Genomic DNA, 57671 nt, shown 5'->3' with positions numbered 1-57671 from the left:
AGCTGAATCAATTGAAAGCGAAGCATCATTTGCGTATCGTCAAAACTGATCATCTGTTATGGAAATGGTGGCTGTACAACTACATGCTAGGCTACCACAAGATCGAGGAAAAAGATTTGGTTGACCATCTGCAATGTCGTTTGGGCGTCTGGTATCACGAAGCAAAAAATGATCCAAAAATCAACTCTCTGCCCTCTTTCCAGCAATTAGATGCACCACACCGGAAGTTTCACGAGGTAGTCCGCAATGTCTATCTATTGGTCAAGGCGGGCAAACAGGATGAGGCTGAGGCTGTCTTTCAAAGCTTGGAAGCCATCTCGGAGGATGTCTTACATTGCCTCGACCAATTGTCTGCCGACATGCGTTAATGCACCTCTTTGCGTTGGTGCTTCCTTCTACTTGTCTTTAGAGCTCTTTTGGTCACAATCGTACCCAATTGTGCCGCAGATAATGGCTGCGTGCGCATTGGGTTCTTTTGCTTTCGACCGTTAGTGCGTATCTGTCCACGACTACCCGCTGCTCTTGCTACACGGATACCAAAAGCCTGCATCGCCCATTGAATCGGAAAGGCAATAGAACGTCTGCCATCAGCCGAGCCTGCAAAATTGACGGCTGCCGCATAGTTGCTCGCTGTAAGCCAGACGGAGCCGGAATCACCAGGCAATGAGACCGCTACTGCCCCGCGAATGACCGTTTGGTTGCGAAAACGAATCGTTCCAAGCCCGGCATGATTGCCATAATCAACGTCAATATCTGTATGGATCGACTCTACAACCCCGCTGACTCGTCCCGACGTCCGTCCCACCTTTTTGAATCGATTCCCCACGCCGTAGGAGCGCACATGTCCACGCACCACTCCAACTGTCGCGTATCGTGGAGCCAAGAGTCGATTGGCTGTCGGGATCGATAAGGCCGCATCGATGTAGTTAACCCCATTTTTGCGCAGACGAACAAAGCGATACAACCGCCCGATTCGATCTCTACCTGAGCGACCACCGTCCGCTCCCCCTGGCTGTATCGTCTCGGTATAGCCCCCTGTATTGTTTCTATTAAGGACATGATTGTTGCTAAACAAATACCGCTGTGCACTCCGGGAAGCACTTTGGACGATCAGACCGGCTGTGCCCGAGGCTCCCGGATAGCCTACACTGTAGCCCGCGATGACCGGACGAATTCTGCCGCGATATTGTCTGGCGGAAGCCCTGTCCCGAACCTGTACATGGCAGCAGCACCGCCCCGAGGTGATGGTCCGAACCGGAACAGCTACTCGTCCGGCTGCTTTTACACTTCGGACAGAAACAGATCGCGGGCAGCTTCTTTTTACCGAGGCGCTTGCATTTACTGTGTACAAAACAATGCAAGCCCCGTCTTTTCTATCTTTTTCGTTCGCATAGCCGATTCCAATGCCTATGACACCCGGCATCTTTTTCCACCGTTTGACCAAATGCTGCTTGGCTTGCATGGCTTCCCGAAAAGTGACCATCTCTCCCCGTCCTCTCACAAATAATCCGATACATTGCCATCGTATGCTGTATGCAGGGAGGGTCACGGGGCTTATAACACTGCGTGAAGAGAAAAAGGCTGGAGCTTCTGGCTGGCTCCATGTAAAAAGCGTAAACGCGTGCAAAGTAGAAAAAGCCATCCTCTACCCTCGTAGAGAATGGCTTTTTCGCTAATTAGGAAGCTTCGGAGATAGCATTTGCAGGCGTTGTCTGTGCCTTTTTGTTGGTATGCACGAGCAGAATGTTGAGCACAACCGCGGTCAAAGAGCCTGTCACGATGCCGTTTTGCATCATCATTTTCATCAGTGTCGGCAGTTGGTCGAACATCGTCGGCACAGTTGCTGAGCCAAGTCCTACTGCGATACTGCATGCAGCGATCAGCAGGTTTTCGTTCTTGCGCAAATCGACCTGAGACAAAATGTTGATCCCGGAAGCTACAACCATCCCGAACATCGCGATCATCGCTCCACCGAGAACTGCACTCGGGACAACGGTCGTCAGAGCAGCCAGCTTTGGCAACAGACCGAGAACGACGAGAATTCCGCCTGCTCCGATCATGACATCGCGTGATTTGATACCCGTCAACGACACAAGACCCACGTTTTGGGAAAACGCGGTGTACGGGAATGCATTGAAAATTCCCCCGAGCACGATAGCTACGCCTTCTCCGCGCAAGCCTTTCACAACATCTTTATTGGTGACTTCTGTATTGGTCACTTTTCCAAGAGCAAAATAAACGCCTGTAGACTCAGCCATGCTGATGATATTCACCAGGATCATCGTCAAAATGGCAACGATACTAAACTGCGGTGTTCCAAAATAAAAAGGTTCTACGACACTAAACCAGGAAGCAGTCGCTACGTTTGCAAAGCTGACCATTCCCATCATGTACGCTGCGATCGTACCGACAGCCAGACCGAGTAATACCGAGATCGCGCGAATGAAGCCTGTAAAGAAACGATTAATAAGCAAGATGATGACGAGTGTACCTAAAGCGAGGAGCAAATGCTCCGGTGCACCAAAGTCAGGTTTTGTTGCATCTCCGCCAGCGGCGTTGGTCATCGCTACCGGAATCAAAGACAGCCCGATAATGGTAACGACAGAGCCTTGCACCACGGTCGGGAAAAAGCGGAGGAGCTTGCCAAACAGCGGAGCAGCGAAAACGACGAACAAACCTGAAATAATAATAGCCCCATACGCTGTCGCCAAGTTTGTCGAGGAAGCGATGGCAATAATCGGTCCTACTGCTGTAAAGGTACAGCCGAGCACGACTGGCAGACGAATCCCTGTGTAGCGCGTGCCTACTACCTGTAGCAAGGTTGCGATCCCACTCGTAAACAAGTCAGCCGCAATCAAGTAAGCGATTTGGAGCGGTGTCAGCTTCAGTGCTGCGCCGATAATCAAGGGCACGACGACAGCTCCGGCATACATGGCTAAAACGTGCTGCAATCCCAGGGTGACAACCTTTTGTTTGGATAGCATGTGTGTTTGTTTCTCTCCTCTAGTGTAGTGTCATAAAACCGCTGCCTGTAATGCGTTTATGCAATTAAATGAACTGAATTCCTTCTGGAGACATCGATTGGATACGAGCCAGTGATTCGATGCGAACCCCTTGCTCCTCTAGCAGGCCGCGACCTTCCTGAAAGCTTTTTTCAATGACTGCCCCTACCCCTACGAGATGAGCGCCTGCATCCTTGATAATTTGCGTCAGACCTACCAGCGCAGCACCTGTAGCTAAGAAATCATCGACAATCAGAACACGATCATCGGGTGACAGGTACTGGCGTGACACGCTGATCTGATACGTTTCTTGACGGGTAAAAGAATGAACAGGTGCGGAGTAGACTTCTTCTGTCAAGGTGACTGCCTTTTTCTTTTTTGCATAGACAAACGGTACACCCAGTGCGAAAGAGGTTGCCAGCGCAAAATGGATCCCGCTTGCTTCGATCGTCAAAACCTTTGTAATCGGCTCGTCCGCAAAAAGCTCGGCAAAACACTTGCCAATATTCATTGTCAATTGCGGGTCTACCTGGTGGTTTAAAAAAGCATCTACTTTTAATACGGACGCGGACAACACCTTGCCGTCCTGTACAATGCGGTCTTGCAATTCTTTCATCTGATTTTCCCCCTCGAATGATCCCTACATGATCCCAATAAAATAAATAAAGCCCAGAGCGGACAGGTCACGAGCTGGCTGAAAACACAAACCAACACGAAGTGAAACCTGTCCCTCTGGGCTTTTCTCCCTCAGGTGTAACACGCATCGAGCGTGCCAGCGCCGCTTGGACCAGCCCTCTCACCCCTGCCTATTAGCTGGCAGAACAGGAGAAGCGGAACCCTAGACGCTCTTTCACTCGTAGTCAGGTGATTTACGGTCACCCGGTAGAAACTGCTGGGCCTTATTCCCAAAATTATACGAGCATGAATATGATGGGGCACCTAAAAAGTCGCGACATCAGCTTCGATGCGCAAGCGTCACTTTTGGCGGTGCTCATATGCTTTTTTGATAAAATCAAATCTATCATATGTGTCGGCTGGGGGGCAAGCGTTAATTTTTGACGGGGGTTGGGCGCGTAGTTGTCTGATAGGCTGTAGTGGAGGAGAGGAAACAGGAAAAAACGCTCCAGGTACTTGGAACACTAGCGCCGGGGATTCACTGCACGGCTCCGTTGAAAAAGGGAAACCGCGTCCAAAGTAGCGGTTTCATGGAGTGCCTCAGAGGTGGACGCTTAAAGGCGTGTTTCCCTTTTTCCACTCCGCCTCGGGCGGTGTCCCAAAGACCTTCGCTTTTTTCTCCTGTTTCCTCTCACCAGCCTCGGTCTTCCACCTGGCTTTTTTTATGACAGGTAAAGGAAAAATATCAAAAAGCCCTCGATTTCTCGAGGGCTTTGGGTTAGCGCTTTGGCTTTCTTTGGCGCATTTCTACGTTGATTTTTTTCCATTTGTCTTTTTCAGCGGCTTGCAGTTTGGCGTCTTCCTTTCGTGCCAGATGAGCCAGTTCTCTTTGCAGCTTGAGGTAGCTGTCAAAGCGGGCTTTTTCCAGGCTGCCATCCTCGATAGCTTCACGGACGGCGCAGCCGGGCTCTCGTACGTGCTGGCAGTCGTTGAAGCGGCATGCTTCGGCGATGGATTCAATATCGTCAAAAGCGCCGCGGAAGCCCTCATCTGCTTCCCATAGCTGCAGCTCGCGCATACCTGGTGTATCAATCATCAAACCGCCATCAGGCAACAGGAACAGCTCACGGTGAGTCGTTGTATGGCGACCGCGATCGTCACCCTCACGCACCTCACTGACGCGCTGCATCTCGCTGCCGCTCAGCTTGTTGATCAAGGTAGACTTCCCTACCCCCGATGAACCCATCAAAGCAATCGTCTTGCCTTCACCCAAATAGGGTGCGAGCTGCTCCAAGCCTTCTCCCTGCTCGGCGCTCACTACATGGAAAGGCACCCCGATTGCCACCGACTCAACCTCAGCCAGACGTGCATCCAGATCGTCGCACAAATCAGCTTTGCTGAGCACGATCACAGGAGACGCTCCACTTTCCCATGCGAGAATGAGATAACGCTCCATCCTGCGTATATTAAAGTCATTATTCAGTGCATTGACGAGAAATACTGTATCTACGTTGGCAGCTACAATCTGTTCTTCGACTGTATCTCCGGCAGCCTTGCGCGAAAACTTGCTCTTGCGTGGGAGCAAGGCATGAATCGAGGCTTTTTTCTCCTCTACGCGCGGGCTAATCACAACCCAGTCTCCAACAGCCGGATAATCCTCGCGGCCTGTTGCCTCATATCGCAGCTTGCCTGTTATCTCGCCCAAGAGCTCGCCGTGCTCACTCAAGAGACGATAGATGCGTTTATGTTCCAGCGTGATACGTCCTACGCTGTAGCCTTGTGCGGCATAAGGGGCAAAATGATTGGCAAAATATTCATTCCAGCCCAATGTTTTCAATGCTTGCTCGTTTGTTAGATGATTCACTACGGATTCCCCCTGCAAATGGTTAAATAAATGGCTTTCGCCAAACCAGTCACAGTCGAATCCTCATTTTGGTGAACGGCTTATTGTTCGCTTGAAAGGAGGATTCCTGCGACCCCGATACCTACACTCTGTACGATATTTGTGTTTGACATATAACATCTCTCCTTTTCAAACCGAACGAACCATTCAGGTTTGGATTCATATTTCCCAGTTATTGTACCACGAAATTCAGGTGATGCAACAGAGTTAGTCTCCCCCGCCTCCGCCGCCATCTCCACCACCGCTGTCGCCGCCACTGTCGTAGCCACCATGGTGTCCGTCATGATGATGGTGATTGTGGTGATGATGATGGTGATCGTCTACGTAAAATGGCGTGCTGCTATCCGAGGAAGAGGAATAAGAGCGTCTGCTTACACCTTTTTTGGCTTTGGACGCCAGGACCAGCATAACGACCACAAACACAATGACGACGATGATGAACAACTCCATCAGCCTCACGTCCTTTCTGAATTACTGGAAAGTAATTGCATAGTTAATTATATCATACGAACCGAGTAGGACCGTAATGGACCGTGTCCAGGTTCACCACGAAAAAGGCAAAGGCACATACTCCTTATCGAGTACGTGCCTTTTTTGGGCATTACCGTTTTCGCAACACGCGTCCAAATACAACTAGGATCGGCGTCAGCAAAACTCCTGCTACCACCAACGAGGCGCGAATGGACAAGCGATGTCCGATCCATCCCACTACAGGTCCGCCTGCTGTTTGTCCGAGTGCATTCGATTGACTCATCATCGACAAGACTGTCGCACGAACACTGCTTTCAATATTCAAGTTAATCCATGTATCGTAGAGCGGGCTGCTCAACGCTTCAATGACCCCAATCAAGAGAAGGCATGCCAACGCCCATTCAAAGCTGGGGGACAAGGCAAAGGAGATCACTGCCGCAATCTTTAATCCTGTCAGGACAAACATGCCGACTACGACAACGCGTTCGTTGTTCACATCTAGCCGCTTTTCCGCGATCCGCACAGCCACCAGACTAAGAAGTGCAGAAATCGCCGCGATGATACCAAACCACATCGGCATCGATAATGTCTCTACTTGTGGAAATCCGATCTCCGTAATCAAATTTGCTTCCCAGAGTCGGTCATACCCTTCCGACGCGGCGCCAGTAAACAGCGTGACTAGCAAAATCAGAAACAGGATTGGTTGACTGCGTATAACCTTCGCACCTGATAGCCATGTCGTAGTCATTTCTTTCAAATGCGACGTGCCTTCTTCTCGCTCCTTGCGTACAAAGGTGGTCTCTTTCATAAACAGGATCAAAAACACGCCGAGGAGCAAATACAAGATCCCTCCAACCAAATACGGCAAGTTCGGCGCCAATGTCGATAACCCAACGCTAAGGGCAATTCCAAGCAAGGTCGCCAGCAGAGCATAACGCTTCCCACTCATGAAAATGGTGCCGATTTTCTCTTCGCCAACCTCATCAACGATCCACGCTGTATCCGCTCCACTGACAAAGGTATCTCCTACCCCATAAAAAACTTGGGCCAAAAGCAACCAGACCATCACGGGAATGAATGGAACCAATCCCTCAAGTACCGGAATGACACCTTGCATGGCAAACCCTGTACCAATCACGAACATTCCGATAATAACGGACAATTTCCGACTGTACGTGTCAGCGACTACACCCGTCACACCCTCGAAGAGCAAGACAGCCAGCTCCAGAACCATTCCGATCAGCAGCAGCTCAAACGGATTGAGTCCTAGCGCTGTAATGTAATAAATCGCATAAGTCGTAAACATCGTCGTATTGGCGAGCGATGTTATAAAACGCTTGATCATATAAACCTTGGTTGCATCTAAAAACATCGAGACAGTATCCACCTTTCAGGCAGAGGACACGCTCGTTTTCACATACGCAATCGATTCTACAGCCAAATCATAAGTAGCGAAACTACGTACGTGCCACTCTACCGCTCATCATTTTTCCTACCTGTACTTGCGTGCTCTCAACAAATGTTTTTAACATTTTCTTACACCTCCGAAAGTAATTAGTCCCTATTATAAACGATTCCTATGAAAAAGTCTGATCATTTTTTTATCTTTGCCGAACGTATTTGAAGCAGTACTATTAGAAGAAAGAGAATATCATCAGCGTTCAATTTGCGTTCGTTCGATAGAAAGGATACTACTATGACCTACTCCATTCACCTCAGCAGAAAAAGCGAACAGAAAACAAGTCAATGGTCGGGAGGCTCCACGACACAGCTCGCTATTTACCCAGAAGAAGCAGATTATAGTGATCGCCGCTTTGCATGGAGAATCAGCTCAGCAAAGGTTGAAGTTGAAGAATCATTATTTACTCCCCTGCCTGGCTTCTGGCGATTATTGATGATTATCGAGGGAGAGCTGTATATCGAGCACGAGGGCCAGCACAGCGTGACTTTGCAACCGTTTGAACAGGACAGCTTCAACGGGGGATGGACGACCCGAAGTAAAGGAAAGGTAAGAGATTTCAATCTCATGCTCGCAGAGGGATGCAGCGGCGAACTGCAAGCCATCCACGTCGCAGCAGGAATTCACCAAGAGCTGGTAGGAGTACGAGATAATGAAGAGCGTCATGTAGACGAAGCGTTTTACTGCGTAGATGGCTCTCTTACCTTACTTTTCGATGACGATACGGTCATACCTTTACAGGAAGGCGACTTTATGCTCATCAGCAAAATCAGCTCAGCAAAAACGATTACGATCTCCAACCAGACACAAGAAACAGCAACCCTCATCAGGACGTCCATTTTTTATAGCTAAAAGCAAAAAGCCGCGTAGATTCTTATTCTACACGGCTTTTCTCTCTTTCGATTACGCTTTCTTTCTAAACAGACCTACGATGGAAATGAGCAGTGCCAAGCCAGAGAGAACCAGTGGCAATGTGTTGCTTGTTCCCGCGCTATTTGCAGACTCTTGGGCTGGGGCAGTTGCTGGCGCTTGTGCCTCTCCGTGATCATGTCCCGCTTCCCCTACTCCTGCTTTCACCGTCGTAACAGAGGCTGGCGTTTTGGAATCCTTGTCTCCTGTCCACTCTACTACTTCACCGTCTGCATAGGTTTGGTATGCTTTCCAGGCAAGGCTTCCCTCTTCTTTTGGATTCGCACCTACGAAAGCGAATTCCATAAACTCATGCGCCTTGATCCCACCATCCGTCGCAGTCCATACTAAGGCTGTATTGCGTCCCTCTTTATCTTTTTCAAACTCGTAGCTCCAGCCCGGAATTGGCTGCACTGTGCTTACCTTTACACCCTCGGGAAACTCGAGCTTTACCTTTGTTGTGTTAACATCCTTTTCTACAGGAACACGAACCGTATATTTTTCATAAGCACCTGTCGCCGTCTCTTTCGGATACACATTCACATGGGCTTGTGCCGCAGTCGCCAAGGTCAATACCGCCCCTGCCACCAATACACTGCTCATCCATTTTGTCCATTTCATCGTAAAAACCCCTCCTAATATGAATCCGTTTGAATAGTTGTCTGTGCGCTTGTAGCTGTGGTCGGATAGCCTGTTTGGCTCATCCACAGCCCTGCCAAGATAGCGACGATGCCCAAAATAATTTCCCATCGCAAAAGAACTTTCTGCAAGCTATTTTCCTTGCGCCAACGCTTTGTTTGCCGATAAGCCAAGCCAAGCATTACAACGACACAAATTACTTTTCCGTACAGCAAATAGCTCCACGTAAGCGAGCTTTGCAAAACACTAGACAGATCCGTTTGCACCAGCAGCATCAAAACGCCAGTAACGACAGCCAGCACCGCTGCCATGGCAACCGTTCGTAAAAAGAATGCTTTAAACTCTTTCCTATCACGTTCTGCCTGTTTTCCTGCGAGCAGTAAATATACAAGGGCTCCCAGCCACAACGAAACCGTCAGGACGTGCAATAGCCGCAATACAATCGACAGCCATACAGGAGCGATTCCCCAGGCATGCCCGCCAAAGGCTTGTGCACTGACCAGCAGCACCCAAATCCCCACATACCAACCGCTAACCATGTTAGGAATCGAGAGCAGGAGCATAAGCACAAAAGAGATGATCAGCATGATTGCAAATGGCGACTGTGCAAGCAGCTTTCCGTCCATCTGCCACAAAGCCTGAGTCAAAGAAACAGAAGTCAGTGATTCATCGTATAAGAACCAAAGAAAGATGAGACCAACCAGCCCCAGCGCCCAACCAATCTGCCTGCCGATACCAAGCAGTTGGGCCGTCGAAGGTAATTCGTAGCGCTGCGCTCTCCACGCAACCACGTACAGCCCGCCGCCAAGCAGAATAATGCCTTGGGCCAAATAACGGTATATAATCAGGTAGCTATTGTCCGTTTTTTTGGCTGTAGAGGGCTCAAGAACGACTGCACTTTTTTGACCGATTGAAAAGGTTAACCGCTCCTCAACGGGATGTCCATCCTCCGATACGACCGATACGATTGCCGTATAGGTTCCTTCGGCCAATTCAGGTAACGCTACGTTCACCTGTGAAGCATCGCCAGGCTGCAAGCTCGGACGCGCCAAGCTCATTTCTTTGCCATCCCAATTGTACAATTTCATGGAGACCAGATCCGGCTCCAACGTTTCGGTAAATCGCATGGACAGCTGTCCAGGATTTGTTTGCAGTACCTCTCCGTCTTTTGGCGTGCTGCTCATTAATCCTGCATGGGCTTGAACAGAGGAATTCCCCGTTGCAAGCACCAGGAAAAAGGCTAGCCAAAGCAAGGTCAGGTATCGTTTCCACCTCATGACCACAAACCCACCTCCATCGCCTTTTCGTCCTTAATCCTATCATTAGTGTTTCTGAATCCATATGGCTCAACCGGGCTAATTGCTGTGACGATTTTTTGAAGCAAGTCAAAAAAAAACCGAGACTGGTATATCCAGCCTCGGCTCGTATTTTATCGGCCACTCTTCATTTCTGTCCAGTAGCGATCGTATTCCTGCAAAGTATCTCCCACGTCCACCAACCACTCTGCACGAGCGATATCAGCTTTGTCGAGGAAGATCATTTTGTTGGAACGGTATTCTTCGCTATGCAGCGGATACGCTTGCTCGTTCGGATTACTGTAGCCAATCGATTCGTAGTTTTTCACGCTGACTTCAGGGTCCATCAAATAGTTGATGAACTTCTCAGCCAAATCCTTGTGTTTGGCACCTTTTGGAATTGCCATCGTGTCAGCCCAAATTGTAGCGCCTTCTTTTGGAATGATGTATTCTACATCAGGATTTTGCGCTTGGATAAATGCAGCATCCCCGGACCACACTGTACCAATCCATGCTTCTTCGGCAATCATTTTTTGCTTGATGTTATCCGTATCAAATGCAACTACACCAGGAACTAGCTTTTTCAAGTCAGCAAACGATTTTTCCAGCTCTTCTTTTTTCGTGGAGCTGTTGGAGAAGCCATTTTTGATCAGGGACATGCCCATCACTTCACGGGGATCGTTCAGCATGATGACACGGCCTTTGTAGGCGTCATTCCACAGATCGTTCCAGCTCGTCGGCTGTTCTTTTACAAACTTTTTGTTGTACGCGATCCCTGTAATTCCCCATGTGTAAACAACAGAGTGCTTGTTATCAGGGTCGAATGGTGGTGTCTGGAACGTGGACACGATGTTTTTCATGTTTGGAATATTGTCTTTGTTCAAGTCTTCCAAAAGTCCCAGCTGAATCATTGTTGCTACCATGTAATCGGACGGCTGGATCAAATCATAGCCAGACGCACCTGCCTGGATTTTTGCCAGCATCTCTTCATTGCTGCCATACATGTCGTAGTTGACCTTCACATTGTACTTCTGCTCAAAGTCTTTGACTACATCCGGGTCAAAGTTATCTGCCCAGCTGTAAATGTTGAGCACCTGTGCTTCCTGCTCCGAAGAAGAGCAGCCAACTACGGAAAATGCGAGTACGGCGGTAATAGCGCCGATCATCAAGGACTTCATACGTTTCATCTTTCTCTCTCAACCTCCAACTCAATAAGTAATCGTTTTGGGATCCTTACGGCGGAACAGCTCGGCAATGATAACCAACAGCACCGTACTTACGATCAATAATGTCGAAAGTGCGTTTACTTCAGGTGAAACACCGCGCTTAACCAGTCCGTAAATATATAGCGGCAAGGTGGTCGAATTGGGACCAGCCACGAAAAACGAGATAATAAAATCATCCAGCGATAGTGTAAAGGACATCAGAAAGCCTGCGACAATGCCCGGCATAATCAGTGGCAATGTCACATGACGCAGCGTTTCCCACGGAGTCGCTCCGAGGTCCTGTGCGGCTTCCTCCAGCTCTTTGCCCATATCGGCCAACCGACCTGAGATAATCACCATCACGTATGGCATGCTGAACGTGACATGTGCCATAATCAGCGTCGCTTTTCCCAGCTCCATATGAATCTGGCTGAACAGAACCAAGAGGGCAAGTCCCATCATGATTTCTGGAATCACAATTGGCAAGTAAATCAGACCGTTGACGATGTTGCGCCATTTGAGCGAGTAATGCTTGATCGCCAGTGACGCTGCCGTACCGAGCACCGTTGCCAGTACACTGCTGATAACCCCGATCGTCATGCTGTTTGCCAGTGCCTGCATGACTTGTCTGTTATCAAAAAGCGAAACGTACCATTTCCAGGTAAAGCCGCTCCATACCGCATTGATTCGCGAATCGTTAAACGAGTAGAGCACCAAAATGGCAATCGGCAAATATAAAAAGACAAGCATCAGCCAGGAATAACCAGATAGTATGTGTCGACGTCTTGTGTTCATGCTGCCCCCTCCTTTGATTCGCTCGCTTTAGTTGCGCGGAAATAAAGGAGAATTAACAGCATGGACAGCAGCATCAGTACGATGGACAAAGCCGAACCAAACGGCCAGTCACGCGCTGATAAAAACTGGTTCTGAATGACGTTTCCAATCAAAGCTGACTTCGCTCCCCCCATCACATCAGGAACGACGAACATTCCGATGGAGGATACAAAGACGAGGATGGAGCCGGTCACGACCCCCGTTTTGGTCATCGGCAGCGTCACGTGCCAAAATGCTTTCCAAGGCGTTGCTCCCAAATCGTACGCGGCTTCCAGCTTGCGACGATCCATCTGCTCCAAAGAAACATAGATCGGCAGAACCATGAATGGCACCAGTGTATAGACCATCCCCAGCAGCACGGAGCCAGAATTGTACAGCAAAGGCAGTGGTTCAGAAATAATGCCCATCGATTGCAGCATCGTGTTGACGACACCTTGTGAGCGCAAAATAATGACCCATGCATAAGAGCGAACGAGAAAATTGATCCAAAACGGAATCATCACGAGCAGGAGCCAAATCTTTTGTTTGGATTGCTCGAGCCTTGAAATGTAATACGCCAATGGATAGCCGCTCAGTATGGACAAAAGGGTCGTCAGGATAGCAACTACCAGCGTGTCCCAAAAAATTTGCCCGTACAGCGGGTCCCAGATGCGAATGTAGTTGTTCAAGGTGAATTCATAGACAACTTGCCCGTACGTTCCTCTTTTTAAGAACGACAGGGCCGCGATCAAAAGCATGGGCAAGACGAAGAGCGCACCCATCCATACAATGGCCGGAAGCGCGAGAAGTTTCACAGGTTTCTTGTTTAACAAGGAAGAATCACCTCGTCCGTCTGTGCCCATCCAATGGCCACGTGATTATCCACCTGCCAGTCGAGACCGTCACCCGCATATTGATGCGCCATAACTGTCATATCAGTACCGTCAATCCGGATGTACAGCTTGCGCAGATTACCGAGGAACACTACATCCGTGATACGGCCTGTTTTCTTGTGCTTGTCCGTCTGTTCATCTGTTCGATATAGCTTGATCTTCTCCGGGCGAACAGCAGTGATCGTCCCACCATCTCGGAATATGTTGTTTTCGCCAATAAACGTAGCCACAAACAACGTCTGTGGGGTGTTGTAAATCTCGGCAGGAGAAGCAATCTGTTCGATCCGTCCTTTGTTCATGACCGCGATCCGATCCGACATCGCCATCGCTTCTTCCTGGTCATGCGTTACGTATATAAACGTGATGCCCAGATTTTTTTGCAGGTTTTTGAGTTCAAGCTGCAAGCTTTTCCGCAACTGGTAATCCAGTGCTCCCAACGGCTCGTCCAGCAGCAATACCCGCGGGTTGTTAATGATCGCACGCGCAATCGCCACCCGCTGTTGTTGTCCTCCAGATAGCTGCTTCGGTCTACGGCTGCGAAGCTCCGTCAATTGAACGTATTGCAGCACTTCTTCCAACCGTATCTTCTGCTCGGCTGTACTCACCTTTTTCATTTTCAAGCCAAACAAAATGTTTTGCTCCACCGTCATATGTGGAAACAAGGCGTATTGCTGGAACACCATGTTCATATCCCGCTGATACGGGGGGATGTGGCTAAGAGGCTTTTCGTCTAGGTATATTTCCCCAGAGGTTTGCTCTTCGAATCCAGCAATCATTCTGAGCAGCGTCGTTTTTCCACAGCCGCTTGGTCCAAGCAACGTCAAAAATTCCCCTTCTTCTATAGAGAGAGAAAGAGGGGGGACGACGACATGGCCGGCAAATTGCTTTTCAATTGTATCCAAATGAATAATCGTTTTCATTGCGTCATCTCACCAGTATGTCATTATACTCATAGTAATCTAGGTTACTATATCGTGTATGATTCATTTTGTAAACAGTTTCAGAGCCTCACCATTCAATTTTTTGTCGGATTTTCTGTGAGCCATCCTGTGAAAAAAAGAACAGGGCAGATGCATAACCATCCACCCCTTACTTGCTCATCACAGTTTACATTGTCGTTGATTTTGGAGCTGCTTTGCGCTTGAGTACAGACGTTTTTGCCCCCAAGAAATTCGTCCCGACCACCCCGAAAATAATCATCAGAGCCCCAATCAGATGATAGTAGGCAAGCTTTTCTCCTAAAAACAGGACACCCGCTGCAATCGTGACCAAGGTCGATAAATTATTGAACACGCTCATACGTGATGCTTCCATTTTCGATAAAGCAAAATTGGTTAATAGCGAAGTCACTAGTGAGGATAGTACCCCTAAATAGACGATCGATACGACAAACGGCGTTTGCGAAAAAGGTGCGAAATACGCTGAGAGACTGTCCTCTGCGATGTGCTGATATAACGCCATGGCATTAAAGGACAAAAACCCGATGATCGTCACCATATACGTGACGTCTATATAATGAAAGGACTTCGTCATTTTTTTCGCCAGGACACTATATCCTGCCATCGAAAGTGCAGACAAGAGGATCAATATCGTGCCCAGGCTGTTCCCTGTTGCTACGCTCATGCCCTTCATGGCAAAAATGTAAATGACGCCCGCAACGGACAACAGAGTTGCCAGCTTTTGTAGCCACGTCGAGTATTCCTTTAAAAAGTAGGTTGCCATCAGCATCGTAAAGATCGGAACGGTAGCTTGAATGATGCCTGCCTCCGAGGAGGACGTATAAACTAACCCAAACGTTTGCAGCGCGAAAAATAACGCCGGATAAAGCAAAGCAAGCGGGATTAGACGCAGAATATCCTTTGCCCTAATCGAAAGACGAACCCACCCGAATAATACAGGGATGGTTGCTGCTGCCAATGACATGGTAAAACGATGTGCCAAGGTATCTGTCGGAGTTGCGCTAGTCAGTGCTACCTTGACGAAAATAAACGACAGTCCAATGATGAGTGCATTGAGCAGAGCTGCCATTATCGCTTTTTGTTTATCTTGCATGGTTCTCATCTCTCCATTCGTATCACAGACGGCCGTCTTCTTACCTTCATAGTAATGGGGCCACACTCATGCTACAATGCAAATATACTCGATCTGTACCGGTACAAAATATATATTAGGAGAGTTAGCTGTGCATAAATATTTGCAGTTGCAAAATGAGCTGGAATCACTGATCGAGGGCATCACCTATCAGGAGGGAGACAAGCTCCCCTCTATCCGCGATCTAGCCAAACGGTATCAATGCAGCAAAAGCACAATCATCCGAACACTGGAAGAGCTGGAAAAACGGCACCTCATCTATTCCGTCCCCAAAAGCGGTTTTTATGTGGTCAAAAAACAGGGAGTGGCGTCACCTACAGGGGAACGTATTATCGACCTGGCAACCTCTGCCCCTGATCCGGATGTATTTCCGTATGTAGATTTCCAGCATTGCATCAACAAAGCGATCGAAACATACAAAAAGGATCTGTTCATCTACGGAACTGCCAAGGGACTTCCCTCTCTGATTCAAGTGATTACCAAGCATTTGGCAAACCATCAAGTGTTTGCAAATCCCCGAAACATTTTCATTACCTCCGGTGTTCAACAAGCGTTGTCGCTCCTCTGCACGATTCCTTTTCCCAACCGCAAGGAAAAAATCCTGATTGAACAGCCAGGATATCACCTGTTTATTGACTATTTGCTGGCACACAAGCTGCCCGTCATCGGCATCAAGCGCACGGCACAAGGGATCGATCTGCTAGAGCTGGAGCATCTTTTTCGCACGGAAGATATCAAATTTTTCTACACGATGCCCCGTTTTCACAGCCCGCTTGGGACGACGTACTCGCGAAGGGAAAAGCAACAAATCATGGAGCTGGCACAAAAGTATGATGTTTACATCGTCGAGGATGACCATATGGCTGATCTCGAACACGACAGCAAAGCTGATCCATTGTTTGCGTATGACCGCACTTCGCACACCATCTATTTAAAAAGCTATTCCAAGATCATTTTTCCCGGGTTGCGTCTGGGCATCGCAGTCATCCCCGATCTACTCACAGAAGCCTTTACGTTCCATAAGCGTCTTCAGGACATCGACAGCTCCATGCTCTCACAAGCCGCCTTGGAAATTTATCTAAAAAGCGGCATGTTCGAGCGCCATAAGCAAAAAATTCGAGACTCCTATCGGAAAAGAGCAGCTACCTTGAATGCAGCTCTCATCGAAAATAGAGAAAAAGCTGGCGAGCCGTATAGTTTTCAGCCTCCGAAATACCCGGGAATCCACACGCATATCGTGCTGGACAACCGTGTATCTGTGCCTCGACTAATCCAACAGCTCAAAAAGCGATCCATCCTGCTGGAGAGTGCAGACCCTCATTATTTGCCCAATTTCCCGCGTGAAAACATTCTCAAGCTCAACGTATCCAATGCCAAGGAGGAAGACATTCCGCAAGGCGTACAAGAGCTTGTCGATGCTTTATGCAAAATGAGGTTGTGATCGAATTGATTTTATTGCTATGATGTTGGAAACAATCCCCCTATTAGTAAAAAGGTGAAAAGTATGCTTTCCTTTACTCGACTATGTAAATGCAAACCCCCGATTCCGTAATTCCTCCTTACACTGATTGAGATTTTCAGCTTGTAGGGGGAATGAATTGTGGAAAGAAAAATCTCAACACCGTCGCTGTTACTTTTTATTATTCTTGTGGGCTTCCCGCAAATTAGTGAAACGATCTATACACCATCTTTGCCGGATATCGCCAGACAGCTCCAAGCGAGCGACAATGCGATCCAGCTGACTCTGAGCATTTACTTCCTCGGCTTCGCCTTTGGTGTTTTTTGCTGGGGACGGCTATCCGATTCCATAGGTCGACGCTCTGCCATGCTGTGGGGAATCCTCGTGTATGGCCTCGGCAGCATCGGGTGTTATTTGTCCGACTCGATTGAATGGTTATTACTGAGCCGCTTCATCCAGGCTTTTGGCGCGAGTACCGGTTCTGTTGTTACCCAAACGATTTTGCGCGAGAGTATCGATGGAGCCAAACGCCATGCGGTATTTGCTCAAATATCGGCAGCGCTAGCGTTCTCTCCAGCCATCGGGCCACTAATTGGCGGGTGGGTAGATCAATCACTTGGTTTTCGAGCGGTGTTCTTCAGCCTTGTTTTGATGAGCGTTGCGATATTTATGTACACGTTCACTTCGCTGCCAGAGACACGAGTGCCTAGTACTGCAAGCATTCGTACGGCTTCTGTAGCCAAGCGTCTGATTGCGGACAGGAGAGTATGGTCATTTGGTTTTCTGATCGGGGCAACCAATGGCATCCTGTTCAGTTACTATGCTGAGGCCCCGTTTATTTTCATTGAATTTTTCGGCATGACGCCTGGCTCATTTGGCTTTTTTGGTATTTTCGTAGCGTTGTCCTCTGTATTCGGTGCAATGCTCTCGAAGAAACTGTTAGCCAGCTTTGCGGCAGAGAAAATCATTCTGATCGGCGCTCTCGTGACGACGCTCGGCGCCTTATGTCTCACGGGTTTCACACTTACAGGAGTGAGCTCGTCCGCACTCTCGCTGGCTGTTATGGTTGCCTCTATCTTCATCCTTCTTCTGGGGATCGGGATTGCGATACCAAACTGCCTGAGCTTGGCACTTGTTCATTATGGCGATGTGCTCGGCACAGCAGGCGCTCTGTTTGGATTGGGCTACTATGTTGTTGTCAGCCTCATTACCAGTGGAATGAGCTATCTGCATAATGGATCGTTAGTGACCATGCCTCTTTATTTCCTCCTGCTGGCCTTTTTCATGGTGCTTGTCAGTAGAAGGCTGAACATGAGGGCTGAAGCGAAGATCTAAACAAATAAGGCAGTGGTAGTTCGGACAAGACAAAAAAGTCCGAGACTGCCGCTGCCTTTATTTAGCTTTTGAGCCCATTAACAGATTCATTCCAAATTTGGCGATTCCAGACTCCGCCCAAATCTTTTCGAGACGCTCTGCTACATTCTTTCAGGTTTACCCGGGCTGTCAATGCTCTTCTTTTTGTAGGTCAAAAAAATAATCCACTTGCTGCTCACAAGCGTGTGATCTCGCAGAGCCTGAGGAGGTCGCAGTCTCTTCCTGCATCTGCGGTCTTGTACAGGTGGTGATATAGTATCCTTTAATGGGGAGTTCATCGTTTGTAATCTCGATGATTTCCTCTTCCTGAATTCTATATTTTTTTGATTTTTTTACGGCGTAGGAGTTCATTTCTCCATCACTAATCAAGTAATTCCCTTCGTCTCCATTTGGGGCAGACAATTGCCTGACCTGCGCTTGGTCTAACACCTCAAAGAACCTCGCGGCAAAAACGGTACGATCAAATTGCCCCCACTGGTCGCCGACTTTTGTGCATTGAATCGAATATTCTTTCGTTTTTGCTAAGTAATCAACATCATAAAGAATGAATCCGTCCCCCGATCGGCTGACTACATTGTAGGACAGTCTTTCAATCTCCCCATCTTTTTGATACTGTGCTTGAAAGTTTTCCAGATGAGCACTCGGATCGATTTGCATATGATCCTTGATCGCCGTCCAATCGTTTGTAAATTGAACCTCGTAGATATTCGAGCTGGAGGCTGCTACCTCGCGCGGATACTCGTAGATGTACTCTTCCACGTATGGAACGATCAACTGTAACAGGTAAAATGCCAGCCCGAGATAAGCAGAATGCTGTTTTGCTTTGACATTCTTCGCTGGGCGAAAAAACAGGAGAAAAACAACGAAGCCTACAGGCAGCGCATATTCGTTCAAGCGAAAAGTAAAAGCACCCAAGAGGTAGTAACCAACAATTTTATAGCCGAGATTCGCTTCAGCCTCTTCTCGATTTCTGTAGATAAGGACGAACGCCACGATGACCAAACCTGTCAATATGATGACAAATAGCTGCTCCATTCCCATCACCTAGGTTAATTTTAACTCCAAATATTTGGTTCCTGCGATGGGATTAAAACGATATGGCTCAATTTCATAAAAACCTAGTGAACTGTAAAGAGAAATGGCCTGTTCCATTGTCGGAAGTGTATCTAGTCTGATATAGCGGTAGCCTCGATTCTTTGCTTCCTCAATAATCGATGAAGCCAGCCTTTTGCCGATTCCTTTTCCTTTAAAATCTGGCTTCACATATAGCCGTTTCATTTCACATACGTCTTCATCGATTTTTCGCAACGCGACACACCCCGCTACCTGCTCTTCGTACATGGCGAGCAATATACAGCCTTCCGGTGGGGCGTACTCCCCCGGCAAGCTTTGCAGCTCTATCGCGATATTTTGAAAGCTTAGGTCAATGCCTAATGAATCGACATATTCAGTGAAAAGCTCGTGTACCTGCTGGTATTGATTATCCTCTGTTACTCTCCACATGCTAAGCACGATAACACCCCCGACTTTTTTCTCTAGACATACTATTTTCTAAATTTCGTTAAAAATCCCTTCTATTGCTAACACTTCACCGATTCATTCGTCTTTTGTCACTCGTCCGAACGCCTTGTTAAAATTACCGTCATGGTTATTTCTAGCCTTGCAAACAATATTTCTTAGAGCAAACGATTGGTTGCTTCTCATAATGAGAGCGGGGGGAATGCTCATGGAATGGTATGACCGTTTGACTGAATACTTTCCAGAACATGAAATGAAAAAGATGGGTCAAATGCAAGCACTCATCAATGAAAAAGATATTTATCACAAAGTGGAAACAGATGATTTCCTGTTACTGTACGCAGAGTTCCCCACGTTTATTTTCATTGATTATCTTTTGGTTGATTCTGCAACAAGAGGAAAAGGAATGGGAACCAGCATCATCAATAAGCTCAAAGCTAAAGGAAAGGATATTTTGCTTGAGGTAGAACCGGTAGATCGCGATGATGAGGATACAGTGAAGAGGGTTCATTTTTATCGAAAAAATGGGTTTGTGAAGGCTGACAAAATACACTATCAATGGTCTGATGAAAACGGTGAGGAATATGAAATGAATATTTATTACTGGAGTCCTGATAACCACAAAGTACCCCAAGAAGTGATATTAAAAAAGATGATAAAAGCATGCCAAGAGATACACAACTTTCGTTTCACACAGTATTACGGGCGAATGGTTGCCAATCCGGAAGAAGTACTGCATTTGAAGCATTAATGATTGCTTATTACTTGGCATGAAGACACCCCTGAAGAAATCATTCAGGGGTGTCTATGCCTGTAGGCGAATCTTTATGCTTTCTTCACGCGAATGGAATCATCCTCTACTTCGATCATGATCGCACTCACATTTTCTTCATCAATCACCAGATCTGCAACGCCATCCTCTACGTATTGCTGAATCACACGACGCAGCGGACGTGCACCAAAAGATGGGTTGTAGCCCAGCTCAACCAGCTTTTCCTTCGCCTCATCGGTAATGCTCATTTCCATGCCTTGAACGTGAAGACTTGCCTTCACATCCTGCAGCAGGAGGTCAACGATTTTGACCAAATCCGCTTTTTCCAAATGGGTAAAGGAAATAATCGAGTCAAAGCGATTCAAAAACTCTGGTTTAAAGAATCCGGCGAGTGATTCCAGTACAGTTGCGACCTTTGGTGTTTTTGCTCCAAAGCCGACCTCGATTTTGCGTTCACTCACGCCTGCGTTGCTGGTAGCGATAATGACCGTTTCCTTGAAGCTTACTGTGCGTCCCTGGCTGTCAGTCAAACGACCATCCTCTAAAATTTGCAGGAACATGTGCTGAACGTCTCGATGAGCTTTTTCAATTTCGTCCAGCAAAATAATGCTGTAAGGATTTCGACGCACACGCTCGGTCAGCTGGCCAGCTTCTTCATGTCCAACATAACCTGGAGGCGAACCGATCAGCTTGGATACCGAATGCTTCTCCATGTACTCACTCATATCCAAGCGAATCATGGAATCTGGTGTGCCAAACAGCTCTTCTGCCAATGCTTTCGACAATTCGGTTTTCCCGACACCCGTAGGACCAACGAACAGGAAGGACGCAATCGGTCTGTTTTTTGGTTTCAGCCCGGCGCGGCTGCGACGAATCGCTTTGGCTACGGACGTTACCGCTTCAGACTGACCGATGACCTTGGTTTCCAGATGAGCCGCCAGATTTTTCATTTTCGCCTGCTCATCGCTTTGCAGCTTGCGAACAGGAATCCCTGTCTTCTGCTCAATCATTTCCTGAATGTCTGCTACTTCAACAGTAGAGCGCTGCTCAGCTTTGTCCAGCTGATCCATTTTTTCGAGAAGACCAGCTTCTTCATCGCGCAGACGGGCTGCACGTTCGTACTCTTCCTGCTGCGTAGCCTCGTTTTTCTCTTTTGCGATTTGTTGCAGACGCTCATGCAGCTCGGTCGTATCCTGTGTGGAAGAACGCAGATTCAAGCGGGAGCCAGCCTCATCCATCAGGTCAATCGCCTTATCTGGGAGAAAACGATCCTGGATGTAACGATGGGAATACTCTACACATGCACGAATCACATCATCCGAATAGGAGACATTATGAAAGGCTTCATATTTCGGACGCAGTCCCTTTAAAATCTCGATCGCCGCTTCTACACTTGGCTCTTTTACCATCACTGGCTGTAATCTGCGTTCCAGCGCTGCATCTTTTTCAATCACACGGTACTCTTTTAATGTTGTAGCGCCGATCAATTGCAGCTCGCCTCGAGCCAAAGCCGGTTTTAGAATGTTCCCTGCATCCATGGAGCCTTCTGCTGATCCTGCACCAACGAGGAGATGGATCTCATCGACAAACAGAATCACGTTTTTGCGCTTTTGCAGCTCGGCAATGACTTGCTTCACTTTTTCTTCGAATTGACCACGAATACCGGTGCCCGCTACAAGTGAAGCGACATCGAGAATATAGACCTGCTTGTTTTTCAGCTTGGCAGGAACCTGTCCCTCTATAATGCGCAAGGCTAGTCCTTCGGCAATCGCAGTCTTCCCTACCCCTGGCTCACCAATCAGAACCGGATTATTTTTATTGCGGCGGTTCAAAATTTCAATTACTCGCTCGATTTCCTGTTCGCGCCCAATGACGGGATCAATCAGGCCGGCGCGGGCTGCATCGTTCAAATTCCGTCCCAGGTCATCCAGGATGCCACCACGGTCAGGCGACTTCGCCTCTGTTTGTGGCTGAAAATCGGAATTTCCTTGAACCGATGCAGATTTCGCGAGGTTTTGAAAGAATTCGTCCAAACCAGAGAAGGATGAAAATGGACTGAAGCCCATACCGATCCCCATTTTGTTGCTCAGCTTAGCATTGCAATCACTACACAGATTGTATTTCTGTTGCTGATTTTGCAGCTTTATATGAACCGAAACCGTTGCTTGTCTTTGTTTGCAGATTTCACATTGCATCATTCATTACCCCCTACATGTTCTTTCGTTATAGTGGATACTTTCTATTGTTTAAGCGAAAGGCTAACCTTCATTTGACCATTTCTGACCTTCGCTGATTCCATTATAGTTTGACCTTCTTTGACTTTCAAGAGGAATTGCTTGGAATTAAAAAAAATCCTTTCGGAAAACCTATTTAGGTGGGACTTTACGCTATTGCCTCACTATGAATCCCTTCCTATAATGATGATGAGATAGATAAATGTCAGGGGGCTCTTCACTTGAATACACTTGCATATGGACTCCTTGGGCTGGTTGCCCGAACGCCAAGCTCTGGCTACGACTTGATGCTCCAGCTACAACCCTTTTGGCAGGCCAAGCACAGTCAGATTTATCCGCTGTTGGCCAAGCTCGAACAAGAAGGCTATTTGGAGTTCACGCGTGTCCATCAAACGGATCGGCCAGACAAGAAGGTATACTCCATCACCGAGAAAGGACAAATTGCGTTAAAGTTATGGCTTGGTCAACCAGCAGCAGAGCCGGTGGTGCGTGATGAGCTCGTGTTAAAAGCCTATTGTATGTGGCTCGCCGACGAGAAAATGGCGAATGCGATTTTTACAGAGCGCATGGACCATTGCAAAGAACAACTCCAAATGTATGAGGATTACATAGAGGAACTCTCAACAGACTGTGAAGGTGTCCCCGATCATCCGGACCATCCTTCCTTTGGTGACTACATCCTGCTCTCCTGGGGCGCGCGCCGGATGAAGGACGATATCAGCTGGTGCGAATGGGTAATGGATTTGCTGAAAAAACGCGCGAAATAAATGTGTTGTTTATAAACGACAAAAAAACGAGTCCTGGAACCTTTCTCCTGGACTCGTTTTGCTATTGCTTTGCTGCTGTAATGCTTTGTTTTTAGAGAGAATGTGCTTCTACTTCTTCTATCGTGGGAAGAGAGGGTTGTGCGCCTTCCTTTGTTACGACCAATGCTGCCACTTTGCTGGCGAACCTCGCTGCTTCCTCTTCGGACATTCCTTTGGTAATTCCGACAGCAAATGCAGCTGTAAAGGAATCGCCTGCTGCGGTGGTATCCACCGGTTCCACGGGGTAAGCAGGAATTTGCGTTGCCTTGTCTGCCGTCACAAGCAACGCTCCCTTTTCCCCCATCGTTACGATTGCCCGTTTCGGGCCGCTCTCCAGCAATTTGCGGGCTGCTGCCTGTACTTCCTCCACCGTAGTTACTGGCATTCCAGTTAAAATCTCGAGTTCTGTTTCATTTGGCGTAACTGTATGAACGGCGCTCAGTAGCTCACTCGGCAGCTCGCATGCTGGAGCCGGGTTTAACATGACGAGCTTGCCCATTTCAGTGGCGCGCTTGGCTACATGCAAAACGCCAGCAAGCGGGATTTCCAGCTGGAGCAAAATCACGTCGCTTTGCTCCAAGAACGCGATGTTTTGTTCAATATGCTCCACACTTACCAGTGCATTCGCGCCAGGTACCAGCACGATGTTATTTTCGCCGTCATCACTGACATTGATAAAGGCCATGCCCGTGGTTCCCTCTCTTGATACGCCTTCTACATGAACTTTGGAATCCGACATGCCAGAAAGTAAAATCGATCCATTCTCGTCTGTACCGACCATGCCTACCATAGAAACATATGCGCCTAAACGCGCTGCGGCAACCGCCTGATTCGCTCCCTTTCCCCCCGGAATCAGTTGAAAGGAATGGCTCGATATCGTCTCGCCTGCTTTTGGCAGATGATGCACATGGGTGACGAGATCCATGTTGATGCTTCCGACTACTACGATTTTCACGATACGCTACCTCCCTCTTCTTTTTCTTCTCTATACACAAACCTCTTTGCCTATGTAGAATTTGTTCTTTTTTGCACGGCTTCTTTCCTGTTGAAATCAGCCAGATGCCCTGTGGTACCCAATCGTTAATGATAACATCGACAGATTTGTCTTTCAATAAACCATACGAACTCGTCCCGTGTTATAATCGAAAGCGAGGGAGCATCCCTCATTCATTTTTGTAAAGGAGCTGTTCGGGCATGATTATCAAGTTCATTCGTTTGCGCTAATCAAAAGGTTGTTCATTCTTGCTCACTTTTTTTCCAATAAAACGAGTGGGTTTATTTGAATGTGCTCTTTTGTATACACGCAAATGGAATGAAATGGGGAGATCATGATGAGAGAACAGATTCATACCATCAATGGAGTTGAAATTTGCAGCGAGGCTTTTGGTAACCCGGCGAATCCCGCTATTTTGCTGATCATGGGGGCTACGTGCTCCATGGTTTATTGGGATGAAGATTTTTGCCAGCGTTTGGCGGACACCGGAAGATATGTGATTCGCTTCGATAATCGAGATGTTGGCCGCTCTGTGACGTATAAGCCAGGGACCTCTCATTATACCGTGGCTGATATGGCTGATGATGCTGTTGGCGTTCTCGATGCCTACGGGATTGCTCAAGCCCACATCGTAGGCATGTCGCTAGGCGGTATGATTGGGCAGGTCATCGCCATCAAGCATCCAGATAGAATACTGACTATGACCCTGATCGCTTCCAGCTTTTTCGGCTCGGAAGACAATACAAGGAATTTGCCGCCGATGGATGAACGAATTCTTGCCTTTCATGCAAATGCAGGCACGCTGGATTGGTCCAATGACGAGGCGGTTGCCCACTACCTGGTTTCAGGCTCTCGTTTGCTTTGCGGCTCCAAGCGGCAATTTGATGAAAAGCGCGTATACAAGCAGGTCACAACAGAAATCAAGCGAGCCAACCAATTGCTCAGCATGTTCAATCATGCCCTACTCACTGGCGATGATTTTTATGAAGACAAAATAAATGAAATTCTCGTTCCGACACTCGTAATTCACGGAACAGATGATCAGGTGCTTCCCTATGCGCATGGCCTTGCGCTGGCAGAGGAGATACCACATGCCACCCTGCTTACTCTTGAAGGGACGGGACATGAAATCCACAGCGATGATTGGGATCAGATTATTGCTGCGATCTACACACTTACGCTTCATTCGTAATTAGCAAATTACCCGAAGCCGACTGCCATCTGCAGCCGGCTTCTCCCTTATATGTTCATAATGGGTATTTGATTCATCAGGCTTCTTTTCATCTTGCTTGTACTATAATCGATCGTTCAATCCCTCAATCTGCGCGAGGCTACGATCAAACCGCTCTCGACTTGAATCTGCACCAGCTTTTGAATAGGAACAACCGTGTAATCGAGTTCTTCCTCCAGCTTTTCACAGCTTTCTTTTAAATACTCCGCTGCCCGGCTTCGCGCGTCCTCCAGATCAATCAGCGCTTGGTTATCGGCGTTGTCTTCCTTTTTCAACCGCTCCATCTCGTACTCCGCCCCACGAGCGACCAGCCCCGCCAATAGGCTGTTGTAGAACCTTGCGATGACAGTATTGTCCAAGACTTCTGAAACTTTCGCAGGAAGCTCGAATTCTGGTGCTTCCGCCCATTTTCGTTTTGCATCTTCTGATGATTTCCCGTATGTAATCATCTGTTCTACCAGAATGACAAACGGATTTTCGGGCACGATGTACTTCCGAATACCCGATAAGAAATCTTCCATTTTGGCAAAATGCTTCTGATTGATTTCGATGTTGTTCTCGATTGCTACTCGTCTCGAGATCGTACTGTCACTCATATCCTGAACCCGTGCATCGAAGAAATACGGCAGCTCTGTCAAAAGCGTCACGCAGTCGTTTTTCTTGAGCGCATAGTCTGAGCTGCTGGTCCCGCATTGGATGAGCGACTCTGGTGCCACATTCGAATATTTCTCCAGATAGTCGTACTCTTCTGCTGCTCCGGTCATTTTATAAATCGCTTCCGATAATTTCGTGCAAGATGGGGTTTCCGGCTCACCCAAGTGCAAAGCCACACCATGCTTGACCGCAGTTGCACGCAGCTCCTCGTAAATATCCTCGTACTCATGGGTAATGTACCAAAAAGCGCCACCGAAGCCTGCGTTGTGCAACGAATAAAGAAACTCCGGCTTTGTCTCATCGATGACTTTCATGATCGCCTGTGTTTCCGGCATCGGATCGTTAAAATTCAAGTTTTTGTAGTTAATCGGGAATGTCCACTCCACCTGATGGACACTTCCTGGTCGGTAGAAGTTTTTGATGTAGTTGTAAATGTTGTAAGGCCCTTTAAACCAGCCCTCATTCAATTTGGTCCCGTCTGGGTCTACACATTTGATCATGTACCAGGTATAGCCAGATTCTTTGCGAAACTCCCCATCCTCAGCCAAAGCCCTCGACAAATATTCCAGTGTCATCGCTCCGATAGGCTCATTCGGATGGGGAAGGGCAAAGAGAAGCGCATTTTTCGCCCCGTCTCCTATTTTCAGCCCCAGGATCGGGTGACCAGCTCTGGACTTTCCGGCTTCAAAAAGCGTCACAACATCCGGGTATTCACTCGCCAGCTGCCGCGTGCTGGCATCCAGTTCATCAACCGTCAGAAAGGTTTCGTAAGCGGGGACATTTTCAATAATCCTGCTGATGTTCATTCAAAAATCCTCCTCTACTTAACCAATTGCTTATTGGTCTTATTTAATGGTCTTGGTCTCACTTTTTTCAGAACGTAAGTCTGTTAAGAATTGTTCATATTTTTCTATGAAAAAATCTGCTGCTTCAATCGTTTCTTTAAATCTTTGATTAACGACCTCATCATCTTTCACCAATTCCCGGTATTTTTTGAATATTGCTTGTCTGGAAATGATCTCCGCTAACAACTGGTTCACTTCTTTTTCAAGGGAATCAGAAGGCAAGATGTAATAGTTCATACGATCACCAATAAGCGTCTTTTTTTCTACAATCCCAACCTGAATGAGTAAGTTTACATTAGTAGAAACCGCGCCTAGGCTTATTTGAAGGGTCGACGCTATTTGTTGAGAAGACAACGGGCCGTTTGTTACCATGAGAAGTCCCATAATACGCCCAGCGACTCTTGGAAGATTTTGGCGCTCATAGTCTAAACCGATTTCTTCGATAAATGTTAGAATTTCGGGGGTAATATTACTCAATGTAGATGCTCCTTCCATTAACCATGTCTTCCTTCAATTATTTAGCAAGTTGTATGTTTGTGCTACGATATTCACTTAAAATGCAGTGATTTTTTATCTGCGTTCAGCTCGTTTGGTCTTTCCCTAACCCACAACGAAATGACTACCGCCAGCATCGCGCCTAAAACCAGAAAACCAAATCCGAATTGAAAAGAAAACGCATTGATAATCCACCCCATAGCGATTGGCGTAAGCATGTTGGCTAATTTGCCTCCAAATAAAAGCACACCGCTTCCGATTCCCAAAACATTCGGGGGAATAACTCGCATCGTTAATCCGATGACTGGTTGTGTAGTAAGGGAGAGGAAAAAAAAGGCGACTGATTCGTAAAATACAAATTGGGGTACAGTCGATGCCGTTAGCATCAACGAAAGAAAAATGGCTGAAACAAGCAAAGAAGGTACTACCATACTGCGAAATTTCTTGCTAAAGTAACGATCAAATAACCGTCCGCCCAAAAGGCTACCGATTGCCCCAATAAAAAGGGGCAGCGACGTAGCTATACCCACCTCAGTTAACTCGAGACCTTTCTCAGTTGATAAGTAGGTAGGTATCCAGGTGAAAACTCCAATATTTACGATATTAAGTCCAAACATGATCCCTGTTAATTTCCAAATGTATGTATTGCGTAGGACATCACCCATTCTCATTTCCGTACCTACACTGCTTACTTGTCCTTTTTCTTTTGCCGTTTTTATTGGTTGCGATGATGCATCGGTATGCAGAGGTCTCGGCAAGAAAAATGAGATGATTAGTGCGATGATTAGACCAAAACCAGCAGCTACGTAGGTGGTCTTGTTCCAACCCATCATAACTATCATTGAACCGACAATCAACGGAGCGATCGCTCCACCGAACAATTCAGCTGAAAAGACGAAAGCATTTGTTGTCGTACGAACTTCTACTGGAGTTCGTTCCGCAATTGCTTTCATGGTAGCCGGAGTTAAAGGGGCTTCTATAACCCCAAGCAAGCATCGTATAACGAGCAGAATGGCTAACCCGGTTACCACTCCAGTGAAAGCAGTTAGTATAGCCCACAAAACTAATCCAATTGTAATGATACGCTTTGAACCTACCTTATCAGCTATCATGCCACCAGGGATAGTAAAGATAGCATTACCAAGGAAGTATGCGCTTACAATTGTTCCCTGCTCCACAGCGTTGAGTTGTAGTTCCTCTGAGATCAGTGGTAGGGCCATAATAATTACAAAGGAACCAATGACCGATACGAACACCGAAAAAAATAAGATAATGGCACTGATTGGAGTAGACATTTTCACGGCGTATTCCTCACTTTACAGGTGTTGTACAACCATTTAATATCTTCTGATAATTTTGTATTGATACTTTGAGTTACTCCCCCTCCTCACCACTTCATCAACACTCCCATTTGTTTAAGCTTTTTCTTTCTGTGCTACTAATAGTATTACGTTTAGGTATTTTAGTAAATACTAAAATTAAACAAAATTCAAAAATATATGAAACATAAACCTAACCAACTGATTTGATCGTATCTTTTGGTATAACAATAAAAAGCGGATCCCCAAAAATCTTGGGTCCGCTTTTTTCATTTTTGAAACTACTATGTCAGTAGCTGATGACCGTAAAAGTACTTACTCCCCTTCTCCCATTTTTTCGTAGCCAGCTGATCGACATAGCTGATAAAGCTTTTATAATTGCTTGCGCCAATGATCGTGTCGTATTCACCAGGTACTTTTACTCCAGACCATATGGACAACAGCGATGGAATTACTTCCATACGAAGCGGCTCTTCGTTATTGGCCGCAAGAAAAACTCTTTGGACCAATGTCTTGGTCATATCTCCAGGAAAAGCAGGCATCTGATCAAAATAATACGTTTCGATGTCACCCTCGTCACAGAAATCAAAGTAGCTTTGCGCAATTTGCTCGATCGTCGCTTCTTTGCCCCAGTCGTTTTCAAAATCAACAAAGAAACGAATAGAATTCCGAATGATTGCGGAAATAGAAGGATGATCATCCCATTCATCCAGCAGCGCCAGCAGGTACGGTACGACTTCCAGTGAAAGTGAAGTAGGTGCAGCCCATGCAAATGCTCTGACGGTATGCTCGGATGCATCCTGTAAAAATGTCAAATGGTGCGTCTCTCTGATAGCATCATGTGTGCAAACCGAAAAGAATACGCGTATACATAGCTCCAGGATTTCCTCATCCTTAGTATGATTCATGAGCTGTATGAGGAGTGGCTTCTGAGTAAAGTCTCCTGCTTTATATAATTCTATCAAATGAAATAATATATCTTCTTCTGTGGTTGCCCCTGCGAGCTGTATAGTTAGATCAGAAACAGTGGACATAGGCACTTCTCCAAACCAGCTGCTCTGCAATCTACTTTTTACATCTGCCAAGCTTCTACTCCTCCTCTACTGTTATGCTCGGTGCTCGATTGTAATGATTCCTATCCTGATTTCCTATTCATAGTACCAAGTTTCACTCCATCCGTCCCCTTATTATGGCAATGTTCTGGTACAATAAGGAAGCGCCACACGCAAATTTTTGACCGAAAAGGTGAGCAGCTCATGGAGCCAATCGTGCGTCATCGCTGGGATTTAAATGAAACGGAAGCAATCCACACCCAACAGACCCTATCCAAAAACGTAATCACAGAAGATCAATTCACAACCATCAATTATATAGCTGGCGTAGATGTGGCGTATTCCACACAGGATGACGTCTTAATCGCAGCAATCCTCATACTCGATGCCCACTCTTTGAACGTAGTGGAATCCGTAGCAGTTGAAGACACGGTTCACTTCCCGTACATACCAGGCTTGTTCTCTTTTCGAGAGCTGCCCCCGATCATCAAGGCATTTAAGCAGGTGACCGCTCCCCCAGACCTGATTGTCTGTGACGGGCAAGGCATCGCTCATCCCAGAAGGTTTGGATTAGCAAGCCATTTAGGTGTTCTGTTCGATATCCCTACCATCGGCTGCGGCAAAACGAGATTGCTAGGAGAGTATACAGAGCCTGACCAAAAAAGAGGGGCAGTCTCCCCACTGATAGACAAAGGGGAAGTAATCGGAGGCGTATTACGAACACAATCCAATACGAAGCCGATCTACGTGTCAATCGGTCATCGCATTGGCTTGCAAACAGCTTGCGAATGGATAGTAAAGCTCTCGCCAAAGTATCGTCTTCCAGAAACGACCAGGCTCGCTGATCAGCTTGTGAATAAAACCATTCGTCGGCGTGTCTAATCGTGTCTATAGCCAAATCGTTGATAGAGAATAAAGGAGGAGATCGGTCTTGTCTCAGCTCGAAGCATTACTTCACGTACAAATCCCTGTCAAAAATCTGAACGAAGCTATCTCGTGGTATTGTGATCATTTAGGTTTTTCTTTGCAAGCACAGTTTGATAAATCGGCTTTTCTCGCCTTGCCTGCAGGACCCACTCTGATGCTTTGGGAAACAGCTGACAAAACCTCTTCCACCTTTACCGTCAACAATCAGCCCATGCCTGTTTGCCTGTACACAACTGCTGATATTCATTCCTTGCACGATCACCTGCAAGCCCAAAAGGTTATGATTACGCATTATCAAAACGATGGCTTTGGCTGGGTTCTGAAGTTTTTTGACCCCAGTGGGAACATGCTGGGCGTCATTCAGAAAAATGAATAGGCTTACAGTACACAAAAAAAGGCAAAGGTACATGATTCCCACTGTAGCATGCACCTTTGCCCACTATCTTCTTCCACTAATTTGCTGTCGCCTCATACAAGGAGGAGCTGTCTTTCATCTCTACCATTCTTGTAGCGCTCTTGCTGGCATAGCTGGCGACTTGATCATAAAAGTCATTTCCGATGCTGAAGCGCTTCACACCCAGTGCAGCGAGCTTTTTCGCATCAGTCAAGCCAGGCAACGACAATATATTCAAGGGGGCATTGACTTGCTGTGCGATCGCACGAATCTCCCCCTCCTCCGCAAGTCCAGGAACGAATATTCCACTCGCGCCGCTGTCTACATAAGCTTGGCCCCGCTCAAGCGTTTCCGCAAAAGGAGATTCTGTTCGAAAATACGTATCGATCCGCGCATTGATATAGAAGTCGGCGAATCCATGACGGTCTAAAGCCGTTCTCATTTTTTGCAAAAGCTGTGCGTGATCTCCCACCTCTTTTAATCCTGGTTTACGCTTGAATGAATCCTCAATATTGATCCCGGCTACTCCCAAATCTGCTGTACGCAGTACATTATCGACAATCGTCTGATCCTCTTCTCCATAACCCGCCTCAATGTCTGCGGAAACCGGAATCTGGACATGATCTACAATCATTTTGATAATCGTCAGATGCAGTCCTAAATCAATGTTTTCTCCATCCGCAAAGCCCAGGGAAGCCGCTACACCCCAGCTTGTCGTGCCAATCGCAAGAAAGCCGCTCTCCTCCAATGACCGTGCGGATAAAACGTCCCAGGCATTGCCCAAAAACAAAAGCTCATCCGTTTCATGAAGTGCGCAAAACTGCTTGATTTTATTCATAATGACTCCCCTTCTCAAATGATGGCCTGTGCTGTCTTTTCACAGCCGCTATTTTGTTTTTGTCTTTGTTCCCAAATATGTTGTCCTCGCTGATAAAACGGAAAGGCGATAAAGGTCAGCAGCATGAGAATACCGAAAATGATCGGGCCTTGGTCAAATCCTAATTGCCCCAGCAAGATACCGCCGATCCATGCACACACACTTTGCCCAATAAAAGCAAATCCACTTGCCCCGTAATACGCTCCGCGCAAATGCCCAGGTGCAATCTCCCCAATAAGGACGTCACCTATGACAAAGCACAAGATTTCCCCAATCGTAAACACGACCATCGAGCAGGCGAGCATAAACAAATTGTCAAAAATTCCGAAGCCGAACAGTCCCAAACCAAAGAAGAGACAGCCGATCTTCAATGCTGCGAGCGACGAAAAGCGCTTCATCAGCTTGGCCAATGGATACTGAAAAACGAGAACAGCCAGTGTATTGATGACAAACAGAAAGGAATACGCCTCTACCCGATCATGCCCGATGTATTGAGACAGTGTCGTATCCAGATGGGAATACGCTCCCGCCACGAAAATATTGCCGAGCAAAAAATAGAGAAAAACTTTATCGGTAAAAACAATTCGCGCCATCTTATTGATCGAAACAACAGCTGACTTTTCCTTCTCCTCAAGCTTGAACAAGAGCATGAGCACCACGAGCAGAATGGCATAGAGAGCAAAAATAGCCGCACTTACCATAAACGGCAGCAGCGAGGAGGAACCGCCTGCGCCAAGCTTCAGTCCAATCAACGGACCGATTGCCCCACCCATATTGATGGCAAAATATCTGGCATTAAAAGCATCCGTACGCCGATCCGCTGGCGTCACATCAGCGAGCAATGCCCGCGCTGTCGGTTCAAACACATTGCGGAAAAGACCATTTAAAGCGCTGAGCACGAAGAAAATCCACGTCTCACTGGCAAAAGCAAATCCAACCAGTACAAAGCTCCATGCCCCCATCGCGGCGATCATGATGGGATACCGGCCCAATCGGTCAGATAGTGCCCCGCCAGCAAAGCTGCTCACGGTTCCGACCAGCAAGCTCATGGCTAAAATCGCACCCACTGTCGCTGGATCAATACCTTTTTCTTTCCCTAAATAAATCCCCAAAAACGGCAGGGTCATAAAAAAGCCAGTTCGCGACAAAAAGGTTCCAATGATGACTCCCCATGCGACCGGATGAAACTGTGCCTTGCGAAACAACGCTTTGAAAAACATGCGATCCTCTCCATTCGTATCCCGCTCATTCTCTATTTGTTAACCTCGCGTTATCTTCAGTATATCTATCTAAAAAAGGGTAAAAAGGGTATGATTTGAATGAATTGCATCACCTTTTAGAGAAGAAAAGGAGTCCGCTATGGTATCCGTCTTGCATTTTTTAGAGCTTCGTTCCTTTTTTCAAACAGAAGTTATCAACCATCCCTTTTCCGTCACGATCGAAAAGCTGACGGGCATCTGGCACTGTACGCCGCGCTATGCCAAGCTGATCGTGCGCAAGCTGAGTGAACACGGATGGATTGCATGGCAGGCTGGACGAGGACGCGGGAATACTTCGATGCTGACCTTCCTCGCTACCTCTGAGGATATCCTTTTGGCCGAAGTAAAGCTGCGCATGGAGCAGGGCGATGTGAAGGATGCCATGGAGCTGATGAACCGTTACGGCAGCTCCACGAGCAAGGATCAGTTTATGGATTGGCTGTCAGAAGGAATGAGCTTCTCTACACAAGACAGAACCAGTCAGATTCATGACACCCTGCGTTTTCCTGTGTACCGCAAAATCGTCACGCTTGATCCGGGCTCGGTTTATTATCATTTCGACGCACATGTAGCCGGTCAGCTATTCAATACATTGGTTACGTATGATCAAGAAACCAAATCGATCGGCCCGTGCATCGCTCATTCATGGGAAACCAGTCTCGATTGCTCTGAATGGACGTTTCATCTGCGAAAAAATGTGTTGTTCCATCATGGACGAGAGCTGACTGCCCAAGACGTCATTTTTTCGCTGGATCGGCTCCGGCTCCACCCAGAGCGTTTTGAGGCAAGCTGGATGCTGCAGGACATTGCAGAGTTGGAAGCAATCAATTCGAAAACAGTTCGGATTCGTCTAAAAGAGCCGAATCAATTGTTTTTGCGCATATTGACAACTGTTCCCACCAGCATCGTTCCCGAGGATGTCGTGCGTAATGACGAGCTTTCTTTTGCGCAGAAGCCAGTGGGAACCGGCCCATTTCAGCTAACCTGGTTCAAGGAGGATTTGTGTATTTTAGAGGCTTTTCCGGCTCATTTTCTAGGTCGGCCACAGCTGGATCGGGTAGAAGTGCTCATCTTCCCTGAATTGGAATCAGGTCGCATAAAAGAACCGGATTGGACTTCCGTCATTGTTTCACATGGCGTCACTACACGGGCTGAAGCTCTGCGCGAGGCTGTCGTGAGTGGCAGTAGCGAATGGTGTAATCTCGAAACGCTCTTTTCCTGCTGTAATTTGCTAATTTTTAACCAATGGAAGCGCGGTCCGCAAAATCATCCGAAATTTCGCCAGGCACTTGACCAAATCATCGATCGCGAGCAGATGATCACCGATTTGGGCGGTGACCGAATCTATCCAGCATTCGGCTTTCGTCCGTTTAATCCAGCTACTGACCAGCATACATGCCGTACTGCTCGTCTGGATCGTGCCGAAATTATAAAGCTATTAGTGGAAAGCGGCTATCAGGGCGAGGCGCTTCACTTAGTGACAACGAACTATCATGAACCCGACGCACTTTGGATCAAGGATCGCTGTCTCTGCTTCGGGATTAAGCTGGAGGTCGAGGTGAGGGATCAGGCCGAGTTTGCGTCCCGCGACCTTTTGCCAGAGCATGACTGTCAATTGCTTGGGAATGTGTTCAGCATGGATGAAGTAAGCGAGCTGGAGATGTACATGCAAAAAAATTACTTTCTCCCGGCCTTCGATGAGAATCTGACGCAGGAAATAAGCAAATTGACGGCATCCATTTTTCGGGAAGCGGACGAGGGCAAGCGGCGTAAACAGCTTGCGCATATAGAAGCACGCATTTTGGAAAGCCATGCTGTCCTGTATTTGGTGCAAAAGAAATCCCAAACCTCTTTTCACAAATCCGTCCGCGGTGTAGCGATCAATTCGTCCGGATGGCTCGACTTTCACAAGATCTGGTTTCATCCGCAATCGATGGACAGCACTAGCCCGTAATAAAAACAGCAGTAGCCAAGGACGAGAAAATAAAGTCCTAGACTGCTGCTGTTTTAATGAACTACGTTATCATTAGCTTAACCGGTCAGTCGAGTGGTTTATTTCTTACCGATCAAGATTTTAAAGTCCATAGAGACTTGTTTCAAATTCATTTGTTGAACTTTAGCAATGCGCCCCTTTGATGTCCCCCAGGATAATGGCGTCATACCAAGCAAAGGTTCGATCAAGGGTTCGCTCAGGTTTACTTGATATTGTATGCTTTCAACATCTACTAACTCGAACTGTTCTTTGAAATGACTAAGTGTACGTGAATTTGAATAAATTTGTTTATCTGATCCTTCGTAAAAGACTTCTCTTAATTCTTTTAAATAATCCTGTTCAGGGACGATTTTAATCACTAAGCCATCATCAGTAAGCAGTCTCTGGAATTCTGAATAATTTGCTGGCGAAAGTATGTTTAAAATGAATTTGAATTGCTGATCTGCAAATGGACAGTTTGCAATGTCCGCAACACACCAAACCGCATTAGAATATTCAGCTGCAGCAAAACTAATTCCCTCCTTAGAAATATCGATTCCTACAGCCAAAAAAGGGTTGAGTTTTTTCCGCATTATTTCTGCTTGTATGTGATTTAAATGAGAGCCTTCACCACAACCTGCATCAAGTACGCTTATAGGTTCATCGCTCGGGAGGTGGCTCATCATCATTTTACTTACCGCGGCATGTAATGGATCAAAAAAGCCACTTTTGCTGATTACTCTTCTGTATTCGAAAATTTTTTTATCATACTTGGGATTACTGGCTCGAGACAATAGGTTTATATATCCCTGCTTTGCTAAATCAAAACAGTGATGATTGCTACAAACTAAACTTTGTAATTTCACCATTTGCATCTGGTTTTTACATAATGGGCATATAAATATTTCTTGAAGTCGTTCAATTCTACCAGCACTCGTCATCTTTTTACTTTTTTTAGACACGAAAAAAGCACCCCTTCATTCGTAATAGGTGAATGAAAAAAGGCACAGTCAAATAAACCCAAGCCAATTTGTTTAAAAAAGCTGGGTTATGTGAGCTGCACCTTACATTACCTAAAACGAATGAATTGGATGATCATAGTTGAACTCTCCTTATTGCAATACATTAAAACGGTCTAATTTTAACATGTTTCGATTGTTTGGGAAACCATTGTACTAACCAACTTTGTTAACTTAATGAAGTTTGTCCTCTCCAAAACGGATGTCTCGCTAAAAGCTTCACTTGCGCTGCTAAGCCACAGCCTTTTTAACGGCCGTGGCTTTTCGCTTTATGACAGCAGCTCCTAACGAAAACCCATTAGTCGCTTTACCTCGTCACCATTTTCCTTGGACGTAAGCATTTCCAGCAGCTTGAATGCCACATCGAAGGCAGTTGAAGGATTGTAAGAGGTAATGATATTTCCATCAACGACGATGGGCTGATCGGGGACAAGCTTCACTCCGAATTCAGACAGCTGCTTTTGTCTGCGTCCCTCGCCCAGATTGTACGTAGTTGCTTCTCTCCCCTCAAGAACTCCACTTTTTCCAACAGGAAGTGCTCCGACGCAGATGGAAGCAATAATCTTTCCTTTCCGTTCAAATTCTCTGATGACCTTTAAAAAGGGCTCGCTGTACGCATCTTCATAAAAACCCGCTTCTTCAAAGCCCCCCGGTATAGCAAGCGCGTCAAATGCGTCTACATTCAGCTCGCTTACTTGCATTTCGGGGATAACCGTAAAATTGAAGGTACATTGCAGCTGATCATGCAATCCTACCGTGACCAGCTCAGTCGTCCCGTCACCCAGCGACTTGTTCCAGCCGATCACATCTGTGAATACACTCGCTTCTACTGCTTCAAAACCGTTTGCCAGCAATAAGCATACTTTTTTCATTCCTCTGCAGCTCCCTTTTCCCCTCATAGGGCTTGTTGCTGTTAAGTATAAGGTCTTCCATTCACATCAGTAAAATTGAAACAACTGAAGGAAATGATCGAACTATCTGATATGATCAATGTACAAGCTCTCTATCGAGGCCTACTGCTGAAGACACAAAAAAGGGGGGCGGAAATGATGGAAATCAGACATTTGCACACGTTTCTGGCGATTGTCGATACAGGGAAATTTACAAAAGCATCGGAGCAACAAGGGTATGCGCAGTCCACAATTACCTCGCACATTCAAATTCTGGAGGATGAATTGGGGGCACCGTTGTTTGACCGATTGGGGAAAAAAGTGATTTTGACGAATCTGGGCAGAGAATTGGTTCCTTACGCCAGAAAAATGCTGGATACGTACAAGGAAATCAAGAGTCTGGCAGCAGAACGAAGTGGAGTCTCTGGGGATATTGTCATCGGTGCAGCGGAGTCTCTCTCGATTTATCGCCTGGGTGAAATTTTGAAGGAATACAAGAGAAGCTATCCTGGGGTAAACATCATTTTGAAGAATGCCATCTGCAATGAGCTGCGTGAGATGCTGTACACGGGCGAGGCAGACCTGGTCTTTACAATCGAGCCTCCTGTGACAGACCCCCAGCTAGTCGTGACGACATTGAAAGAGGAAGCGATGGTCATTATCGGAGCCCCTGAATCAGCCTCGTCGCCTGCCATGTTGTATCACGAGCAGGTACGTGAAACTATCATTCTCAGCGAAAAAGGGTGCAGCTTTACAAACGGCTTCGAAAAATTTTTGCAGCAAAAACAAATCGCCTATGGAAGCCCTTTGTCCTTTTCCAGTATGGAGGCGATCAAAAAATGTGTCATGAATGGATTGGGCATATCCTTTTTGCCGCTCTATACCGTGAAAAATGAAATCGAGCAAGGCAGCTTAACCATCATTGAGGAAAAAGAGCAGTTTGACTCGTTTTGTACGCAGCTTACTTATCATAAGCATAAACGGGTGACGGCAGCCATGCGCAGGCTCATCGATATAACAGAAAAGCACGCTGCCCACTGGACCTGAGCAACCAGCTCCCAAAAGAAAAACAGTCTGAGAAAATGAAAATTCCCAGACTGTCTTTTTGTTCCACAAGCTATTCCTTGTGGTAGACTCTCCTGCCCGCTACAAAGGTCATGCTCACATCAAACTGCTTATCCAAAACGGTCACATCCGCATCGTAGCCTGCTGCGAGACGCCCTTTTTGCTCCCCCAAGCCGAGTATCGTTGCCGGGGTGTGCGAGGCCATCTCTACCGCTTCTGGCAACGGAACCTTACTTAGCGTCACCATGTTTGCGACCGCACGATTGAGCGTCAAGATGCTGCCTGCCAAGGTGCCATCTGCCAGCTTTGCTTGATTGCCATGCACATGTACTTCCTGACCGCCCAAGTCATACGTGCCTTCTCCCATCGCCGCTGCCCGCATGGAATCACTGACCAGTGCGAGTCGTCCTGCCGTTTTGACGCGATACAAAATGTTCATTACCGCGGGGTGCACATGAATTCCGTCTGCGATCAGCTCGGTACTGAGCTGTTCATGGTACATAGCGGCACCAACAACGCCCGGCTCCCGATGATGCAGCCCTGTCATCGCATTAAAGCAGTGAGTAAAATGGCGCACGCCAGCCTCCACTGCCTGCGAAGCCTGCGCGAAGCTCGCGCCTGTATGCCCTGCCGACACAATCACACCCTGCTCCTTCAGCCAGGCTATAGCTTCGAGCGCCTCCGGCTGCTCGGGTGCGATGGTGACAACCTTGATCAGCCCCTCCGCCAGCTCATACAATCGACGCACTGCATCCAGCTGTGGCAAAGCGATATTTTCTTCCTTTTGCGCTCCTTTATACCGCGGGTTGATCCACGGTCCCTCCAGATGGACGCCAACCACCTCTGCCCCATCCAGCCCCTGGCGACTTACCTGGGCAATCGTGGAGAGGACAGGCTCGATCTCTTCATACGGCGCGGTCATGGTCGTCGCCAAAAAGGAAGTCACTCCAAAACGGGTCAAGGCTTTGGAAATCGCCTGCAACGATTCTGGCGTACCGTCCATCGTATCGTGTCCGTCAATTCCATGCATATGAATATCCATAAATCCTGGGCAAATCCATCCCTCAACCTGAAAGATTGTCTCAGGCAGCTCGCCGCTGTAATCCTGTGACTCTCCGGCAAAACGAATGCGGCCCCCATCGATTACGACGAGTCCATCCGCTATTTCAGCGCCATTTGCGATGACAGCTCCACGCAAACCAAACTCCTGGTTCATTCCTTTTCCTCCCATGAAGATCTTGCTACCTGTCTGTCTATGCTTGATGAAACCGTCCGATGACTCGCTCTGTTTCAGCTACCAGCTGCAGCAAAAGCTCGCTTGCGCTCATTTTCCTAGACAAAGACGCCGCCTGTCCTGCCCACATCGACATGTATTCGCCTCGCTGGTTTTTCGCAGCCGCTGCGCGAATGTCCTTGGTCAGCGCATTTTGGATCGGATAGGAAGGCAATTCATGTTCGTGGGGAAGCAGCCTCGTCATGAAATCATTTTGTATCCCTCTCGCCCACTTGCCGGAAAAGGCCCGCGTCAGCACAAGCTGCTCATCCTGTATTTCCTGAATAGCTTGCTTATGCAGTACATGTGCCCCACTTTCCGTACAGGTCAAAAAGGCAGTACCCAGCTGCGCCGCCCCTGCTCCTAGAGCCAGAGCCGCAGCAATCCCGCGCCCGTCCATAATTCCTCCAGCTGCAATGACTGGTATGTTGACACGGTCTACCACTTGCGGAACGAGTGCCATGGTACCAATCAGATTGCTCGGTGAATCCTGTAAAAAAGAACCGCGGTGACCGCCTGCCTCACTGCCCTGTGCTGCAATTATGTCGACGCCACTTGCTTCCAGTGCGATCGCCTCTCGCGTCGTCGTCGCTGTACCGATAACGGTCGTTCCTTGCTGCTTCAGCTCCGCAAGCCAGCGCTGGTCCAGAATCCCAAACGTAAAGCTGAAAACGGGCACCTTTTCCTCCAAAACGACAGCCATCTGCTCCTCAAAAGGCTCCGTATAACGGGACACTTTTGGATCAGCCGGGAGGCCCAGCTCCTCACGTATCGCATTCATTTCGGCTGCCACGTCCACAGCAATCTGCTCATTCGGGTCAAAGCTCTCTGGTATAAACAAATTGACCGAAAAAGGCTTATCGGTTTGCTCTCGAATGGATCGGATCGCTTCCCGGATACTCTCCGGACTCATGTAAGCAGCCCCGAGTGAGCCTAGCCCACCCGCTTCGGAAACGGCTGCAACCAAAGCGGATGTCGTCGCTCCGCCTGCCATTGGCGCTTGAATGATCGGCCACTTGATTTGTAAACGAGTCGCAATTGGATTTGATGACCACATACGGCATCTGCTCCTTTATCGATAGTTTGTCTTATGAAAAGGCCTCGTCTGACTGAAGCAAGTCCAGAAAATGCGCCAATACCTTTGCAGTCAGCCCCCAGATTACTCTGCCGTCTATCTCATAAAACAGGTGCTCGATGGTACCCGCACGCCACGGGTAGCGCTTGCCTCCTGGTATGAGATGAAACGGAAAATCGTCCTCGGGCTCTGTCGATACGGTTGAACGATACGTAGCTGGCTGAGTTGTACGTAATGTATCCAATGGGATGATAAACACATCTCCGACCTCTTCTGGATTCGGTTGCATGCTTGCGATCCCTTCCACATAGCCCACAAACGGATAGATGGTCGCAGATCCGGGTCCCATCAGCATATCCAGCTCTCCAATTAAGTGAATATTTTCAAGCGGCAAGCCCAGCTCTTCGCTCGTTTCACGGCGTGCTGTCGCCCAGTGCGAGTCATCTCCCTTTTCGGCCCTGCCGCCGGGAAAACAGACCTCGTTAGCTTGTCTGCGCATTGTACTTGCCCGCTTTTCGAACAAAATTCCTAGCCTGCCATCTTCCATCTTGACTAAAGGCAGTAGCACGCTGAAAACGCCTGATCTTTGCGCGCCCATGATTCCCGCTTCTCTTTGATTAAATACCCGAGAGATATTTGTTAGCAGCGGATCGACGTGTGAGTCCTTGCTAGCTGGTGGCACCGTCAAATAATTGGAAACCTCAATGAGATTGTGATCGGGGTCACGCATGTAGACGGACAGGATCGGACCCATCGCCCCCGTTTTCTGCACAGGCCCTTCTATAATCTCGACTCCATTTTCCTTCATGGACTGAATCACTTGTTCCAATGGAACCGAAGCGATCAGACATAAATCCGCAGAACCGCTGACAGGATGCAATGCTTTCGGCTCAAACTCGTGTCCGACTTGATGCAGGTTTATTTTTTGCCTGCCAAACTGCAGCGCTTTCCTGCCCTCTCCAAACGTAACTGTCTGCATCCCCAACACTTGCTCATAGAAGCGACAAGTAGCTTCGATATCTCGTACCGTCAAAACTAAATGGTCCAATCTATCAATCACGTTTCCCACTCCCTTGCTGCTTGCACCATTCTCTTATTCGTTATTATATCAAAACGCGATCGTCCTTCTTCCAATAAACCAGTTTGAAAGTGTTTTTGCGTTTTTTAAGCTTGTATCCCATCCAGTTAATTACATATCTCATTATACTGCACGGCATGCTGCAAGCCCATAAACAAACGAGCGCTCCCACTTTTGTTGTGGAAACGCTCGGGCTTCTTCTGAACCTGTTAGTCGTGATCTAGTTTGAGTATTACATGGGGATACTACGATCCGAATTGTGCCTGATGGAGTCGTCTGTACACACCTTGGGCTTGCAACAGCTCATCATGCTTTCCTTGCTCTGCAATGCCTTTTTCTGCAACAACAATAATCCGGTCTGCATTTTTGATCGTTGCCAAGCGGTGGGCAATCACGAGCGTTGTTCGTCCTTGTGACAATTCCGAAAGAGCTTGCTGGATGGCGGATTCCGTCTCTGTATCGAGAGCAGAGGTAGCCTCATCCAAAATAAGAATCGGTGGGTTTTTCAAGAACATCCGTGCAATGGACAAACGCTGTTTTTGTCCGCCTGACAGCTTCACACCGCGCTCCCCGATCAACGTATTCAAACCTTCTGGCAGTGACTGGATCAGCTGTTCCAGCTGGGCTCTTCTTGCTGCCTCCCAAATATCTTGATCAGAAGCTCCAAGCTTGCCGTATGCGATGTTTTCCCGAATACTTCCGTCGAACAGGAATACCTCCTGCTGCACGATACCAATATGGGAGCGGAGCGACTCCAGAGTCATCTGGCGGATATCGATATGATCGATTGTGATGCTTCCCGCGTCCACATCATAAAAGCGTGGCAGCAGGCTGCACAAGGTCGTTTTCCCTGCGCCAGATGGACCTACCAGTGCGACGGTTTCCCCAGCGCAAATGGACAGGGAAACGTCAGTCAGCACCTTATCCTTGTTTTCATAGCCAAACGTAACGCCCTCGAAGCGAATATCGCCACGGACTTTACTGATTGCTTTTGCGTTAGGTGAATCTGCAACATCAGGCTCTGTTTCCAGAAGCTCTAAATAACGTTTGAACCCTGCCACACCTTTTGGATACGTTTCAATGACTGAGTTAATTTGTTTAATCGGCCCTAAAAACACGTTGGATAGCATGACAAATGCGATGAACTCCCCATACGTCATTTCGCCAGCGATGACAAACCACGTACCGCAAACGAGGACAAACAACGATACGAGCTTCATCAAAATAAAGCTAAGTGATGAATTCCACGCCATGATGCGATAGGTGAGAAGCTTTGTAAAACGAAAACGCTCATTGTTTTGTGCGAAACGCTTGATTTCATGATTTTCGTTAGCAAATGCTTGAACAACACGAATTCCACTGACATTATTTTCTACGCGCGCGTTATAATCGGCGATATCTTTGAACATACGATCAAACGCTTTTGACATTTTGCGGCTAAAGTACATCGACAAGTAAATCATCAACGGCACAATAATAAAGGTAAGAACCGCCAACTGCCAATTGATGCTGAGCATGATTCCAAAAGCACCCGTCAAGGTCATGATCGCAATAAACAAATCCTCCGGCCCATGGTGAGCGATTTCGCCAATGTCCATCAGATCGTTGGTCATGCGCGATACGAGATGGCCTGTTTTGTTGTTATCAAAAAATCGGAACGACAGCTTTTGTACCCGATCAAACAGCTTCTTGCGCATGTCTGATTCGATATTGATCCCCAGCTTGTGTCCCCAGTATGTAACGACAAAGTGAAGCCCGGCACTAACCACATAAATCCCCAAAAGAATCAGGCACGCATATAAAATCACCCTCCAGTCGCCGCTGGGAAGCAGATCATCCACCACCCGATTTACGGCAAGCGGGAAAGCAAGCTCGAAAAGGGCTGCTAAAATGGCGCACGAAAAATCAAGAATGAACAATCCCATGTAGGGCCTGTAGTAGGCAAAAAAACGGCGTAGCATGTATCTCTTCCTCTCCCTTCAGGCACTGCCTCATGCGACTTGCAAACGCAAGTCTACGACTTCGTACGAGCGAGCAAATACAAGAAATAAGGCGCTCCGATAACTGCTACTACGATGCCTGTGGGAATCTCAGATGGTTGTAATATCCAGCGTCCTATCGTATCTGCAACAATAACGAGCAGCGAGCCAACCAGTGCTGCGGTCGGCAGCAGCATCTCGTGCTTCGGACCAACCAGTCTGCGCGCCAGATGCGGTCCGATCAAGCCAACAAAGCCAATTCCGCCACTCACGGCTACGCACGAAGCAGCAAGACCTACAGCGGCTGCCAGAAGCTTCAGCTGCTCTCTGGATACGGGAGCGCCAAGGCCAGTCGCCAGCTCTTCTCCCAGATTCAGCACGTTCATGACACGCGCTTTGTAAAAAACAAACGGCAAAAGAACGACGATCCATGGTAGCAGAGACAAAACAAATTTCCAGTTTGTGCCCCAGATGCTACCAGCCAGCCAAGTCGCTACAAATTGATACTTTTCCGGGCTTAGCTTGAGGGTCAATACGATCATGGCAGCACTCATCCCCGCCGCAACGGCGATCCCTGTCAGCAAAATACGGATCGGAGACAAGCCTTTGTGTCTTTTGTAAGAAAGGATGAATATCAGGGCGGCAGTCAAGCTAGCTCCCACCAATGCCAAAACCGGGAGCAAGAAGACAGGGGCTGCCGCAGTAGACGGATAAAACGAAATAAACAGCATGACCATCAGGCCTGCTCCAGCATTGATCCCCAAAATCCCCGGGTCAGCCAAAGCATTTCGCGAAATCCCTTGGATGACGCAGCCAGACACAGCCAGCCCCGCTCCAATCAGGATGGAAATCACAATACGAGGAAGGCGGAAATCAAACAGAATCAGACTTTGTTTATCCGTTCCCGAACCCAAGAGGGTCATCAGCAAATCCATTGGTGATAGGCGGATAAACCCTGTATTCATACTGATGATAAAAGCGATCAAGATCAAAACACCAAGTACGATCATGACAGCTATACCCCTCGCTCGCTTGCTGGCATCTACATGAGCTGTGAGTGATTGCATGATTACATCTCCCTTCTTTCTTTACGTGCCAGGTAAAGGAAGAACGGCACGCCGATGAGCGCGATGAGTGCCCCAAGGGGTGTCTCGAAGGGCGGATTCACCATTCTCGCCGCCAAATCGGCAAAAACGACTAGCAAGCTGCCCAATACCGCTGAACACGGAATAATCCAGCGATAATCCACGCCAACCAAATAACGGGTCAAGTGAGGAATGATCAGACCGACGAAACCGACAGCTCCTACAACCGACACCGCTGAGCCTGCCAAAATCAGTACGATAATCATTCCGCAAAATTTGACCAAAACAGTACGCTGCCCAAGTCCCTTGGCAATATCCTCACCCAGGCTGAGCATCGTAATGGAGCGAGACAGGGCGATCGCACCGAGAATCGCTGCCAAAATCCACGGGAACATAATTTTCAGCTGGAACCATTTTGTACCGGCTACACCACCTGCGTACCAAAATGCGAGGTCTTGGCCAATTTTGAAATAAAGCGCAATCCCTTCGCTCAGCGCAGACAATAATGCACTTAGTGCCGCGCCAGCCAAGACCAGACGCACTGGCGTGAGGCCACCCTTTGCCAACGAGCCAATCCCGTAGACTAGTCCGGCACCAACACCGGCACCCAAAAAACTGTAAAGAATCAAATACATGAACGGCAAGCCAGGGAAAAAGGCAAAGCACAGCGCCAAAACAAAGCCTGCTCCTGCATTCAGACCGAGTAAGCCGGAATCAGCCAAAGGGTTGCGCGTCATCCCTTGCATGATCGCACCGGCCACGGCAAAGCTCGCTCCGACCATCGCCCCGCCTAAGAGGCGCGGAAGTCGAATCTCCCGAATAATCTGATGCTGTGTCAAATCAGGATTAAAATGAAAAATGGCATCCCAAACGACAGAGAAATGGATGTCAGCCGCTCCAAACGAAACGGACAAAAACATTCCAAGTATTAATGCCAAGACGCCACTCGTCAAAATAAGTGTTGCTGCCCAAGGACGAGTGCGAAACTTGACCAGATTCGTTGTTGCTCCTTTTTGCATGGAATGTACATGTTGACTCATACTTGCCACCTTTTCTATCAATATCACCAGGGATATAGCCTGCTTTGAACGATGATCCTTTCCTGAAAACATTGATATTGATAATTATTATCACAACAAGAATTGTAGGTGATCTAGGAAATAAGTGTCAATGGATAAAAACGATGAATCTTTTGGACATTTAGGACATTTGTTACGCCAGCAAGCGTAATACCTCATCAATTTTTTGAATTTGCGATAACTCCATGAATCATCCAGGTCATAAAATCAACGTGGTAGGCATGGTTGTTTTGGACGGCTGGTAGAGATCGCCAAAGTAGATGTTGAATTTGCTTTTGTTCGACACCTGTCCCCGCCTGATGCCATTTGTCAAATGCATAAAAAAATATGATTCGCATCCAGTGCAGACAGTTGCTCCCCTAAAATACGCAGAGTCGAGCGCCAACCCGGGCCAAGCTGACGAATGCATGTACGTGCAATACGGGCACACTCCTCCTACAGGTCAGCTCCCCCGTGCATGGAAAGGGCTCCGAAGATTCGCCGTTCTCCATAGAAGTCAGGTGCAGCATGCGAAAGGTCATCCAAAAATATTCAAGGACGTGTCGATCCGAACGAATCCAGTGATTTTGACCAGGCTGTATCACCCAGCAGCCTTCCCGTTTGATATAACATTCTGCATCTTCTACGTGCAGGTGACCCTGACCGTCTAAGGCGATGAGAATCGTATAACGATCTACTTCTCTATAAGACTGCACAAGAAGCAGGTGCAAGACTGCCTCTTTCCATTCCTGTCAACAGGTAGAGGGCAGGAGGATACAGCACTTCATCGGGGCTGAGAATATGTATCTCCCTCTTTCAATCAAACGAGAATGATTATCATTTTTATTTATTATAATAAATAACAGAAAGCTCATCAACCATCGTCGACAAGCTTTCTGCTATATTTTTTGAAACGCGCTATAGACGCGGCTTATTTGATGAACGTTTTCACCAAGTCATCTGCTTTCATCATGTTCGCCAGCTCTGATGAAGAGGAGTATAACCAGATTGCAGGGATTGTCCCTACTCTCACCTTTAATTCCTTTTCTCCGCTCGAATGCCGGCTACACACACTTGGGGAGTGGCTTGGAAAAGGAGAGATTGCCAAGCAGTGGCTTGAGCATTACAACGCCAAGGAAGCTCTCATGTGGCAGCAATTGCGTACGGTGCTAAAGCCCGGGGAAACTGCCTCTGTCTTCATTCATGATCACGGGGATCGACTCTTTTCTCATGGGCGTGAGCGGATTTTCCTCTGCCCTCTATCATCCGCACGGCTTTGCAAGTGGAGACAAAATTCAGGAGATGCTCGCTGCCGAAGAGGGCTTCTCGGAAATTTCACAGGCTGATTTGCCGGACTATGCTGGTGACCGCCTTTTCATGCTGCTCTCTGAGAAGCCGGATTCCCGGTTAGCGACCCAACAACTGCTAAGGAGCGAGCTTTGGAAGAGTCTGCCCGCTGTTCAAAATGGAAAAGTTCATCTCATCGAAGCACAGCAATGGAACTGGGGCGCGGCACTCGTACGGGAAAACCTGCTGCATGTTCTGCCGGGATTGCTGCGCAGGTCATCCTGACGCGAGGCATACACTGCGCTCACTAAGACAAGAAAACGAAAAACGGAACCTCGTCACTGGTCCCGAATCATGCCGCATACATGAAGCTCGGTCCCGATGACGTGTTCCGTTTTTTCTTTTACAGCTCTCCTGCAACCATCCAGGTCACATTTTTCGTTTGCAAATCTGTGTCCCATTCCTCCGGAGCAGGTGTATCACTGATGACGATATCCACTTCTTTCAGATCGGCTACTTTGCACAAGGTACTGATCCCGATCTTGGAATGGTCCGCCAAGACGATGCTTTCATTTGCATTTTCGATAAAACGCTTGGCCAGCTCAGCGCGCTCTGGATCATAGCACGTAAGGCCTTTGTGCAAAAGCAGCCCGTCCATCGACAGAAACGCCTTGTCGACATAGAAGGACTTCATCATCTTTTCTGCAAAAGCGCCTCCGACCCGATGGTGCTTGGCATTGACTTTTCCGCCCAAAAAGTAGACTTCTGCTTTGAGAACACCACTGTTTTGATACTCGATCAAGAGGTTGAGCGCCGTGATGGAGCTCGTCAGGATCGTCAAATCCTTTTTGGTAGACAAAAAGCTAATCATCTGCAGCGGAGTCGTTCCTTCATCGATGACGATCGTATCGTTGTCCTGCACCAGCTCAGCAGCTACACGGCCGATCCGCTTCTTTTCCTCGGCTCGCATGACCTCCCGACTGAGATGCGAAGGCTCGGAGCGCTCCATATTCAGCTTCACTGCACCGCCATAGACCCGCTTCAGCTTTTTTTCCGCTTCCAAGTCTTCCAAATACCTGCGAATCGATTCTGAAGAAACCTGCAGCTTCTCCACCAGCTCATTGGTTCTCACTTTGCCGTTTGAGTTGACCAGCTGCAAAATGATCTGCTTACGTTCTTCTCCGAATAACGACGACACGCCATGTCCCCCTACTAAATCTGCTATCAGATCAAACACTCCTCAAACGAGATCTGACGCTTCGATTCCTTTTGCATGCATCAATCGTGGAGTTGAGTTGCCCAACAGTTCTGCATCTTTTCCTACCTTAAATTGTAGAGGTATTGGGACCTACAATCAAGGAGCTATCTACCAGAATCGATTCTCTTCGATTGCGACTAGCAGGCGTTCCATATCTTCTGCATACACTTCGCCGATGTTTCCAATCCGAAACGTATCTGCTTGTGATATTTTTCCCGGGTAAATGACGAAGCCTGCCTGCTTCAACCGATCATAGAGCTCTTGGAACGAAAAGGCATCACTCTCGGGATAATAGAAGGATGTAATGAATGGCGATTGGAACTGTTTTGGCAGTAAGGTTTGGAATCCGAGGCGCTCCATCCCGCCAGACAAGATTTCTTGATTACGTGCATAGCGCTCATATCGCTTAACTACCCCACCCTCTGCCAGAAGCTCTGTCAGTGCTTGGTCAAAGGCACGGACAACATGAGTGGGAGAGGTATATCGCCACTTGCCGTTCTCCGCCTCCATGGTTTTCCACTGATCGTATAAATCGAGGGAAAGTGTTCGAGCAATACCTTTGCATCCCGTGAGCGCTGCTGTTCGAGCAATGACAAAACCAAAGCCAGGCACACCCTGAATGCATTTGTTCGCACTTGAAATGAGATAGTCGATCGAAAGCTCGGCCACATCCAGCTCGATTCCTCCAAAGCTGCTCATCGCATCTACGATATACACTTTGCCATATTTCTTGACGGTTTCGCCGATTTCACGAATCGGATTGAGCATCCCTGTCGTCGTTTCCGAATGTACGACTGCAACATATGTGATCGAAGCATCCTCTTCCAGCGCTCGGCTCAATGATTCGGTAGACACCTGCGCTACTTCCCCGTAATCAATCACGGCAGTTGCGATATTGTGCACCTGAGCCATTTTCACGATCCGATCACCATATGCCCCATTCGTCAGGACGAGCAGCTTGCCGTCTGCCGGAATCACGCTGCTGATGACCGCTTCCACGCAAAAGCTTCCACTTCCTTGCATGAGTACGGTTGTATAGTCTTCCGTTTGATTCGTTGCGAGCTTCACGAGTTTTTGCCGAACCGACTGTACGAGCTCGTTATAATCCCGGTCCCATGTGCACCAGTCGCGCATCATAGCTTCGCGCACACTACGCGATGTAGACAGCGGTCCTGGAGTAAGCAGCAAATACGGATTGTCGGTTGCTTCCTGGTGATGTTGATTCAAAATGTCTCATCCCTTCTGGCTGATCTGATCAAAACTACTTCGCTCGTTATGGGCGTTCTCCAGCTGCCTGGCGCAGCTTGATTTTGTCCAGCACTTCATCTAACAGCCCGATTTCCTCTATCACATAATGAGCACCTGCTGCTCGCAATCTCTCAGATGTTTTGGCCATTCTCCCTTCCAGCTCATCCGCTGCCATTTGCGCCACTTCCTCCTGCGACAAGCCCAGCTCACTGCCGCCCTTGAGGACACCGACCGTCCACATTCCTGCGTTTCGCCCTTCTTTCATATCACTTGTCGTGTCGCCTACTTTGACCAGCTCACTCATCGGGTAGACGTCAAGCAGGATCGCATTTTGATAGCACATCCACGGATACGGTCGACCGGCAGGCATGTCGCTTGGCGTAACCAACACATCTGGCGCATAGCCTTGCTCTTTGGCTGCTTTTGTTACGACTGCCATCATTTCGCGAGTATAACCCGTTGTTGATCCAATTTTGAGGCCTTGGCTTCGCAGACGCTCTACCAACTGGATTGCTCCCGGTACAGGTGTTGCGTATTGATGCAGCGTCTCCATCAGCATCGGTTCAAAATCCGCGTACAAAGCATCTACATCGGATTCATCCGGGAGTCGTCCGTACTTTTCCTGCCACAGACCTGCCACACGCTCCATGCGGCACAGTGCCTGGATGTGATCACGCTTGAGCATGCCCATCGGCTCACGTGCTTCTTCGGCGGTAAGCTCAATGCCTCTGTTTTTAAAAACCTGCAAAAAAACGGCTAACGGAGCGAAACAACCGTAATCCACCATTGTTCCTGCCCAATCAAATACGACTGCTTTCATAACTTAAGCCACCTGACCTTTCTCTTGGTTGGACCATGCCGTGCGTTTTTTGAGGCGTGCTGCCATCCATTCCGCGCAAGCACGAGCGATGATGTTGAGGACCACGATCAGCACCGACATGGCTGCTGCTGGAGCAACGTCACCAGCGTCATCCATATTGACAATCGAGACGGACGCTAGCTTGAAATCGGCTGCGTACAGAAACACGACGGCTGAGATCGTGACCATGGAATTGATAAAAAAGTAGACTGCCATTTCGATGATTGCAGGCGTGCAGACGGGAACTGTTACTCGCCAAAAAACCTTGATTTGCGAGATGCCCATCGACTCTGCAGCTTGTTCAAACTCCGGGTCGAGCTTTTTCAAGGCACTGGTTGCCGTAATGAACCCGACCGCGAAAAAGTGGATCACGTTGGCGAGAATCAGAATCCAGATCGAGCCGTACAAGCCATGCAGCGGATTGTCTGGATTGTTGAAAAAGAAAATGTAGGCAAGACCAATGACTAGTCCTGGCAGCGCCAAAGGAAGAATCGAAAGGAAGTAGCCTGCTTGTCGAAGTCCTTTCCATACCTGCGATTTCTCGATGGCGTAAGCGGCTATAAACGTAACCACGGTTCCGATCACAGCTGTCAGCAACGCGACCAAAATACTGTTCCATAGCGGTGTCGTGCCTTCTCCGGCAACATTGGAAAAATCGTAATGCTGCCAGCCGAATTCAAGATTGTATGGCCATACCTTGATAAAAGAAGCGATCACGACTGCCGCCATCATTAGGAGCAAAAATCCACTTACACACAGACAGATGAGCGTGAAAAAGAAGTCGCGAAAACGATTTTCATTGATTCGGTATGGCTTGGACTTGGCGGTAATTGCGGAATGCTGCTTCCGTTCCACAATTCGATCGACGATAAAGGCGGCGAGAGCCGGAATGATCAAGAGCAGACCAACTGTCGCTCCCATCGTCATGTTTTGCTGACCGATGACCTGCTTGTACACATCGGTAGCCAGCACAGAAAATTGTCCTCCGACTACTTTTGGTGCCCCAAAATCGGTAAACGAAAGCGTAAAGCAAACAAAGCAAGCACTGACGATTCCATATTTGATGCTAGGGACTGTAACGGTAAAAAATTTGCGCCAGTTGCCAGCACCAAGTGTATCCGCTGCCTCATAGAGCTGGTAGTCAGCGAATGCAAGCGACACAGAGAGAATCAAATAGGCCTGCGGAAATACATAGATGATTTCCGCTAAAATAATGCCAACCGGACCATACAAATCAATATCCCACTGAAACGGAAGCATTCCGAATACCCCTGTGGTGACGAGTCCCTGGTTGCCAAACAGATAGGTCAGGGCGATCCCATGCATCATGGTCGGTGCGAATAACGGCAGCAAGGCAATCGCCCGAAATGCCCCTTTTCCCCGAATGCCGCTGCGGGTCAAGGCGTAGGCAAAGAGAAACGCGAGTGTAACAGCAATCACTGTCGTCATGGCTGAAATGTAAAGCGTGTTCGTAACCGATTGGGACAAGGCAGGCGTCGAAAAGTAAGTCACAAAGTTGTTCAGTCCGATAAATTGCCCACTCTTGTCATAAAACGCGCGCGAGAACAACTGAATTAGTGGCAATAGGACGCTTACACCTAGGGCGACGATGACGAGTGAAATCAGCCATTTTTGCATCGTCTTGCCTGTGGCTTGTCTGACTGCATTCATACTGCTCACCCCCGTTCCTCCGTAGTCGTAGCTGACTGTTCAAAGGCGAGCAAATTTTCCAGTGGCAGCTCTAGCCACACCTTTTTATTTCGGGATAGCCCGAGCTTGCGCGCTTGCTGGGCCAGTACATCAAGCGTGAGCAGCTCTTCGCCCATCTGTCCTGCAGCATCCTGCCACCGTAAAAAGATCCGGTAAAAGGCTCCGCGAAACTCTAGCTCAGAAATATGGGCCGGGATTCCGTACTCTGATTCTTGCTCCAAAATGCGGATATGCTCCGGGCGAATCGCAAGCAGCCTCGTTTGATCCGCAAACGGGTGACCAAAGCTGCTGTTTGAGAAGAAATTGATCGCTCCGATAAAATCAGCAACAAATGGGCTCACTGGTGTATTGTAAATTTCCTCCGGGGTACCGACCTGCACGACCTCCCCGTGGTTCATTACGACAATTTTATCTGCCATCGTCAGTGCTTCATCCTGATCATGGGTCACCATAACCGTAGTCATTCCGAATTGCTCATGCAGACGGCGAATCTCCCGGCGCAGCTTTTGTCTCACTTTTGCATCCAAAGCAGACAATGGTTCATCCAGCAGCAATACTTGTGGCGAAAGTGCGATTGCCCTTGCCAAAGCAATGCGCTGTTGTTGTCCACCGGAGAGCTGGGCGGGATATTTGGCGGCGGCATGAGTAAGATCCACCATGTCCAGCGCCTCTTCTACTTTCGCTGCAATTTCTTTCTTGGACAGCTTTTTTTCTTGCAGACCAAAAGCAATGTTTTCGGCGGCAGTCAGATTGGGAAACAACGCGTATGACTGAAACATCATCGCAATATTTCGTTTTGCCGGAGGCAGGGAAGTAATTTCCCTGCCGTCTACGATCATCCGGCCAGTTGTCGGCTGCTCCAATCCTGCCAGCATTCTCAGTAACGTCGTTTTTCCGCAGCCACTAGGGCCGAGCAGACAGACGAATTCATTCTTGTCAATTTCGATGGAGACATGCTCCAAAGCGGCAAATAATCCGAATCGTTTACTGACCCCTTGAATGGATAGATAGGATTGTTTCATGCTGTTCTCCTCGCTGCTTACTTAGGCTCGTTCTTGGTAGCGTAGCGTTTTTCCCACTCTGCCAAGACGTTATCACGATTCTCTGCTGCTTTTTTCAAGTCCAGCTTGATCAATTGCTTGATCGGGTCCACAGCGTAGCCTTCTGGTAATGTCCCGCCTTCTTGCTTTACACTGACGATCGCGAAATTTTGGTTATAGGCTTTCATCGCTTCATCCGAGATGGCCCAATCCAGGAACAGCTTTGCTTCCGGCTTGATCTCGGCCTTTTTCATCAGGGCATTCGCCTCTACATCCCAGCCAGAGCCTTCAGACGGGAAGACAACCTCAATCGGCGCCCCTTTTTTCTTTTCCGTAATGGAGCGATAGCCAAAGGAAATGCCGATTGGATATTCTCCAGACGCTGCCATTTTTGCTGGCTTGGAGCCTGAGTGCGTGTACAGCGCCATATTTTCATGCAGCTTGTCGAGATATGCCCAGCCTTCCTGTTCACCCTTTAGCTGCATAATTCCGTTGATGGTCAAAAGCCCTGTTCCAGATGACGCCGGATTTGGCATCACAATCAAGCCTTTGTATTCTGGCTTGATCAAATCTTCATAGGTTTTCGGGATTGGCAGGTTTCGTTTTTCGAGTTCCTTTGTATTTACAGCAACAGCTGTTTCCCACGCGTCAATGCCTACCCAACTCGCTGGTTCCTTGGAATCCTTGAACTCGGCGGATACGCGTTCAACCCCTTTTGGCGAATAGGCTTCGAGCATGCCTTGCTGTTCGAGAACCAACAGGCTGGTTGCCGCTGTTCCCCAAACGACATCGGCTTGTGGATTATCCTTTTCTGCCAAAAGCTTGGCTGTGATGATACCAGTGGAGTCTCTGACGATGTTTACTTTTACATCCGGGTACTTGGCTTTAAAAGATTCCAGATACGTTTTGATCTGGTCATCCTCCAACGCAGTGTACACTGTAATAGCGCCAGAAGCCGGAGCTGCTGTGTTGGAGTCGGCTGAAGCAGGTGCTTGTGCGTTTGGTTGGGACTTGGGAGCTTGTCCACATCCTGCCAGAACTGCCAAGGACAAAAATGATGCGAGTATCGGATAATACCACTTCTTCATGAAAACCTCTCCCCTGAGTGAAATGTTCAATTTTCTTTTGTTAGGTCTCATGTTACGGGGGAAATATTAAGTGAATGTGAATGCAAGGTAAAAGAAATGTGTTTATGTGCTTTTGTGTGTTTTTAGTTGGACGAAAGGGAAAGGAAAGTGTAATCCGGACTTTAGTGGAAGAGAGGAAACCGGAGAAAACGCTCCAGGTTCTTGGAACGCTTGCAGGGGGTCATTCCTGTACGGCTGCATGGAAAAAGGGAAACCGCGTCCAAAGTAGCGGGTTCGGGGATGGCTATCAGAGGTGGACGCTTACGATCGTGTTTCCCTTTTTCCACTCCGCCTCGGCAGCGTTCCAAAGACCTTCGCTTTTTTCTCCGGTTTCCTCTCACTAGCTATTTGTGGTCAACGTGTTTTATTGGACACACAAAAGGAGTTTTTAGGGATCAGCAGGATAAAACATGAAGCATAAAAAAACCGCTTCTGTCCCCCCTCTAAGGGCATGACAGATAGCGGTCTTCTTTTACCCTTCTAATTCGCCTTCCATAAACTTGACCAGGTATTCCTCTGGCTTTTCGAGAAACTGAGGAAAGCTGCACAAGTCGGCATACTCCTTATGCTCGATGTCATAGCAGCCGATCTGGCCTTTTTTCTTTGGATTCCACACGAGCTGCAGGTGGGAGTAGTTATCGATGTCGGCTGACAGGCGCAGGTATTTTTGCCTGCCGATTTTTAGCTCGATAGTATCGGTCAGCGTAAAGAAGTCAATATATTCGATTTCATACTCGTTGGGGGCGAGCTCCAGGCGCAGCTTGTCTCCTGTAAGAAAGCGGATCAGCTCATCGGTTAGCTTGAACTTTTTCAGCTCAATCTTTTTGTTTTCCACGTCATGAAATTCTGGCGGCTCGAGTGATTTTAAATAGTCTGCCAGTGCTGTATTCTTGTTGCTGACGGCAATTGTGTACGCTCTCTCCCCGTCTTTTTCCGCTAGTGTAACGTCCGCACCCTGTTCAATCAAATATTTTACCATCCCAATATTCCCCATACGCGCTGCCACTGTTAACGGAGTCGCACAATAAGGATAAACCATATCTGGCTGATTATAATTAATGTCCACCCCTTGATCGAGTAGATACGCGATTGTCCTTCGATCATGATCCGACACGGCTTTGCGCAATACGGCGCCTCCATGCTGCTTCACATCCAATCCCAGCTCATGAATGAGCGGGATGTTGTTTTTGTTGCCATAGTAGGCCTCCGAATAAGCGCCTGAGCCAACCTGGTTAAGCATGTCCAGCCTGCCGCCTTGTGCTGCTACATAGCGAACGATGTCTTCTTTGCAATAGCGAACCGCATTCAAAAACGCAGGATTGCGATGGACATTCAGATTGACCCCGTGCTCTACCAGCAGCTTTACCACATCCAATTTTTCCGATAGAAGCGCCAGATCCAACGGACTTAGCGTGGTATTCTTGCTCAGAACGATGCCTTGCTCGATGTCCCAGCCCGCTGCAATGGCAGCCTGCAGGGCAGGAATGTTTCCTTCATATATGTGTAGCGCTATCTCCGGAAGCTCCTCGAACGTCCCGATATCTTTCAGCTTGATCATCTATTTCCCCTCCACGATCTAAAATCTTACGGAAATGACAGAAAAATACTTGGCAGAAAACAACTCATCCTGATGATCGTTCCGTTGCCATCGGTTCCTCCACATACATTCGAAACAATTGGATATACAGTACGACACTGATGAGGGCAAAGAGTAAAATGAGGGTGAATATTCCCAGAGGTGGTACCCAGCTGGACAAAAAGACAGTGACTGGCGCTAAAAATTTCCCGATGGTGGGTTGCAAGCTGTCCGCTCCCATATACTGTCCTCTCGCATTTTCCGGGGCATAACGGCTTATGAAGCTCTGTGTCACTGGAGAGCGCGCCATCTCCCCAAAGGTAAAGATGATCGTCACAAAAAACAGAAACCAAATATGGGTGCTAAGTCCAAGAGCAAAGGTGCCAGCCCCAGACAATAGCGACGACAGTATAAATACATCGCGCTCCTTCCAGTGTTGGAGCCATTTTGTGACGGGGAGAATAAACAAAACAAACAATAGACCGTTTAACCCGAGTATCCATCCGAATATTTCGGTGCTGGTGAGCATCATCGAAGCATCCTTCCATGTGAAGGGCGCTTGAGCTGGAACTTCATGAATGATGTAGACCGGCAAGTAAAGATCGAGCTGCATGATCGGTACCAGCGTGCAGATGCCTGCCAATGTATAGACTAGGAACACCTTATCCCGAAAAATGATGCCATATCCCCTCCATTGTTCCTTGAACACACGTGACATGGAAGCAGAGTCCTTCGGTGCCTTGGCCGAATCGGGCATCGTTTCGCGGACCATAATAAAAATCGCAATAAAATACAGCAGCAGGACCACAGCGCAGGTCCATAGCAGCTCTTGGCGGTAATGGAAGAAGAAAATGGCACCGAGTGCAGGACCAAGCACAGCACCAATGTTATTGGCGGTCGTAAACGTAGCAAATATTTCGCGGCGGTACTGTGGTGGAACGAGGTCAGCTACCATCGCGGAGCTTGCCGGACGATAAATCGCTCCACCCAACCCAAGACCGATAAATGCGATATAATCTATCCAATGAGATGGCGACACGGCAAACAATGCGAACATCACCGTCTGTAGCGAAGCTCCCAGCAGCATGACAGGGCGTCTTCCTATTCGGTCTGCCAAAGCTCCACCAACCAAGCTCCCCAAAAGACTGAAGATCGGCGGGACCGTCATCAAAATGCCTGCGACATGATTGCCTAATGCTGTACCAAAATAGACAGTTATAAACGGAAAATACATCCAAAAAAGCATGTTGAACAACGCTTCCCCGATTAACCGGACTTTCAGGTTGTGATCCCATAGCCTTAGCTGCATCGATACCCTCCCCTAATCGTGTTTACACCGCAAAATGTTTTCCCGGCCGGGTATAAGAAACTTTAAAACAATTTCCTGGAAAAATATAGACTTATAATCGCAGGTGGTTTACACTAATAATATGAAAGCAGAAAATACTGACTTCTATTTTAACTGCTAGATAAAACGAACACACGTTCCGAAATCGAGTAGGAGGGGGTGGCTAGCCCCCGTCCTCTCACACCACCGTACGTACCGTTCGGTATACGGCGGTTCATC

Annotated in this window: 52 protein-coding genes and 1 riboswitch (1 of these 53 running past the window's edge); of the genes, 12 read left to right on the top strand and 40 right to left on the bottom strand. The window is 47.8% G+C overall.

Annotation, left to right across the window (positions count from 1 at the left end; translation table 11 throughout):
- Window positions 1-368, top strand: partial view of a protoglobin domain-containing protein gene (locus SB752_RS13275; protein WP_410716106.1) — the 3' end only. 1354 nt of this gene lie to the left of the window's left edge; 368 of the gene's 1722 nt are visible here — the last part of the coding sequence; its start codon lies beyond the left edge, outside the window; its stop codon occupies window positions 366-368.
- Here SB752_RS13275 and SB752_RS13270 read toward each other — a convergent pair.
- The 6 genes from SB752_RS13270 to SB752_RS13245 all read right to left on the bottom strand — a co-directional run bounded on the left by SB752_RS13270 (window position 365) and on the right by SB752_RS13245 (window position 7363).
- Window positions 365-1483, bottom strand: a complete 1119-nt coding sequence (locus SB752_RS13270) for a chymotrypsin family serine protease (RefSeq protein ID WP_410716339.1) — start codon at window positions 1481-1483, stop codon at window positions 365-367. The two genes, SB752_RS13275 and SB752_RS13270, sit on opposite strands and share 4 nt — an antisense overlap.
- Before the next feature lie 193 nt (window positions 1484-1676).
- The gene (locus tag SB752_RS13265; RefSeq protein ID WP_410716105.1) at window positions 1677-2984 is read right to left on the bottom strand and encodes a nucleobase:cation symporter-2 family protein; all 1308 of its coding nucleotides are present in this window, start codon (window positions 2982-2984) and stop codon (window positions 1677-1679) included.
- Window positions 2985-3048: 64 nt separating this feature from the next.
- Complete coding sequence (locus SB752_RS13260) at window positions 3049-3618, bottom strand: xanthine phosphoribosyltransferase (protein WP_410716104.1); 570 nt, start codon at window positions 3616-3618, stop codon at window positions 3049-3051.
- A 221-nt stretch (window positions 3619-3839) separates the two neighbouring features.
- Window positions 3840-3941: riboswitch (purine riboswitch) on the bottom strand.
- Between the two features lie 454 nt (window positions 3942-4395).
- Window positions 4396-5481 carry a ribosome small subunit-dependent GTPase A gene (gene rsgA / locus SB752_RS13255; protein WP_410716103.1) on the bottom strand — a complete coding sequence of 362 codons (1086 nt, stop codon included), beginning with the start codon at window positions 5479-5481 and terminating at the stop codon, window positions 4396-4398.
- A 246-nt stretch (window positions 5482-5727) separates the two neighbouring features.
- The gene (locus tag SB752_RS13250; RefSeq protein ID WP_410716102.1) at window positions 5728-5970 is read right to left on the bottom strand and encodes a hypothetical protein; all 243 of its coding nucleotides are present in this window, start codon (window positions 5968-5970) and stop codon (window positions 5728-5730) included.
- Window positions 5971-6121: 151 nt separating this feature from the next.
- On the bottom strand, window positions 6122-7363 hold the full coding sequence (locus tag SB752_RS13245) for an MFS transporter (protein WP_410716101.1): 1242 nt from the start codon (window positions 7361-7363) through the stop codon (window positions 6122-6124).
- 324 nt (window positions 7364-7687) lie between these two features.
- Between SB752_RS13245 and SB752_RS13240 the strand changes: the two genes are divergently transcribed.
- Window positions 7688-8302, top strand: a complete 615-nt coding sequence (locus SB752_RS13240; RefSeq protein WP_410716100.1) for a HutD/Ves family protein — start codon at window positions 7688-7690, stop codon at window positions 8300-8302.
- A 51-nt stretch (window positions 8303-8353) separates the two neighbouring features.
- On the opposite strand, the gene SB752_RS13235 is transcribed toward SB752_RS13240, so the two are convergent.
- The 7 genes from SB752_RS13235 to SB752_RS13205 all read right to left on the bottom strand — a co-directional run bounded on the left by SB752_RS13235 (window position 8354) and on the right by SB752_RS13205 (window position 15256).
- Window positions 8354-8980, bottom strand: coding sequence for a YcnI family copper-binding membrane protein (locus tag SB752_RS13235; protein ID WP_410716099.1), 627 nt, complete (start codon window positions 8978-8980; stop codon window positions 8354-8356).
- Window positions 8981-8994: 14 nt separating this feature from the next.
- Window positions 8995-10275: a copper resistance CopC/CopD family protein gene (locus SB752_RS13230; RefSeq protein WP_410716098.1), complete on the bottom strand. Its 1281-nt coding sequence runs from the start codon at window positions 10273-10275 to the stop codon at window positions 8995-8997.
- A 152-nt stretch (window positions 10276-10427) separates the two neighbouring features.
- Window positions 10428-11480, bottom strand: a complete 1053-nt coding sequence (locus SB752_RS13225; RefSeq protein ID WP_410716097.1) for an ABC transporter substrate-binding protein — start codon at window positions 11478-11480, stop codon at window positions 10428-10430.
- A 21-nt stretch (window positions 11481-11501) separates the two neighbouring features.
- Window positions 11502-12293, bottom strand: a complete 792-nt coding sequence (locus SB752_RS13220; protein WP_410716096.1) for an ABC transporter permease — start codon at window positions 12291-12293, stop codon at window positions 11502-11504.
- Window positions 12290-13174: an ABC transporter permease gene (locus tag SB752_RS13215; RefSeq protein ID WP_410716095.1), complete on the bottom strand. Its 885-nt coding sequence runs from the start codon at window positions 13172-13174 to the stop codon at window positions 12290-12292. Before SB752_RS13215 ends, SB752_RS13220 begins: the two co-directional genes overlap by 4 nt.
- A complete protein-coding gene (locus SB752_RS13210) occupies window positions 13138-14124 on the bottom strand; it encodes an ABC transporter ATP-binding protein (RefSeq protein WP_410716094.1) in 987 nt (328 codons plus the stop codon). Before SB752_RS13210 ends, SB752_RS13215 begins: the two co-directional genes overlap by 37 nt.
- 187 nt (window positions 14125-14311) lie before the next feature.
- Window positions 14312-15256 carry a DMT family transporter gene (locus tag SB752_RS13205; protein WP_410716093.1) on the bottom strand — a complete coding sequence of 315 codons (945 nt, stop codon included), beginning with the start codon at window positions 15254-15256 and terminating at the stop codon, window positions 14312-14314.
- 130 nt (window positions 15257-15386) lie between these two features.
- Between SB752_RS13205 and SB752_RS13200 the strand changes: the two genes are divergently transcribed.
- Both SB752_RS13200 and SB752_RS13195 read left to right on the top strand, forming a co-directional pair.
- Complete coding sequence (locus tag SB752_RS13200; protein ID WP_410716092.1) at window positions 15387-16736, top strand: aminotransferase-like domain-containing protein; 1350 nt, start codon at window positions 15387-15389, stop codon at window positions 16734-16736.
- Between the two features lie 159 nt (window positions 16737-16895).
- Window positions 16896-18089, top strand: a complete 1194-nt coding sequence (locus tag SB752_RS13195) for a multidrug effflux MFS transporter (RefSeq protein WP_410716091.1) — start codon at window positions 16896-16898, stop codon at window positions 18087-18089.
- Window positions 18090-18257: 168 nt separating this feature from the next.
- On the opposite strand, the gene SB752_RS13190 is transcribed toward SB752_RS13195, so the two are convergent.
- On the bottom strand, window positions 18258-19163 hold the full coding sequence (locus tag SB752_RS13190; RefSeq protein ID WP_410716090.1) for a hypothetical protein: 906 nt from the start codon (window positions 19161-19163) through the stop codon (window positions 18258-18260).
- A 9-nt stretch (window positions 19164-19172) separates the two neighbouring features.
- Window positions 19173-19631, bottom strand: coding sequence for a GNAT family N-acetyltransferase (locus tag SB752_RS13185; RefSeq protein ID WP_410716338.1), 459 nt, complete (start codon window positions 19629-19631; stop codon window positions 19173-19175).
- A gap of 223 nt (window positions 19632-19854) precedes the next feature.
- On the opposite strand from SB752_RS13185, the gene SB752_RS13180 reads away from it, so the two are divergent.
- Window positions 19855-20397, top strand: a complete 543-nt coding sequence (locus SB752_RS13180) for a GNAT family N-acetyltransferase (RefSeq protein WP_410716089.1) — start codon at window positions 19855-19857, stop codon at window positions 20395-20397.
- A gap of 74 nt (window positions 20398-20471) precedes the next feature.
- On the opposite strand, the gene SB752_RS13175 is transcribed toward SB752_RS13180, so the two are convergent.
- Entirely contained in the window at window positions 20472-22613 is a 2142-nt protein-coding gene (locus SB752_RS13175) for an ATP-dependent Clp protease ATP-binding subunit (RefSeq protein ID WP_410716337.1), read from the bottom strand.
- Window positions 22614-22873: 260 nt separating this feature from the next.
- Here SB752_RS13175 and SB752_RS13170 point away from each other — a divergent pair, with 260 nt between their 5' ends.
- Window positions 22874-23419 carry a PadR family transcriptional regulator gene (locus SB752_RS13170; RefSeq protein ID WP_410716088.1) on the top strand — a complete coding sequence of 182 codons (546 nt, stop codon included), beginning with the start codon at window positions 22874-22876 and terminating at the stop codon, window positions 23417-23419.
- A gap of 91 nt (window positions 23420-23510) precedes the next feature.
- Here SB752_RS13170 and rbsK read toward each other — a convergent pair whose 3' ends face one another.
- A complete protein-coding gene (gene rbsK / locus SB752_RS13165) occupies window positions 23511-24413 on the bottom strand; it encodes a ribokinase (protein WP_410716087.1) in 903 nt (300 codons plus the stop codon).
- 376 nt (window positions 24414-24789) lie between these two features.
- Here rbsK and mle point away from each other — a divergent pair, with 376 nt between their 5' ends.
- Window positions 24790-25644, top strand: a complete 855-nt coding sequence (gene mle / locus SB752_RS13160) for an alpha/beta fold macrolide esterase (protein ID WP_410716336.1) — start codon at window positions 24790-24792, stop codon at window positions 25642-25644.
- A 116-nt stretch (window positions 25645-25760) separates the two neighbouring features.
- On the opposite strand, the gene SB752_RS13155 is transcribed toward mle, so the two are convergent.
- The 4 genes from SB752_RS13155 to imm47 all read right to left on the bottom strand — a co-directional run bounded on the left by SB752_RS13155 (window position 25761) and on the right by imm47 (window position 30081).
- Window positions 25761-27143: a M14 family zinc carboxypeptidase gene (locus SB752_RS13155; RefSeq protein WP_410716086.1), complete on the bottom strand. Its 1383-nt coding sequence runs from the start codon at window positions 27141-27143 to the stop codon at window positions 25761-25763.
- Window positions 27144-27182: 39 nt separating this feature from the next.
- Complete coding sequence (locus SB752_RS13150) at window positions 27183-27677, bottom strand: GbsR/MarR family transcriptional regulator (RefSeq protein ID WP_410716085.1); 495 nt, start codon at window positions 27675-27677, stop codon at window positions 27183-27185.
- Between the two features lie 53 nt (window positions 27678-27730).
- The gene (locus tag SB752_RS13145; protein ID WP_410716335.1) at window positions 27731-28972 is read right to left on the bottom strand and encodes an MFS transporter; all 1242 of its coding nucleotides are present in this window, start codon (window positions 28970-28972) and stop codon (window positions 27731-27733) included.
- Window positions 28973-29280: 308 nt separating this feature from the next.
- Window positions 29281-30081 (bottom strand): Imm47 family immunity protein, encoded by an 801-nt coding sequence (imm47, locus tag SB752_RS13140; RefSeq protein ID WP_410716084.1) that lies wholly within the window; start codon window positions 30079-30081, stop codon window positions 29281-29283.
- Window positions 30082-30252: 171 nt separating this feature from the next.
- Here imm47 and nfi point away from each other — a divergent pair, with 171 nt between their 5' ends.
- Both nfi and SB752_RS13130 read left to right on the top strand, forming a co-directional pair.
- The gene (gene nfi, locus SB752_RS13135; RefSeq protein ID WP_410716083.1) at window positions 30253-30930 is read left to right on the top strand and encodes a deoxyribonuclease V; all 678 of its coding nucleotides are present in this window, start codon (window positions 30253-30255) and stop codon (window positions 30928-30930) included.
- A 49-nt stretch (window positions 30931-30979) separates the two neighbouring features.
- Window positions 30980-31351, top strand: a complete 372-nt coding sequence (locus SB752_RS13130; protein WP_410716082.1) for a VOC family protein — start codon at window positions 30980-30982, stop codon at window positions 31349-31351.
- A 76-nt stretch (window positions 31352-31427) separates the two neighbouring features.
- Here SB752_RS13130 and SB752_RS13125 read toward each other — a convergent pair whose 3' ends face one another.
- Window positions 31428-32207 carry an isocitrate lyase/PEP mutase family protein gene (locus SB752_RS13125; RefSeq protein ID WP_410716081.1) on the bottom strand — a complete coding sequence of 260 codons (780 nt, stop codon included), beginning with the start codon at window positions 32205-32207 and terminating at the stop codon, window positions 31428-31430.
- Between the two features lie 14 nt (window positions 32208-32221).
- A complete protein-coding gene (locus SB752_RS13120; RefSeq protein WP_410716080.1) occupies window positions 32222-33466 on the bottom strand; it encodes an MDR family MFS transporter in 1245 nt (414 codons plus the stop codon).
- Between the two features lie 139 nt (window positions 33467-33605).
- Here SB752_RS13120 and SB752_RS13115 point away from each other — a divergent pair, with 139 nt between their 5' ends.
- Window positions 33606-35459, top strand: coding sequence for an SgrR family transcriptional regulator (locus tag SB752_RS13115; protein ID WP_410716079.1), 1854 nt, complete (start codon window positions 33606-33608; stop codon window positions 35457-35459).
- A gap of 98 nt (window positions 35460-35557) precedes the next feature.
- Here SB752_RS13115 and SB752_RS13110 read toward each other — a convergent pair whose 3' ends face one another.
- The gene (locus tag SB752_RS13110) at window positions 35558-36439 is read right to left on the bottom strand and encodes a putative RNA methyltransferase (RefSeq protein ID WP_410716078.1); all 882 of its coding nucleotides are present in this window, start codon (window positions 36437-36439) and stop codon (window positions 35558-35560) included.
- 341 nt (window positions 36440-36780) lie between these two features.
- Window positions 36781-37368 (bottom strand): DJ-1/PfpI family protein, encoded by a 588-nt coding sequence (locus SB752_RS13105; RefSeq protein WP_410716077.1) that lies wholly within the window; start codon window positions 37366-37368, stop codon window positions 36781-36783.
- A 174-nt stretch (window positions 37369-37542) separates the two neighbouring features.
- Between SB752_RS13105 and SB752_RS13100 the strand changes: the two genes are divergently transcribed.
- Complete coding sequence (locus SB752_RS13100) at window positions 37543-38433, top strand: LysR family transcriptional regulator (protein WP_410716076.1); 891 nt, start codon at window positions 37543-37545, stop codon at window positions 38431-38433.
- A gap of 70 nt (window positions 38434-38503) precedes the next feature.
- Here SB752_RS13100 and nagA read toward each other — a convergent pair whose 3' ends face one another.
- From nagA to SB752_RS13065, 7 genes are all read right to left on the bottom strand, one after another.
- Window positions 38504-39667 (bottom strand): N-acetylglucosamine-6-phosphate deacetylase, encoded by a 1164-nt coding sequence (gene nagA, locus SB752_RS13095; protein ID WP_410716075.1) that lies wholly within the window; start codon window positions 39665-39667, stop codon window positions 38504-38506.
- 37 nt (window positions 39668-39704) lie between these two features.
- Window positions 39705-40781 (bottom strand): NAD(P)H-dependent flavin oxidoreductase, encoded by a 1077-nt coding sequence (locus tag SB752_RS13090; protein ID WP_410716074.1) that lies wholly within the window; start codon window positions 40779-40781, stop codon window positions 39705-39707.
- A gap of 31 nt (window positions 40782-40812) precedes the next feature.
- On the bottom strand, window positions 40813-41859 hold the full coding sequence (locus tag SB752_RS13085) for a VOC family protein (RefSeq protein ID WP_410716073.1): 1047 nt from the start codon (window positions 41857-41859) through the stop codon (window positions 40813-40815).
- A 263-nt stretch (window positions 41860-42122) separates the two neighbouring features.
- The gene (locus tag SB752_RS13080) at window positions 42123-43838 is read right to left on the bottom strand and encodes an ABC transporter ATP-binding protein (protein ID WP_410716072.1); all 1716 of its coding nucleotides are present in this window, start codon (window positions 43836-43838) and stop codon (window positions 42123-42125) included.
- Window positions 43839-43891: 53 nt separating this feature from the next.
- Entirely contained in the window at window positions 43892-44923 is a 1032-nt protein-coding gene (locus SB752_RS13075; protein WP_410716071.1) for a FecCD family ABC transporter permease, read from the bottom strand.
- Window positions 44924-44925: 2 nt separating this feature from the next.
- The gene (locus SB752_RS13070; RefSeq protein WP_410716070.1) at window positions 44926-45981 is read right to left on the bottom strand and encodes a FecCD family ABC transporter permease; all 1056 of its coding nucleotides are present in this window, start codon (window positions 45979-45981) and stop codon (window positions 44926-44928) included.
- 398 nt (window positions 45982-46379) lie between these two features.
- On the bottom strand, window positions 46380-46715 hold the full coding sequence (locus tag SB752_RS13065; RefSeq protein WP_410716334.1) for an AraC family ligand binding domain-containing protein: 336 nt from the start codon (window positions 46713-46715) through the stop codon (window positions 46380-46382).
- Window positions 46716-47229: 514 nt separating this feature from the next.
- On the opposite strand from SB752_RS13065, the gene SB752_RS13060 reads away from it, so the two are divergent.
- On the top strand, window positions 47230-47571 hold the full coding sequence (locus SB752_RS13060) for a TroA family protein (protein ID WP_410716069.1): 342 nt from the start codon (window positions 47230-47232) through the stop codon (window positions 47569-47571).
- A gap of 118 nt (window positions 47572-47689) precedes the next feature.
- On the opposite strand, the gene SB752_RS13055 is transcribed toward SB752_RS13060, so the two are convergent.
- The 8 genes from SB752_RS13055 to SB752_RS13020 form a co-directional block, all read right to left on the bottom strand.
- The gene (locus SB752_RS13055; RefSeq protein WP_410716068.1) at window positions 47690-48484 is read right to left on the bottom strand and encodes a DeoR/GlpR family DNA-binding transcription regulator; all 795 of its coding nucleotides are present in this window, start codon (window positions 48482-48484) and stop codon (window positions 47690-47692) included.
- Window positions 48485-48652: 168 nt separating this feature from the next.
- Window positions 48653-49771: a 2-aminoethylphosphonate--pyruvate transaminase gene (gene phnW, locus SB752_RS13050; protein WP_410716067.1), complete on the bottom strand. Its 1119-nt coding sequence runs from the start codon at window positions 49769-49771 to the stop codon at window positions 48653-48655.
- Window positions 49772-49817: 46 nt separating this feature from the next.
- Window positions 49818-50612: a phosphonoacetaldehyde hydrolase gene (phnX, locus tag SB752_RS13045; RefSeq protein WP_410716066.1), complete on the bottom strand. Its 795-nt coding sequence runs from the start codon at window positions 50610-50612 to the stop codon at window positions 49818-49820.
- A gap of 3 nt (window positions 50613-50615) precedes the next feature.
- A complete protein-coding gene (locus tag SB752_RS13040) occupies window positions 50616-52322 on the bottom strand; it encodes a putative 2-aminoethylphosphonate ABC transporter permease subunit (protein WP_410716333.1) in 1707 nt (568 codons plus the stop codon).
- Between the two features lie 5 nt (window positions 52323-52327).
- Window positions 52328-53383, bottom strand: a complete 1056-nt coding sequence (locus tag SB752_RS13035; protein ID WP_410716065.1) for an ABC transporter ATP-binding protein — start codon at window positions 53381-53383, stop codon at window positions 52328-52330.
- Window positions 53384-53400: 17 nt separating this feature from the next.
- A complete protein-coding gene (locus SB752_RS13030) occupies window positions 53401-54489 on the bottom strand; it encodes a putative 2-aminoethylphosphonate ABC transporter substrate-binding protein (protein ID WP_410716064.1) in 1089 nt (362 codons plus the stop codon).
- Between the two features lie 511 nt (window positions 54490-55000).
- Window positions 55001-56086 carry an ankyrin repeat domain-containing protein gene (locus SB752_RS13025; protein ID WP_410716063.1) on the bottom strand — a complete coding sequence of 362 codons (1086 nt, stop codon included), beginning with the start codon at window positions 56084-56086 and terminating at the stop codon, window positions 55001-55003.
- A 64-nt stretch (window positions 56087-56150) separates the two neighbouring features.
- Window positions 56151-57413, bottom strand: a complete 1263-nt coding sequence (locus SB752_RS13020; protein ID WP_410716062.1) for an MDR family MFS transporter — start codon at window positions 57411-57413, stop codon at window positions 56151-56153.
- Window positions 57414-57671 lie beyond the last annotated feature (258 nt).

Origin of the sequence: Brevibacillus sp. SIMBA_040 (assembly GCF_046535075.1) — a bacterium.
Lineage (GTDB): Bacteria > Bacillota > Bacilli > Brevibacillales > Brevibacillaceae > Brevibacillus.
This window is presented reverse-complemented; position numbering and strand designations above follow the sequence as displayed.

Bases quoted from the DNA above. Each gene is read 5' to 3' on its own strand.
- SB752_RS13270 (WP_410716339.1), bottom strand. From the start codon at position 1,483: ATGGTCACTTTTCGGGAAGCCATGCAAGCCAAGCAGCATTTGGTCAAA.
- SB752_RS13265 (WP_410716105.1), bottom strand. From the start codon at position 2,984: ATGCTATCCAAACAAAAGGTTGTCACCCTGGGATTGCAGCACGTTTTA.
- SB752_RS13260 (WP_410716104.1), bottom strand. From the start codon at position 3,618: ATGAAAGAATTGCAAGACCGCATTGTACAGGACGGCAAGGTGTTGTCC.
- SB752_RS13250 (WP_410716102.1), bottom strand. From the start codon at position 5,970: ATGGAGTTGTTCATCATCGTCGTCATTGTGTTTGTGGTCGTTATGCTG.
- SB752_RS13245 (WP_410716101.1), bottom strand. From the start codon at position 7,363: ATGTTTTTAGATGCAACCAAGGTTTATATGATCAAGCGTTTTATAACA.
- SB752_RS13240 (WP_410716100.1), top strand. From the start codon at position 7,688: ATGACCTACTCCATTCACCTCAGCAGAAAAAGCGAACAGAAAACAAGT.
- SB752_RS13235 (WP_410716099.1), bottom strand. From the start codon at position 8,980: ATGAAATGGACAAAATGGATGAGCAGTGTATTGGTGGCAGGGGCGGTA.
- SB752_RS13230 (WP_410716098.1), bottom strand. From the start codon at position 10,275: ATGAGGTGGAAACGATACCTGACCTTGCTTTGGCTAGCCTTTTTCCTG.
- SB752_RS13225 (WP_410716097.1), bottom strand. From the start codon at position 11,480: ATGAAACGTATGAAGTCCTTGATGATCGGCGCTATTACCGCCGTACTC.
- SB752_RS13220 (WP_410716096.1), bottom strand. From the start codon at position 12,293: ATGAACACAAGACGTCGACACATACTATCTGGTTATTCCTGGCTGATG.
- SB752_RS13215 (WP_410716095.1), bottom strand. From the start codon at position 13,174: ATGGGCACAGACGGACGAGGTGATTCTTCCTTGTTAAACAAGAAACCT.
- SB752_RS13210 (WP_410716094.1), bottom strand. From the start codon at position 14,124: ATGAAAACGATTATTCATTTGGATACAATTGAAAAGCAATTTGCCGGC.
- SB752_RS13205 (WP_410716093.1), bottom strand. From the start codon at position 15,256: ATGCAAGATAAACAAAAAGCGATAATGGCAGCTCTGCTCAATGCACTC.
- SB752_RS13190 (WP_410716090.1), bottom strand. From the start codon at position 19,163: ATGGAGCAGCTATTTGTCATCATATTGACAGGTTTGGTCATCGTGGCG.
- SB752_RS13185 (WP_410716338.1), bottom strand. From the start codon at position 19,631: ATGTGGAGAGTAACAGAGGATAATCAATACCAGCAGGTACACGAGCTT.
- SB752_RS13180 (WP_410716089.1), top strand. From the start codon at position 19,855: ATGGAATGGTATGACCGTTTGACTGAATACTTTCCAGAACATGAAATG.
- SB752_RS13175 (WP_410716337.1), bottom strand. From the start codon at position 22,613: ATGCAATGTGAAATCTGCAAACAAAGACAAGCAACGGTTTCGGTTCAT.
- mle (WP_410716336.1), top strand. From the start codon at position 24,790: ATGAGAGAACAGATTCATACCATCAATGGAGTTGAAATTTGCAGCGAG.
- SB752_RS13155 (WP_410716086.1), bottom strand. From the start codon at position 27,143: ATGAACATCAGCAGGATTATTGAAAATGTCCCCGCTTACGAAACCTTT.
- SB752_RS13150 (WP_410716085.1), bottom strand. From the start codon at position 27,677: ATGGAAGGAGCATCTACATTGAGTAATATTACCCCCGAAATTCTAACA.
- SB752_RS13145 (WP_410716335.1), bottom strand. From the start codon at position 28,972: ATGTCTACTCCAATCAGTGCCATTATCTTATTTTTTTCGGTGTTCGTA.
- nfi (WP_410716083.1), top strand. From the start codon at position 30,253: ATGGAGCCAATCGTGCGTCATCGCTGGGATTTAAATGAAACGGAAGCA.
- SB752_RS13125 (WP_410716081.1), bottom strand. From the start codon at position 32,207: ATGAATAAAATCAAGCAGTTTTGCGCACTTCATGAAACGGATGAGCTT.
- SB752_RS13120 (WP_410716080.1), bottom strand. From the start codon at position 33,466: ATGTTTTTCAAAGCGTTGTTTCGCAAGGCACAGTTTCATCCGGTCGCA.
- SB752_RS13115 (WP_410716079.1), top strand. From the start codon at position 33,606: ATGGTATCCGTCTTGCATTTTTTAGAGCTTCGTTCCTTTTTTCAAACA.
- SB752_RS13105 (WP_410716077.1), bottom strand. From the start codon at position 37,368: ATGAAAAAAGTATGCTTATTGCTGGCAAACGGTTTTGAAGCAGTAGAA.
- SB752_RS13100 (WP_410716076.1), top strand. From the start codon at position 37,543: ATGATGGAAATCAGACATTTGCACACGTTTCTGGCGATTGTCGATACA.
- nagA (WP_410716075.1), bottom strand. From the start codon at position 39,667: ATGAACCAGGAGTTTGGTTTGCGTGGAGCTGTCATCGCAAATGGCGCT.
- SB752_RS13090 (WP_410716074.1), bottom strand. From the start codon at position 40,781: ATGTGGTCATCAAATCCAATTGCGACTCGTTTACAAATCAAGTGGCCG.
- SB752_RS13080 (WP_410716072.1), bottom strand. From the start codon at position 43,838: ATGCTACGCCGTTTTTTTGCCTACTACAGGCCCTACATGGGATTGTTC.
- SB752_RS13075 (WP_410716071.1), bottom strand. From the start codon at position 44,923: ATGCAATCACTCACAGCTCATGTAGATGCCAGCAAGCGAGCGAGGGGT.
- SB752_RS13070 (WP_410716070.1), bottom strand. From the start codon at position 45,981: ATGAGTCAACATGTACATTCCATGCAAAAAGGAGCAACAACGAATCTG.
- SB752_RS13060 (WP_410716069.1), top strand. From the start codon at position 47,230: ATGGGCGTGAGCGGATTTTCCTCTGCCCTCTATCATCCGCACGGCTTT.
- phnX (WP_410716066.1), bottom strand. From the start codon at position 50,612: ATGAAAGCAGTCGTATTTGATTGGGCAGGAACAATGGTGGATTACGGT.
- SB752_RS13040 (WP_410716333.1), bottom strand. From the start codon at position 52,322: ATGAATGCAGTCAGACAAGCCACAGGCAAGACGATGCAAAAATGGCTG.
- SB752_RS13035 (WP_410716065.1), bottom strand. From the start codon at position 53,383: ATGAAACAATCCTATCTATCCATTCAAGGGGTCAGTAAACGATTCGGA.
- SB752_RS13030 (WP_410716064.1), bottom strand. From the start codon at position 54,489: ATGAAGAAGTGGTATTATCCGATACTCGCATCATTTTTGTCCTTGGCA.
- SB752_RS13025 (WP_410716063.1), bottom strand. From the start codon at position 56,086: ATGATCAAGCTGAAAGATATCGGGACGTTCGAGGAGCTTCCGGAGATA.
- SB752_RS13020 (WP_410716062.1), bottom strand. From the start codon at position 57,413: ATGCAGCTAAGGCTATGGGATCACAACCTGAAAGTCCGGTTAATCGGG.